The following is a 45,255-nucleotide window of genomic DNA, read 5'->3' as shown; positions in this document are numbered from 1 at the left end:
TTCTACTATATCTACACAGGTTACTTCGTTTCCTGTTTCGGCCAAACAGGTTCCCGTTACCAAACCAACATAGCCAGTACCAATTACTGCTATCTTCATATTTTACTATTTATGTGTTTTTAAGTTAGATTACTTTACTAAAACATCATTCCAGAGGTTCAACGGATAGGTTCCGTTTTCTACAAGCTTTGAAATGCTCTCCTTAACTATGTCCTTATCATTTACATAAGTAACACCAAACCATTTTGATTTAGTTGGGATAACTTTAAAGCTTGCAGCTCCTGTTTTAATCAACTCATCAGCAACCAGCGGAATATAAAACTCAGCTTTGGGCTTATCCTCATTGGCCTGCACAAACCTGGTAAACATTGGCTTGCTTTGCTCAAACACAGCCGGTGTAAAACCCCAGAAATTCATTGATACACGGGTATCAGCCGGTAAATCGTGTTCACCGATTTCATCTTTGTAGGCTATGCCACCATCCTCTTTAAAATAAACTTCGGCACGCTCATTTATCTGTACCATGTTGCCGTTTTCATCTACCTTACATACCCCGCGAGATACCGAACCATTTTCAGAGAGGGTATTGTTGATCTGGTATCCGATCAATGAATATTGATCTTCTGCAACCTCAGTAGTTAAAAACTCAACCATTTTTTCAAAAGCATCATAGCCGTAATAGTCATCGGCGTTAATTACGCAAAATGGTTCTTTTACCGCGTCCCGTGCTGCTAAAACAGCATGAGCAGTACCCCATGGCTTTGCGCGCTCAATGGCTTTATCGATACCGAATGGCGTTAGGTCATAGCTTTGAAAAACATATTCGGTTTCAATAAGCCCCTGTAACTTAGGTTCAAATATGGCTTTAAAATTATCGGCAAATTCTTCGCGGATAATGAAGCATACTTTTCCAAAGCCTGCTTTAATGGCGTCGTAAATAGAATAATCAATAATGGTTTCGCCGTTAGGGCCAAAACCGTCAATTTGTTTCATGCTGCCGTAACGGCTGGCCATACCTGCCGCCAGAATGAGTAAGGTTGGTTTCATAATTTTCAATTTGATTTTTAGTTTTTAATAGATACAAGAATATATGCTCACCAAAAAGAAATATGGTGATGTTTACCTGAATGGTAAATAGTTGAAAGAAAAGAGGGCTATTTTAAATACTCTTCGTAGTACTTCGCAATCAATACCTGCTCGTGAAATGTTGTCCTGATAATTTCGTGGCCATGTTTGCGGATATAATCTAATTTTTGCTTCCCAAGGTATGCTTCGCTTAGTTTTTCTATAATGCTGTCGGTATCTAATGTGCAAATCCAACCGAGGTTGTTCTCACTAACAAAATCAGAAAGACCTACATTTTCAGAGATCAAAACGGCAGTACCCATGTGTAAGGACTCCACTACCACATTAGCGAAGTTTTCATTTAAGGATGTCAGAATAAACAAGTCCGACTGGTTGAGGCGTTCAAATTTCTCCTGCCTGTTTACCCAGCCTAACCATTCAATTTTTGAGGCTATCTTCAGCTCATCAGCAAGTTCTTTTAATTGCTGCACGTAGGCTTCATCGCCATCGCCTGCAATAACAAGCTTCAGGTCAAACGAAAGTTGACTTATGGCTGCAAACAATTTTTCAAGTCCTTTTTTATGGTGAATGCGCGACATAAAAATAACCGTGAATCGCTCGTTGTTTGTTTCATTTATCTCAATATCTGGTAACGATAAAATATTGGGCAAAACAAAACCTTCCCAACCGGGGATCAATTTCCGGCATTCAAGATATTCGGACTGAGCGGTAGCGTGTAATACGCATTTCTTCAAAATTTTGCGCCCGCCAAACTTATGGATCAATTTTTTATAACCACTGTTTCCGGTTTCAAATACGTACTCACTCAACATACCGCGGGGCGCAAGGATCACTTTGGTTTTACTGAATAAGGCAATCCGTGCAGCTACCACACTTAAAATACTCCACCAGGAGTGGATATGGATCACATCATAATGATTAGCCGTTTTGAAAAGCATGCGCCATAAGGTAGGGCTTACATGCGTATGATCGCCGGTAATGCGTTTAAAGTAAGTTACGTTAACCCCCTCTACATTTGTCACGGCACCGGGCGTTACATCCAGTTCTGTTTTGCCATTGGCAGTGGTGGTATAAACATCAACATCATGCCCGTTAGCCGCTAACCCTTCGCACAAACGCGACACAGATTCTGTTGGCCCTCCGTATCCGTAAGCCGGTTTATAAGCAGGTATAATGTGCAGTATCTTCATAAGGTAGTATTATATAGAAAGCGCAAATATGCACTCATTGTAGTTTATTTAGCCAAATCAGATTTTAAATCATTCTGAACGATACTCAAAGTTGGCACGGGCTCGGGCTTTTCGGCAAGCTTTTCATCTTCAATCAATCGGATAGCAAGCAATATCTCAACCATAGTTCGCTGAAGCGTATAGTGCCAGCCTGCCCAACCGTTAAAGATCAGCCTTTTAACAAACAGGCAATGAAAGAAAACTAAAAACGGGGCTAATACCTTTGTTTTACGGATCCTGCCACTTAACGGCATTCCTGATGTCGGTTCATTAACCAGTTTTTTACTTTCTTTAATAGCATAGCCGTCCTGATTACTTAACCAGCGCGACAGCGATTTTCTGTCGTCGTGCAAAATAAATGATTTGTACTTACCTATAGAGCCGTTAATTTTTAAACGTTGGGTATGTCCGTCATCGTAATAGATACATTTATTAATGTCAAACAAAACCGGGCGTGGGGTCGTATTATCACCGGAAAGCTTTTTTCCGAAAACTAAAAACCTGAATGAGGTTTCATAAGCTTCATTTTGCGGATTGGCGATAATGTTTTGGGTTTCCTGTATAAACTCCGGTGTAAGTACGTAATCGGCATCAAGTGTTAACGCCCATTTGCTTTTAAGTAATGAAAGCCCGTAATTCCACTGGTTGCCATGTGTATCAAATTTGCGTTGAAAAACTTCAACGTTGGGATAGGAATTAGCAATGTCCAATGTAGCATCAGTACTAAAACTATCCAGAATAACAACCCGTTGAAGCCAGGTTAACCTGTCAAGAACCCGCTTGAGATTAGGTTCTTCGTTTTTAGTTAAAATTAATGCGGTAATTAAGGTTGATGAGGTCAATTCCATCTTACGAGTGTTATGTTATTTATATAGGTAAATGTCTTTATCGGTGTAAGGTTTTGGCAATTTTTTATTTGTAGCCGGCTGCCTGTAGCTCAAATAACTCGGCATAGCGGTCGCCTTTTTGTAAAAGTTCTTCATGGCTTCCTATTTCCAGAATCTCCCCTTTATCCAGTACGATGATCCTATCGGCCATGCGTACTGTTGAAAAACGGTGAGAGATAAGCACCGCGGTTTTCTTTTCGGTGATATCCGAAAAACGTTTAAATACTTCGTACTCCGAACGCGCATCCAAGGCGGCCGTTGGCTCATCCAGGATCACGATCTGTGCATTACGCATATAAGCCCTGGCAAGCGCTACTTTCTGCCATTCCCCGCCTGACAGCTCAACGCCGGTTTCAAAATGAGTCCCTAGCATTTGCTGATATTTTTTTGGCAACCTGTCTACTATCGGGTGTGCCAGGCTTTGCTTTGCAGCGCTAATAATAAGGTCTTCCTGATCAATCTCTGCTATATCCCCCACAGCTATATTTACCGATGCAGGCATTTGGTATTTGATAAAATCCTGGAAGATGATGCCCATCTGTCTCCTGATATCCTCGATGTTATATTCTTTTAAATCATAACCATCAAGTGTTATGCGTCCCTCTGTAGGATCATATAAACGTACCAGCAACTTCACCAGGGTTGTTTTACCTGCTCCATTCTCCCCCACTAATGCTAGCTTCTCGCCGGGGCGAAGCGTAAAATTCAGATGCCTGTTGGCCCATTTATCGGAGTTGGTATATTTAAACCCAACATTTTCAAAGGTGAAACCTGACACAATAGGATCAGGAAATGGCCGTGGACTATTGGGGATTGTGATAGTGGGCGTGATCCTGAAGAAATCAAAGAAATCCGTCAAGTAAATTGCCCCCTGAGCTACCGCGTTGAACCGTTTGGCGCTGTTTTGTACTAAACCACCCAATTGCCTTATCGTGCCTAATAAAAGGGTTAACCCTCCTATTGTTAAACTGCCTTGCAGCACCCTTTGCACAATAAAAAAGAATACAAGATAAAACCCCACCACTCCCGGAATGCTGATCAAAGAACTTATGACAAGTCGTTTTACGCCAAATTTCCGCTTGGCATCATAAAGGTTGTGGGAGATTTTTTTGAATCGGTTGATAAAAAAGCCCGAGAGATCAAATAATCTCACCTCTTTGGCTGCCACATCGCTGCTGGCCACCAGGCTTAAATAATCAAGTTCGCGCCTGGCCTGCGTTTGACTGCGTATTAAGCTGTAGTTTTTATTGTTGAAATAAAACTCGCCCAATAATGATGGTAAAGTAACCGATAAAAGGATTACGATTATCCATGGATTAAAGGCTACCAATACCACTACATATGAGGTAATGGTGATCATATCCTGAACCTGGCTAAATACGTGCGTCAGCAAAATAGCACGGCCTGTAGTTTGTTGCCTTGCCCTTTCCAGCTTATCATAAAACTGCGAGTTTTCAAACTGCACCAGGTCCAGCTTAGCAGCATGCTCCATGATCATGTTGGTGGTATCGTTTGTAAGGCGCTCGCCTAAAAGTTCGTCAGTAAGCGAGGTGACTTTACCAAGTATAATTAATACCAGGATCAGGATAAACTCGATGGCGATTAATTTCCAGAGATAGTCATATGACTGGCCCCTGTTATGCGTAATGGCGATGGCCTCATCAATAATGTACTTGCCAACGCTAAGCAAACCAAGCGGAATAATTGCCTGCAAAATCCTGATAACGATATTACATAAAGTTAGCCGTGGACTAACTTTCCAAACCAGGCTAAAAAACTTTGGAAGATTGCGATATGCAACCAATCTATCCTTAATTGTTAATCCCATTCTTTTTGCGATCTATTAACCTAAATAGTGTTGTAATATTTCAGAAAACTCCCTTGCGTTCAACTCATCAAAAATGGTTGAATGCTCTCCTTTAACTTCATGTATTTTAACAGATTGAGCATAATCTTTCCAGGCGTTTTTACTTTCAAAATTAACTTCCAGCTCCTTGTAAATGATCTTGTTAACCTTATCAATAAAGTAATACTGCTGTGTCGCGTTAAACAAAATTATCTCACCGTTGTAAGGCTTTATCTGGTAATTATCGGCAGCGGTTTTTATTTGCAGCGTAATCCTGTCAAAAATATCCTGATCAACATTCGCCAGTTTTGATTCGGTATTACTAAACAGCGGCCCTATTTTCCTGGCCTTGTACATAATAGCCTGTTTAGGGTGCTTCATCAACAAAAACAGCTCAAACTTAACTTTGGTAGATATTACTGAAACCGATCGTTTAACCAACGATGGTAAATTGTTATTAGCCTGTTCGGTTACGGCTTCTGTCAATGGTTTCGCATCCGCGTCAAACATGGCAAGCATGGAGATCTTTTTACCCATGGCTTGAAGCTGACTGGCCATTTCAACGGCTATCATGCCGCCAAGGCAATGACCGGCCAATGCGTAAGGGCCATAAGGGTTATCTAATAGCATTTCTGTTACGTATCTCTCCGCAATCCCCTCTATAGTATCCGGAAAATCTGCAGGATTACTGATGTGTAAAGGCTGTTGCAGACCATAAACAGGCTGCTCCGGATCAAGCAGATTTACAAAATCCTTAAACTTGAACGCCGTACCGCCGGCGCCGCAAACTATATAAAGCGGTGTTTTATTACCCGTTGTTTTTATTGGAATAAGCGATTGCGTAAGATCAATATTTTGATTTTGCGACCTACGGTAAAGCTTGGCAATTGTTGGGTTAATAAACAGATCCCTGATGGTAATGTTGATGCTCAATTCCTTTTTAACCGCGGCTATCAACCGCATAGCCAATATGGAATGGCCGCCCAACTCAAAGAAGTTATCATGGATACTGATCTTATCGATGCCCAAAAGGCGCTGCCATATTGCTGCCAGTCCTTCTTCTGTTTTATTACGCGGCGCTACATAGTTATAGTTTAACTGTTCGGCCATATCAACATCAGGCAGGGCACGTTTATCTACCTTGCCATGAGTTGTTACGGGCAGTTTATCAAGCAATACCCATAATTTGGGCACCATGTACTCGGGTAAATGAGCACTCAGGTACGCTATCAGGGCAGGTTTATCATACCCGGTATCTGATGTAACATAAGCAATCAGTCTATTTACACCATCTATATCTGGTTTTGATAATACGATAGCTTGTGAAACCAGTCCGCTTTGAAGCAATACATTTTCGATCTCGCCAAGCTCTATACGGAAGCCACGGATCTTAACCTGATCATCCATCCTGCCAAGGTATTCAATATCGCCGTCAGGCAGCCAGCGTCCCAAATCGCCGGTACGATACAGGCGTGCGCCTTGGGTTTCAGCAAATGGATCTCTTATGAATTTCTCGTTTGTTAATTCAGGCTGGTTCAAATATCCTCTCGCCACCTGGATACCGCCAATGCAGATCTCGCCGGTTACCCCTACCGGGCTTAACTGATTTTCCTTGTTCAGAATATAGACCTGTACATTATCTATAGGTTTTCCAATGGTTATAATTCCGTCGGGCCTTATAGGGCGATGTGTTTGTGTAGCGCACACTGTACTTTCGGTCGGCCCATAACCGTTAACCAACGTTACTCCCTGCGCCTGTATGTGCTTACTCGCCGCTTCATTTAACGCCTCGCCGGCAGAAAGAATGATTTTAAGCGAATCCGGTATATTTTCAATAAATGGCTGAAATGCCGGCGGCAGTATCGCTATCTCAATCTGCTGTTTGGTTAAAAGCTGTTCAAATCCATCCGCAGATAAAAGCGATTCTTTAGTACACATGATCAAACAACCACCTGTTAAAAGCGTACTGAATATTTCAACACACGAGGCATCGAAACCGAAAGAAGCAAACTGAAGGAAGCGGGTTCCACGCTGCAGGTTCAAATCACGTTTGTAAGCGAATACAAGGTTTACGACGCTACGGTGCTCCACCATTACCCCTTTGGGCCTGCCGGTTGAACCCGATGTATAAATGATATAGGCGAGTTGACCTGCCGCAACTGATGAGTTTAGTTTAGCTGAATCATACTTCTCAATCTCTCCCCAATGCTTATCCAATTCAACTACCTGAATATTGGCCTTAGCAAATTTATTACTGCTACTGCTACTGCTCACTACCAAGTTAGCGTCTGTATCTTTCAGCATGTAATCGATACGGTCATGCGGGTATTCCGGATCAAAAGGTACGTATACCCCCCCGGCTTTCATAACACCCAATATGCCAATTATCATTTCAATACCACGCTCGATACAAACTGGCACTATGGTTTCGGTTTTAACTCCATGAACTTGCAAGTATTTGGCAAGACTGTTTGCTTTATCGCTCAGCTGCTGATATGTTACGGTTTCATCTTCAAACGTTACCGCCACCGCGTCTGGAGTTTGAGCAACCTGTTGCTCAAAAATATCCAGAACGCTTTTATCTGTAGGATAATCGGCATCCGTGGCGTTAAAGTTCTTTAACTGTTGTTGTTCTTCGTTCGAACTCAGCATGTTGATCCGTCCGATAATTTCGGCAGGACTTTTAACTACGGATTGCAGGATGGCGGTAAAATGACCAATCATGCGCTCCATAGTTTCGGCTTTAAACAAGTCGGTGTTATAAGTCAATCCACCAACAAGACCATCGGCGGTCTCAACCAGGTTTAAGCTGATGTCGAATTTAGAGGTGGTATCCTCGGCTGTTTCGGCGCTTAAGGTTACGTCGGCCAGTGTTAACTCCGGAATCTCGGGCGTGTTCTGAAGTGTGAACATTACCTGAAACAGCGGGCTGTGGCTCATATCCCTTTCCTTCACAACGGCTTCAACCACTTTTTCAAACGGCACTTCCTGGTGGTTATAAGCCTCAAGCGTTGTGTGCTTTACCTGCTCAAGTAGTTTGATAAAGGCCTCGCCTGCCTGTACATTATTTCGTAAAACCAGGGTATTGATAAAGAAGCCTATTAAACCTTCAATCTCCTGGTGACTGCGACCGGATACCGGCGTACCTACACTTATATCCTCCTGCCCGCTGTAACGATAAAGTAGCACTACGAATGCCGAAAGCAATGTCATATACAGCGTTGTTCCCTGTTTACGACTTAGGGCATTTAAGCCATCAACCAATGCTTTATCTATTAATACAGCCTCGGTTAAACCCTGATTACTTCTGATCAAAGGCCTGCGGTAATCTGTAGGTAATTGAATGGCAGATATTCCTTCCAGTTTATCTTTCCAGTAACTGAGCTTTTGTTCCAGCAAGTCGCTTTGAAGGTGATTCCGTTGCCAGATCGCATAATCTGCGTATTGTATCGGCAAGGCAGGTAGCTCCGAAGTTTCAAGCTCAGTTCCTGATGCAAATGCTTTGTATAAAACACCCAATTCTCGTACAAGAATTGAGGTTGACCAGCCATCAGAAGCTATGTGGTGCATGGTAAGCAGCAAAATATAAGATTCCGAATCCGTCTGAATCAGCTCGCCACGCAACATATTATCCTGTGATAAATTAAACGGTCTGTTTATTTGGCGCTGAACATAATCTTGTAAATTAATGCTCTCCGTTTCAATTTCTTCCAGGGAGCTTTGCTCTAACAGCCAGCCGCCCGCGGGTTTTATATATTGATAACCACGACCTTCATGCTCCCTTATTACAGTACGCAAAACTTCATGACGACCAACTATATGCTGGAACGCGCTCGTTAAGGCCGGTATGTTTAATTTGCCGGTTAAACGTAATACAGCCGGAAGATGATATTGAACGGAGCCTTCCAACCTGTCAATAAACCACATACGCTCCTGACTGAATGATAGCGGAATATGCTCCGGACGTTGTTGTACACCTATAGTTGTAACATTTTCATCAACCTTACCAACGCTTAAACGGGTGCTTAACTTGCTTACAGTAGGATAATCAAACACATCACTTATCGGCAATTCGACCATAAATGCTTTGCGCACCGCCGAAATCAAGCGTACAGCCAGCAAGGAGTGGCCGCCAAGCTCAAAGAAATCGTCATGAACACCTATCGAATCTATCTCAAGTATCTCCTGCCAGATAGCGGCCAATTTGATCTCTGTTTCGGTGCTTGGCTTATTATCATGCTCCGCGGATACTTCAACTTCCGGATCGGGTAATAACTTACGGTTTATTTTACCTCCCGCTGTTAACGGAATTTCTTTAAGTTCAACCAGGTAAGCAGGGATCATATATTCAGGCAGCTGCTCTTTTAACCCCGCTATGATCGTTGCCCTGTCAAATTCGCCGGAAGCAACCACGTAGCCTACCAGTTGGTTATTTCCTTGTTTATCACGACGGGCCAATACTACCGCCTGGCTTACCAATCGGCTTTGTTCCAGGATCCGGCTAATTTCGCCGGGCTCAACACGGTAGCCTCTTATCTTTACCTGATCGTCTACACGGCCAAGGTATTCGATATTTCCTTCGGCATTATATTGTACGGCATCCCCCGTTTGATATATCAGGGCGCCATCATTGCTATACGGGTCAGCTATAAATTTTTCTGCCGTCAACGCTGTTTGCCCCTGATAACCTTTTGCCAATCCTGTTCCCCCTATAAATAGTTGACCGGGAACACCTATTGGACACAATTGCAGATCTTTATTTAATACATATGCTTGCGTGTTTGCAAACGGGCGGCCGATTGGAATAATAGTATGGTTTGCGTCATTTACCTCATATAATAATTTACCAACAGTAGTTTCCGTTGGACCGTAATGATTAATGATGCGACAATCGCTATACTGTCTGATCTTGGAAACGATCTCAGTTGATAATGATTCTCCGCCAAAAACAAGTATGCGGGCAGGCACTAACGGCTCATCTGCCGATAATGCTTTCCAATGCGATGGCACTATCTTGATACAATCTATCCGGTGATCTTCAAAATAAGTATGCAGTGCTTCAATATGACTCAATGTTTCTTTGGAGAAAACATGCAGTGTACCACCAAACAATAATGAGCTAAATAAAACGGTATTACCCAAATCGGTTGCAATGGTAGACATTAAACCGAATGTTTTGCAGGCGCTGATACCGATACGGTCATCCAGACCATAAACATAATCGACAATGTTTCGCTGGGTAATTTGTACCCCTTTAGGTTTGCCCGTTGAACCTGATGTATAAATCACATAGGCAAGATTATCCGGTGAGATGGCCCTTATCACATCGGTTTCGGGCTCAGCAGCCAGCTCCCAGTTTTGCTCATCAAGTTCAACAACTTTCAACCATTCTGAAATATCTGCCAGACTATCAGCAAATTTAGGAGTGCTTACAGCGATTTTTGCATTCGTATCTTCCAGGATATAGTTAACCCTTTCAAGCGGATAGTCCGTATCAATAGGTACATAAGCAGCGCCTGTTTTCAGGATGCCCATGATACCGATAATCATTGAGATACCGCGCTCGATATAAAGTGGTACTAATGTATCAGCTCCAACACCATAACGCTGCAAATGATGCGCTAACCGGTTTGAACGTTTATTTAATTCATCAAAGCTAATCGACTGACCTTCATAGGTAATCGCGTTTGCAGTTGGAGATTTTGAAACTATGTTGTCGAAGATATCAGCAATAGTTTTATCCGTTGGATATAAGCAAACACTCTTACCCAGCGTTAGTAGATTTTCTTTTTGCGATAGATCAAGCATTTCCAGTTTACCTACCGGCATTTCGGGTTCGGCTACTGCCGAAGCCAGTAAGGCACAGAAGTGCTGAACCATGGTTTCAATCCGCACCGAGCTAAAAATATCGGTCCGGTATTGTACGGCACATTGTAACCCATCAGGAGTTTCGCTTACAAAAAATGTAAGGTCGAACTTTACAGCAGATTGCTCATAATCAAAACCTGAAAGCTCGAGGCCGCTTAGTTTTAATTCGGGTACCGTTGGCGTATTACCCAATACCAGCATCACCTGAAATAGCGGACTAACGCCGGCTGTTCTTTCTTTTACAACAGCTTCAACTACTTTTTCAAAGGGTACCTCCTGGTGCTCATAAGCTTCCAGTGTAGTTTGCTTTACCTGCGCCAATAACTTCGTAAAGGGCTCATCGCTGTTTACCTGATTGCGTAATGCAAGGGTATTGACAAAAAAGCCAATCAGGCGTTCCAGCTCAGGATTAGGCCTGCCGGCGATTGACGTGCCTACACAAATATCATCCTGCCCACTATAACGGTACATCAACACATTAAAAGCAGATAACAATGTCATGTAAAGCGTAGCTCCATGTTCCTGGCTAAACACTTGTAAGCTATCGCTTAACTTTTTGCCGATATCAAACGTCAGAGTTGCTCCCTTGCTATTGCTGTTTGCCGGGCGTACATGATCAGCCGGTAATTGCAGGGGTACTACATCCTGAAGTTTCAATTTCCAGTAGTGAAGTTTCTCTTCTAATTTATCCTCATGCAAATTATCGCGTAACCATAAGGCATAGTCGGCAAACTGCAATGTAGGTTCCAGCAAATGTAATTGGCTACCGCTGCTATAGGCGCTATATAAAGCAGCTATTTCATCAACTATTATTGGTAATGACCACGCATCTGACGCGATATGATGGATGACCATTACCAATACGTGCGAATTGTTGTCAATGCTGATCAGTTCCGCACGAAGCATATCATCTTCCGACAGATCAAATGGCTTTTCTATAAATGTATTGATATGCGAATTTAATGTCGCATCATTTTCAGATGAAGTTTGAAATAATTTCCATTGACCAGCAGGTTTTACAAACTGAAACCCATGACCGTCATGTTCCGTGATCACCGTACGTAATACCTCATGCCGGTTCACAACTTCCCTTATTGCCTGTTCTAAAGAATCGGCATCAAGAACACCCTCTAATTTTAAAACACCGGGAATATGGTATTGTACACTGCCTTCCAACCTGTCTATAAACCACAACCTTTCCTGGCTGTATGACAGCGGGATATATTCCGGTCTTGGTTCTGCTTTCTGTATAGTTCCTTCTGTTGTCGTATTTTCCTCTTCCAGTTGCTTTGCCAAATCCGCAATGGTCGGGTAAACAAACAGGTCACGGATCTTTAACTCCTTGTTCAGTTCCCTTCTTACCTGCGAGATCACCCGCATAGCCAGNGTTCCCTTCTTACCTGCGAGATCACCCGCATAGCCAGCAGCGAATGCCCGCCCAACTCAAAGAAATTATCCTTTGTCCCTATCTTTTCTACGCCAAGCAGTTCCTCCCAGATTTTTGCTAATTGTTTCTCAGGAGTTGTTTCAGGCGCGGTATAGCTTTCTTCCTGGTTTGTTTCCGCTTCAGGTAACGCGCGTTTATCGGTTTTGCCGTTGGATGTTAGCGGCAGGCTGTCCAGTCTTACCCATAGCCTTGGCACCATGTATTCCGGTAACCTTTCGCCAAGGTAATTCTGTAGATCCTGTTTATCGTAGGCGGTTTCGTCCATTACCACATAGGCTGTAAGCCTTTTGGTGCCTTGCTTATCCGCTTTAGCCAGCACTACTGCCTGCCTTACGTTCTCGTTCTGTAGCAATACCTGCTCTATCTCACCAAGCTCAATCCTATATCCACGAATCTTTACCTGGTCGTCTATCCGGCCTAAGTATTCAATGTTCCCGTCTGTTAGCCATCTGCCCTGGTCGCCGGTTCTGTATAGCCTGGCGTTTTCATCCTCGCTGTATGGATCTGCTATGAACTTTTCTTTCGTTAGTTCCGGCTGGTTCAGATAACCTCTTGCTACCTGTACACCGCCTATACAGATCTCGCCCGGTACACCTACCGGGCTTTGCTCGCCCTTATTATTTCTAATGTAGATTTGTGTATTCGATACAGGTGAACCGATCAACGCTGCTTTATCGACATCATTTATCGTGTAATAACTGGCACACACCGTTCCCTCGGTTGGGCCGTAGCTGTTTACTACCTGTACTTTTGGATACAGGTGATCTACAAAACCTGGCTGCAGCAGTTCTCCCCCGCTGATGATATAGCGCAGGCTTTGAATATCAATTTTATTATTTGCCGCTTCTTTGTTCAGGTAAGCTATTACCGTTGGCGTAGCGCTCAGGATTGTTATCTCTTCTGTTTTTAGCAGGTATTTGATACTATCTACATCTTTACCGCCTTCTTTTACAATCACTACTTTGGCACCTGTTATCAGCGCAGGATAAATTTCCTCACACATGGTATCAAACGATACCGATGATTGCTGAAGCACTTTATCTTCTTTAGTGATCTCGAAATAGTTCACAAACCCGTTACAATAATTGATGATGTTTTGGTGCTCCACCATTACCCCTTTAGGTTTGCCTGTTGAACCTGAGGTATACATTACATACGCCAGTTGACTTGGCTCAATAGCTGTATTTATGTTTTCGCCGCTTTGGGCTTTTATTTCTTCGTTACTGTCAAGCTCGATGATCCGGGCATTTATACCATTTAGATTTGCTTTGCCTGTGCTGCTGCTTAGTATTATAGCTGCTTGGGTATCTTCCAGAATATAGCTAATCCGTTCTTTTGGGTAATCTATATCAACCGGTACATAAGCTGCTCCTGCTTTCAGGATACCTAATATACCCGCCATCATATTGATGCTACGCTCTATACAAATCGCTACAAGACTTTCTGTTTTTATCCCTTGTTTGATCAGGTAGTTCGCTATCCGGTTTGATCTTTCATTTAGTTCCTGATAGCTTACAGTTTCTCCTTCAAATACCAGTGCTGTCGCAGCTGGATCGATTTGTACCTGTTTTTCAAAAAGGCTAACAATATTTTCTTCTTTAGGATATGCCGCTGCTGTTTCGTTGAACTTTTGTAGTTGTTCTTCTTCCGCTTTGCTTAACAGCTGTAACTTATTAAGCTGATTTTCAGGTGTTTCAATTACCGCTTTGATCAGTTGAACATAGTGACCTGCCATCCTCTCAATAGTCTCTGCCTCATAAAGATCGGTATTGTATTCCGCTACAATCCGGATGCCGTCTTCAGTTTCCTCAGCGTTATAACTCAGGTCGTATTTGCTGGAATAGTCACCTGCTCTTTCGCCGGTGATTTTAATATCGCCTAATTCCAATGTTGGGATAACGCCTGTATTCTGCAGCACAAACATTACCTGGAACAATGGGCTACGGCTCAGATCCCTTTCTTTTACTACCGCTTCTACTACTTTTTCAAATGGGACTTCCTGGTGGCCGTATGCTTCCAGTGTGGTTTGTTTTACGTTGCTTAAAAATTCTGCAAATGTTTCTTCACCGTTTAGCGTTGTTCTCAGTGCCAGCGTGTTCACAAAAAAGCCGATCAGTTCTGCTGTTTCCTCCCTGTCACGGTTGGCTACCGGGGTACCAACGCAAATATCTTCCTGAGCGCTATAACGATACAGCAACACTTTAAATATAGCCAGCAGCATCATGTACAGCGTAGCACCTTGTTCAAGGCTCAACTGTTTTAGTTGCTCTGCCTGTTCTTTAGCTATCGTAAACTCGTATACCGATCCCCTGCTACTTTGTACTGCAGGGCGCATATGATCTGTAGGCAACTCCAGTGTAGCTGTGCCTGCTAACTTTTCTTCCCAATAGCTCAGTTTGCTTTGCAGTTTTTCGGCATTCAGATATTCCCTTTGCCAGATCGCATAGTCCGCATATTGGATCTCCGGTGCTTTTAATTGTATTGGCTCGTTTTTGTTGTAGCTGCTATAAAGCTTGCTGAACTCCCTTACCAATACCGGCATCGACCAGCCATCGGCCGCAATATGGTGCAGTACCAACAGCAAGATGTATTCGTCTTTTGCTGTTGCGATCAGCTCCGTCCTCAGCATATCATCCTGTGACAGGTCAAACGGCCTGTTTACTTCCTGGCTGATATATGCTTTGAGTTCTGCTTTGTTTTCGTTTATCCCGCTTTGCTTTAATGCCCAGTTGTTTTCTTTGATATATTGGTAACCTTGCCCCTTATGGTCCCTGATCACGGTACGCAATACTTCATGGCGTTCTACCACTGCTTTCAGCGCGTTTTCTAAAGCCTTGACATTTACTTCGCCGGTTAATTTCAATACGGCAGGGATATGATATTGTATGCTACCTTCCAGCCTGTCTATAAACCATAGCCTTTCCTGGCTGTAGGACAGCGGGATGTATTCCGGTCTTGGCTCTGCCTTTTGTATCGTTCCTTCTGTTGTGGTATTTTCAATTTCCAGTTGTTTCGCCAAATCCGCGATAGTCGGGGACACAAACAGATCACGGATCTTTAGCTCTTTGTTCAGTTCTCTTCTTACTTGCGAGATCACCCGCATAGCTAACAGCGAATGGCCGCCCAGCTCAAAAAAGTTATCTTTTGTCCCTATTTTTGCTACGCCCAGCAGCTCTGCCCAGATTTTTGTCAGTTGCTTTTCTATAGTCGTTTCCGGTGCGATGTAACTTGCTTCCTGGCTCGCTTCCGCTTCTGGCAATGCCCGTTTATCGGTTTTACCGTTTGGTGTTAATGGCAAACTGTCCAGTCTTACCCATAGCCTTGGTACCATGTATTCAGGTAACCTTTCGCCAAGGTAATTTTGCAGCTCTTGTTTGTCGTAGCTGGCTTCTTCCATTACCACGTAGGCGGTCAATCTTTTCGTGCCCTGTTTATCCGCTCTGGCCAGCACTACTGCCTGCCTTATGTTTTCGTTTTGAAGCAGTACTTGCTCAATCTCGCCTAATTCGATCCTATAGCCTCTGATCTTTACCTGGTCATCTATCCTGCCCAGGTATTCGATGTTGCCATCAGGTAGCCATCTACCCTGGTCGCCGGTTCTGTATAGCCTGGCGTTTTTATCCTCGCTGTACGGATCTGCTATGAACTTTTCCTTTGTCAGTTCCGGCTGGTACAGATAGCCCCTTGCTACCTGTACGCCGCCTATGCAGATCTCGCCCGGTACGCCTATTGGACTTAACTCGCCCTCGTTGTTCCTGATATAGATCTGCGTGTTTGATACTGGCGCACCTATAGGTACAATCTCAATATTCGGATCTTTCTCTAAATCGCTCCAATAAGTAACGTCAATAGCGGCCTCGGTTGGGCCGTATAAATTATGTAAAGCAACATGCGGTAATTTGCTCCTAAACAGTTTAACCTGCGCTGTTGTCAAGGCTTCGCCACTGCATAATACATGCTTAAGCCCAGGACAATCCCCTTTTTCAATATCGAGCAAAAACACGCTCAACATTGATGGCACAAAATGAAGGAGTGTAACGTTTTGACGTTCTATTACCGATTTCAGATAAAGGCTATCACCTTGCGCGCCGGGTTTGGCAAAAACGAGTTTAGCGCCGGTTAGTACAGGCCATAAAAGTTCCCATACAGACACGTCAAAGCTGAATGTGTTTTTTTGGAGAACGGTGTCGGCAGCGATTAATCCGAAATAACTTTGTGTCCAGGCTAACCTGTTCACTACCCCGCCATGCTCGTTCATGGCCCCTTTAGGTTTGCCTGTTGATCCGGAAGTATAAATTACGTAAGCCAGTTGATCTGCAGTTATTATCGTATCAAGGTTGCTATTATCCTGTTTCGAAATCTGTTCCCAATCCTTCTCCATCTCAATTATCTGCAATGTACCGGCCTGAAGCTTTGAAGTTCCGGCTCCGCTGCTTAACACAATTTTAGCCGCACTGTCATTAAGCATATAAGCTATCCTATCAACCGGATATTCGGGGTCAACCGGGATATAAGCACCGCCGGCTTTCAATATGCCAATTATGCCTATCAGCATTTCGAAACTTCGCTCCAGACAAATGGGTACAAGGGTTTCTTTAGTAACTCCCTGCAACTGAAGATAACGGGCTAACTGATTAGCCCGTTCGTTTAATTTCTGATAAGTAAGTGCATCGCTTTCAAACTTTACAGCGATGGCTTCAGGTGTTTTTTTCACCTGCTCTTCAAAAAGGCTTACCAGGTTTTTATCTGCCGGATACGATGCGGCTGTATTATTAAAACCTGCCAAAATCGATGCTTCAGCAGGAGTAAGTATTGAAATTTCGTTTAGTGTTTTTACAGCCCCTTCAGTAACCTGCGCTATCACGTAAGTAAACTGATCAACGATAGACTGTACATAGCTTGTTTCTAAAAGATCTGAATTATAGTTAAAAGTAAAGTTCAAACCATCGGCATCGGCAATTAAAATAGTTAAAGGGTAGTTAGTTTGTTCGTAAGTATTGACATTCTCAACTTTTAACGACCACTGTTTGGCGTTTATAGCTTTGTTTACGGGATAGTTTTCAAAAACCAGGATGCTGTCAAACAGATCGGTTTTTACACCAGTCCACGCTTTGATATTTTGAAGTGTAGCATGCTGATAATTTCTTGAAGCAGCCTGATCGGACTGCAAACCCTGCAACCAGTTAATTATTTCCTGGTTATCAAAAGTAGCCTTAAACGGTATGGTATTGATAAATAAACCCACACGCTGTTCTACATCTGTCAATTCATCTGGTCGGCCGGAAACTACTGTACCAAACAATACATTCTGATTACCAGTGTACCTGTTCAACAGCAATGCCCATACACCTTGCATAAGGGTGTTTAAAGTGATACGGTGTTTCTTTACAAAAGCATTGATCAGCGCCGAGCTATCTTTATCAAATACTTTGCTAACCGAAAGAAATTTGGCTTTTAAAAGTGCAGTGTTTGTTTTTTTAACAAAAGGCAAAGAAGTTCCTTCGCTTACACCCTGCAGATAATTTCTCCAATAACTTTCCTCTGCCCATTTATCCCTTCGCTCCAGGAAACGGATAAAATCTTCATACTTGTCTTCTGGTGTTTGGGCAAGAGCTTGTCCTCTTAACAAAAGCTCATAGGCTTCTAAAAACTCGCTCATTAATACTGGTAACGACCAGCCATCAAACAGGATATGATGAAAACTCCATAACATCCGGTAACGGCTATCATTTAACCTAAATAAAGAAATGCGCATTAAAGGCGACTTATCAAAATCAAAGCCCCGTTCACGATCGGTAATTAAAAACTCATCAAACGCTGTAGTTTGTGATGCAACATCGAGCTCACTGTAATCAAACTCTGCTATAGGAAGAGTTACATCCCGATAAATACATTGAACAGGAATGCTGAACGACTCATAATAAAAGCCCGTACGCAAAATGGTATGCCTTGCAATAACTTCGGCCCAGGCGGCTTTTAGCACGTCAAGATCGGCATCGATAATATCGCACGTAAACTGCTCAATGTAGCTGCCAAACTGCTCATTGTACAGGCTATGAAACAGCATACCTTCCTGCAGACCGCTTAACCTGTAAATAGACACTACATTTTTTTGGTTACCTGCTGATAGCTTAGGAAGATTAGAAATGTACCTGATTAATTCATCTTTATGAGTTTTGATAAAGTTAATGATCTCGCTGTTGTTCTTTACAGCGTTTATCTGTTCCGGGGTAACCTTGTTCTTATTCGCATTTAAATTAAGCTTCTCATTATCTACCGATAACGAAAAGTTCATTTTTTCAAGGTTTAATAAAAATTCACCTATTTCCATAAAACCTATAACTTAAAAACTCATGATGTTATCCGTATCATTATCTTCCAGAAACTTGTCCAGCTCCTGGTAATTTATCTCGGCCCCTAAGCCGTAGTCGGCGGGTGTAAATACTGCTCTTGATTTGGCTTGTTCCAAACAGTGATCAATTAACTGTGACAGATAGGTTATATACTTTTGCGACAAATCATTAATTGTTGTTTCAATATAATGCTTGTTACTAAAACTCCAGTTTACTGTGAGTTCTCCGGCAATAATATAGCTATTTATTGTGATTTTAACCGGCGAAAACTGCGTTTTGTGTACAGATTTCCCACTATCTTCATTCGCGTAACCAAACCATTTCCCCGAATTTACGGCCTGATCAAACTGCCCAAGGTAATTGAACATGATATCCCATGGATCATTCCCCTGTAAGCTGTCAACCTTGTTGATATATTTTAAAACTCCAAAACCCAGGCCTTTATCGGCCACTTTCCGTAACTCCTCTTTAACTTCTTTTATCAACCTGTCTTTATCTGCTACAGCCCTGATTTTTACCGGGTAAAGGCTGGTAAACCAACCAGTGGTGCGACTGATGTCAACTACATCGGTTATTGACTCACGACCATGGCCTTCCAAACCTACCACAATATCCTGTTTACCAGCCCAGTTACCTAATACTCCGGCCAAAGCGGCTAATAACAAGTCGTTTATTTCTGTATGATACACTTTTGGCACTTCGCGGAGCAAAAGGCCTGTATATTCTGAATTAAGCTTTACACGGATATTATCCATATCGCCAACCTGGGCTTTACCAGTAAAGGCTATATCAACAGGTAATGGGCTATAACTGCTCACAATCTGTTCCCAATATTTCTCTTGTGCCAATAACCTTCGGCTTTCGCTGTATTGAATTAAGGCTTGGTGCCATTGCCTGTATGAGCTGCCTTTAGCACCCAAATTTGGCGTTTCGCCATTGGTGATATTATCAAGGAGGGTATTTAAATCGTTTAGTACGATCCTCCATGATACACCATCAATGGCCAAATGATGCACAACGATCGAAAGTCGGTTCGCGGTTTCATTGTCCGCCGTTTTCATCAGCACCACATTAATTAGCCTGCCTTCGGTAATTGACAGGCTGCGCTGGTACTCATTGGTATATGCACTAACACCGGCGGTTAAATCCTGCACATTGGTCAGGTCTTCAACTAATACCTCTACTTTGGCTGTGCCGTAATGTTGTTCCCAACTGCCATTGGTGTTGACGTATTGTAGCCTTAAGGCATCATGATAAGCAACCAATGTATCGAAACATGATTGAAGCGTTGATTCGCTAATATTTTTATCTATCGATAATAAAACCGCCTGGTTATAATGCGAAATTTCCGTTTCGTTTTTTTCGAGATACCATTGCTGAATAGGTAGCAAACCTGCGTCGCCGTTTAATGTTCCTTGTTCAGTTTTAATTTTGCCGGCACCGTTTTTATGCACAGCCTCGGCCAGGCGTGCTATTACCTGGTGGTAAAATATATCTTTGGGTTGAATTTCTATCCCATATTTACGAGCCCTGCTCACCACCTGTATTGTCAGGATAGAATCGCCGCCAAGTTCAAAGAAATTATCATAGATACCTATTTGATCTATTCCTAAAAGTTCCTGCCAGATTTCTGCAAGTTGTTCTTCGGTTTGATTACGGGGAGAAACTTGAGTTTCTGGCATCAGCTCGCTTAGCTCTGCTTCGGGTAATGCTTTCTTATCTATTTTGCCATTTATGGTTAATGGTAAACTTTCCATCCTTACCCAAAGGCGGGGTATCATATATTCGGGCAGGAGCTCTTGCAGGTATTGCTGTAGTTGTTGTTTGTCAAAACCTACTTCGTCTGTCACCACATAAGCGCAAAGGCGTTTAACTCCCTGCTTATCGTCACGGGCGAGCACGACGGCCTGCAACACCTCAGGGTTTTGAAGTAGTGCACTTTCAATTTCTCCCAACTCTATCCGGTAACCGCGGATCTTTACCTGGTCGTCTTGCCTGCCCAGGTATTCGAGGTTTCCATCAGGCAGCCAGCGGGCGCTATCACCGGTACGGTACAGCCGTTCGCCTGCTTTGAATGGACTTTGAATAAATTTCGCCGAAGTGAGATCAGGGTTGTTCAAATACCCACGCGCTACACCTTCACCACCTATGTACAGTTCCCCTTTTACCCCAACTGGTTGCTGATTGCCCTGTTCATTCAGGACATAGAGCGTAGTATTGGAGATAGGTTTGCCGATAGGAATATCTGAAGGGATATTTTCAAGGTTATCCGACAGCTTGAAACTGTAAACGCTGCAACCTACAGTAGCTTCAGTCGGACCGTATTCATTAATAACTTCTGTATCGCAGCCACCAATGTTATATCCCGCAAATTGATTTAACCTAAGCGCTTCGCCACCAATTACCAATCTATCGGTAAGCATATTTCTGTCTTCGCCGGATGTTGCTTCCCGCAACAAACTGATATGTGCCGGGGTTAATTTAATAAATTCATAAGGTGCATACTTCAGTAGGTTCTCGTCTTCAAATACATTATCATATTTTGCACCTGCTATTACGATGGATCTGCCACTAATCAAAGGCATAAACAAACCTGTAACCGAGGCATCAAATGTATACGACAGATGAATAAAGGTACCCGATTTGTTACTGCTATCGCTGATATAGCTGGTTTTGCTATTTACGAGATAATTAATCAGACTGCCGTGCTCAACCATTACCCCTTTAGGTTTCCCTGTCGAACCCGAAGTGTAGATCACGTAAGCCAGTTGATTTGGCTCGATAGCAATATTCAGATTCTCGCTACTTTCGTTCGCTACTTCCTGGTCGTTATCAATTTCAATAACATGAGCATTTACACCAGTTAAATTTGATTTTCCTGTGCTACTGGTAAGAACAATAGCGGCTCGAGTATCTTCAAGAACATAACTGATCCGTTCTTTTGGATACTCCATATCAACCGGAACATAAGCTGCACCTGCTTTCAGGATACCCAGAATGCCCGTCATCATAACGATGCCGCGTTCTATACAGATCGCTACCAGTGATTCTTTTGCTACACCTTGTTTGATTAGGTAATTTGCAATCTTGTTTGATTGCTCATTTAACTCCTGGTAGCTTACTATTTCTCCTTCAAACACCAATGCTGTCGCAGTTGGTTTTTTTTGTACTTGTTTTTCAAACAGGCTGACAATATTTTCTTCTTTAGGATATGCCGCTACTGTTTCGTTGAATGATTGTAGTTGCAACTCTTCCGCTTTGCTGATCAGCTGAAGCTTGTTGATCTGAGTTGCCGAATTTTCTATTACCGCCTGGATCAGTTGAACATAATGACCAGCCATCCTTTCGATGGTTGCAGCTTTATAAAGATCAGTATTGTATTCTGCTACAATCCTGATCCCGTCTTTTGTTTCTTCGGCGTTATAGGTCAGGTCATATTTGCTTGAATAGTCACCTGTACGTTCGCCTGTGATTTTAATATCGCCCAGTTCCAGGGTTGGGATAACTCCTGTATTCTGCAGCACAAACATTACCTGGAACAATGGGCTCCTGCTCAGATCCCTTTCTTTTACTACTGCTTCTACTACTTTTTCAAACGGTACTTCCTGGTGGCCGTAAGCTTCCAGTGTAGTTTGTTTTACTTTGGATAGTAATGCATTGAATGCTTCTTCGCCGTTTAGGTTTGTTCTTAGAGCAAGCGTGTTCACGAAAAAGCCGATCAGCTCTGCTGTTTCCTCCCTGTCACGGTTGGCTACAGGCGTACCTACACAGATATCACCCTGACCACTATAGCGGTAAAGCAATACTTTGAATATCGCCAGCAGGGTCATGTACAGCGTTGTGCCTTGTTCAAGGCTTAACTGTTTTAATTGCTCTGCCTGTTCTTTAGCTATCATGAATTCATATACCGATCCTCTGCTGCTTTGTACTGCAGGGCGCATATGATCTGTCGGTAGTTCAAGCGTTGCTGTGCTTGCTAACTTTTCCTCCCAATAACTCAGTTTGCTTTGCAGTTTTTCGGCATTAAGATATTCCCTTTGCCAGATCGCGTAATCAGCATACTGGATCTCCGGTGCTTTTAATTGTATCCGCTCGTTTTTGTTGTAGCTGCTATAAAGCTGGCTGAACTCTGTTACCAATACCGGCATTGACCAGCCATCGGCCGCGATATGGTGCAGTACCAATAGCAGAACGTATTCGTCTTTTGCTGTTGCTATCAGCTCCGCCCTCAACATATCATCCTCTGACAGATCAAAAGACCGGTTTACTTCTTCGCTGATATATACTTTGAGTTCCGCTTCGTTAATCTCGCTTTGTTTTAATGCCCAGCTATTGGCTTTAATATACTGGTAGCCCTGTCCCTCATACTCCCTGATCACCGTACGCAATACCTCATGGCGTTCTACTACTGTTTTCAGCGCGTTTTCTAAGGCATTGACATTTACCTCGCCGGTTAGTTTTAGCACCGCAGGGATATGATATTGAACGCTGCCTTCCAGCCTGTCGATAAACCATAATCTTTCCTGGCTGTAGGACAGCGGGATATATTCTGGTTTTGGCTCTGCTTTTTGTATCGCGCCCTCCGCTGTGGTATTTTCAACTTCCAGTTGTTTCGCCAAATCCGCAATGGTCGGGTAAACAAACAGGTCACGGATCTTTAACTCCTTGTTCAGTTCCCTTCTTATCTGTGAGATTACACGCATGGCCAATAGCGAATGCCCGCCCAACTCAAAGAAATTATCTTTCGTCCCTATTTTCTCTACACCAAGCAGTTCCTCCCAGATTTTTGCTAATTGTTTCTCAGGAGTTGTTTCAGGAGCGGTATAGCTTTCTTCCTGGTTTGTTTCCGCTTCAGGCAGCGCGCGTTTATCGGTTTTGCCGTTGGGTGTTAGCGGCAGGCTGTCCAGTCTTACCCATAGCCTTGGCACCATGTATTCCGGTAACCTTTCGCCAAGGTAATTCTGTAGCTCCTGTTTATCGTAGGCGGTTTCGTCCATTACCACATAGGCTGTAAGCCTTTTGGTGCCTTGCTTATCCGCTTTAGCCAGCACTACTGCCTGCCTTACGTTCTCGTTCTGTAGCAATACCTGCTCTATCTCACCAAGCTCAATCCTATATCCACGAATCTTTACCTGGTCGTCTATCCGGCCTAAGTATCCAATGTTCCCGTCTGTTAGCCATCTGCCCTGGTCGCCGGTTCTGTACAGCCTGGCGTTTTTATCCTCGCTATATGGATCTGTAATGAACTTTTCTTTTGTCAGTTCCGGCTGGTTCAAATAGCCTCTTGCTACCTGTGCACCGCCTATGCAGATCTCACCCGGTACACCTATCGGGCTTAACTCGCCCTCTTTATTCCTGATGTAGATCTGCGTGTTTGATACAGGAGCGCCGATCAGTGCGGCTTTGTTGATATCATTTATGGTATAATAGCTCGCGCATACTGTACCCTCGGTTGGGCCGTAGCTGTTTACTACCTGTACTTTTGGATACAGTTGATCTACAAAACCAGGTTGCAACAACTCTCCTCCGCTGATGATATACCGCAGGCTTTGAATATCGATGTTATTATTTGCCTCTTCTTTGTTCAGGTAGGCGATTACTGTTGGCGTAGCACTCAGGATTGTTATACCTTCTGTTTTCAGCAGGTGTTTGATAGCATCGACATCTTTGCCACCTTCTTTTACGATAACCACTTTGGCACCTGTAATCAGTGCAGGATAAACTTCTTCGCACATGGTATCAAATGATACCGATGATTGCTGAAGCACACAGTCTGCTGCTGTGATACCAAAGTAATTCACAAACCCGTTGCAATAATTGGCGATGCTTTGGTGCTCTATCATTACCCCTTTGGGTTTGCCTGTTGAGCCTGAAGTATACATTACGTACGCCAATTGACTTGGCTCGATGGCTACATTTATGTTTTCGCTGCCTTGAGTTTTTATTTCTTCGTTACTGTCAAGCTCGATGATCCGGGCATTAAACCCATTTAGGTTTGCTTTGCCTGTGTTGCTGCTTAGTATTATAGCTGCTTTAGTATCTTCAAGGATATAGCTGATGCGCTCTTTCGGGTAATCCATATCAACCGGTACATAAGCCGCACCTGCTTTCAGGATACCCAATATACCCGCCATCATATTGATGCCACGCTCTATACAGATGGCCACTAAGCTTTCTTTGCTTACACCTTGTGCTTTTAGATAATGTGCAATCTGGTTTGACCTTTCGTTGAGTTCCTGATAGTTTACGGTCTCTCCCTCAAACACCAATGCTGTTGCAGTTGGATCGATTTGCACCTGTTTTTCAAACAGACTGACAATATTTTCTCCTTTAGGATACGCCGCTGGTGTTTCGTTGAATGATTGTAGTTGTAGTTCTTCCGCCTGGCTTAACAACTTTAACTTGCTAAGTTGAGTTGCAGGTGTTTCAATTACCGCTTTGATCAGCTGTACATAATGACCCGCCATCCTTTCGATGGTCTCTGCCTCATAAAGATCGGTGTTGTATTCCGCTACGATCCGGATGCCGTCTTTAGTTTCCTCGGCGTTATAGCTTAGGTCATATTTGCTTGAATAGTCGCCCGCACGTTCGCCGGTGATTTTAATATCGCCCAGTTCAAGAGTTGGAATAATGCCTGTATTCTGTAGTACAAACATTACCTGGAACAACGGGCTCCTGCTCAAATCCCTTTCTTTTACTACCGCTTCTACTACTTTTTCAAACGGTACTTCCTGGTGGCCGTATGCTTCCAGTGTAGTTTCCTTTACTTTGCTTAGCAGATCTGTAAATGCTTCTTCGCCGTTTAGGTTTGTCCGCAATGCAAGCGTGTTCACAAAAAAGCCGATCAGTTCTGCTGTTTCCTCCCTGTCACGGTTGGCTACCGGGGTACCAACGCAAATATCGTCCTGGCCGCTATAGCGGTAAAGCAATACTTTGAATATCGCCAGCAGGGTCATGTACAGCGTTGTGCCTTGTTCAAGGCTCAGCTGTTTTAGTTGCGCTGCCTGTTCTTTAACTATCGTAAACTCGTATACCGATCCCCTGCCGATTTGTACAGCCGGACGCAGATGGTCGGTTGGCAGTTCAAGCGTAGCTGTGCCTGCTAACTTTTCTTCCCAATAGCTCAGTTTGTTTTGCAGTTTTTCTGCGTTGAGGTATTCTCTTTGCCAGATCGCATAATCTACATACTGGATCTCCGGGGCTTTTAATTGTATTGGCTCGTTTTTGTTGTAGCTGCTATAAAGCTTGCTGAACTCCCTTACCAATACCGGCATCGACCAGCCATCGGCCGCAATATGGTGCAGTACCAACAGCAAGATGTATTCGTCTTTTGCTGTTGCGATCAGCTCTGCCCTCAGCATATCATCCTGTGACAAGTCAAACGGCCTGTTGACTTCCTGGCTGATATATGCTTTGAGTTCTGCTTTGTTTTCGTTTATCCCGCTTTGCTTTAATGCCCAGTTGTTAGCTTTGATATATTGGTAACCTTGTCCCTCGTGCTCTCTGATCACGGTACGCAGTACCTCATGGCGTTCTACCACATTTCTCAGCGCGTTTTCAAGGGCAGCTGTGTTTACCTCGCCGGTCAGTTTCAGCACAGCAGGGATATGGTACTGTACACTGCCTTCCAGCCTATCTATAAACCATAACCTTTCCTGGCTGTATGACAACGGGATATATTCCGGTCTCGGGTTTACTCTTTGTATAGTGTTTTCTGTTGTGGTATTTTCCTCTTCCAGTTGTCTTGCCAAATCAGCGATAGTCGGGTACACAAACAAGTCACGGATCTTCAACTCCTTGTTCAGTTCCCTTCTTACCTGCGAGATTACACGCATGGCCAATAGCGAATGCCCGCCCAACTCAAAGAAATTATCTTTTGTTCCTATTTTCTCTACACCAAGCAGTTCTTCCCAGATTTTTACCAGTTGCTTTTCTGTAGCTGTTTCAGGAGCAGTGTAGCTTTCTTCCTGCATTGCTTCTGCTTCAGGCAGCGCACGTTTATCTGTCTTACCGTTGGGGGTTAACGGCAAGCTATCCAGCCTTACCCATAGCCTTGGCACCATGTATTCCGGTAACCTTTCCCCAAGGTAGTTTTGTAGCTCCTGTTTATCGTAGGCGGTTTCGTCCATTACCACATAGGCTGTAAGCCTTTTGGTGCCTTGCTTATCCGCTTTAGCCAGCACTACTGTCTGCCTTACGTTCTCGTTCTGTAGCAATACCTGCTCTATCTCACCAAGCTCAATCCTATATCCACGAATCTTTACCTGGTCATCTATCCTGCCCAGGTATTCGATGTTGCCATCAGGTAGCCATCTGCCCTGGTCGCCGGTTTTGTACAGTTTCGCGTTTTTATCTTCGCTATACGGGTCTACGATGAACTTTTCTTTTGTCAGTTCAGGCTGGTTCAGATAACCTCTTGCTACCTGTACGCCGCCAATGCAAATCTCACCAGGTACACCGATTGGGCTTAACTCACCCTCTTTGTTCCTGATATGGATCTGCGTGTTTGATACAGGCGCGCCGATAGGAGGCAAAACCGAAAGTGTTGCACTATCAACAGTAAAGCTGCTTACCACATGCGCTTCGGTAGGCCCGTATTGATTGATCACTTTTATTCCTGTATTCCTGATCAACGTTTTTACTTCATCCGTGATCTTTAATTGCTCGCCTGCAACGATGATTTCTTCAACCGCAAATGAAAAATCCGGAACAGCAATGATCTGTTCGGCTATATTTTGAAGCACAACTACCGGGAAAAATAAATGCGTCAGCTCATGCTTAGCAATATGATCAATTAAAGCATCCAGATCCCGACGAGTATCGCCATCAATAAGGCAAAGTGTATTTCCGAAGCAAAGCGTCGAAAATGTCTCCTGGAAACTTACATCAAAGGTGTAAGCGGCAAATTGTAAAACTTTGCGGTTTTTATTTTTGAATTGGGTTTCCTGCCAGTTTAATAAGTTAAACATAGCACGCCCAGGCATCATTACACCTTTAGGCTTACCGGTTGAACCCGAAGTATAAAGAATATAAATCAATTGCTCAGCATCGATAACTACACCGAGATTATCTTTTGCCTCCTGAGCTATAGCATTTTCGTTCAGCCCATCGACCTCAATAACCAATACAGCTGGGTTCAAAACATATTTGCTGCTTTGCTTGCTGCTTACAACCACAGATGCGCCGGTATCGGCTATCATGTAGTTAATCCGATCCTGGGGAAAATCCGGATCAATCGGTACATAAACACCACCAGCTTTCAAAATACCAAGAATCGATATGATCATTCCCAAACCGCGCTCTGTACAAACAGGCACAAGGGTTTCATTAGTTACGCCGTGTTTCTGAAGGTATCTGGCCAGTCGGTTAGCCTGCTCATTTAAAGCCTGATAACTCAATTCTTCACCTTCAAATACCAATGCTATTGCGTCAGGACTTTTCAAAACCTGCTCTTCAAACAGGCTTACAATGCTTTCATCGCCAGTAAAATCAACTTTGGTTGCGTTGAACAGTTCGAGCTGAACGCGTTCAGTCTCACCAATCATATTCAAATGGCCAACTGTTTCATTTGGTGCATCGACGATAGCGTTTAGCAACTGGCTATAATGGCTTGCCATACGGCTAATAGTCGCCTCGTCATAAATATCAGTATTATACTCAAGTGCAACTTGCAGGCCATTTTCCGATTCAATGACAAACAGGGTGATATCAAATTTGGCAGTCTGGTGCTCGTCTTTCGTTTGCTTTAGTGTCAGATCGCCAAATTGCAATTCAGGTACGCGAGTGGTGTTCTGCAACACAAACATCACCTGGAACAATGGGCTCCTGCTTAAATCCCTTTCTTTTACAACAGCTTCAACCACTTTTTCAAACGGCACATCCTGGTGCTCGTAGGCCTCCAGCATAGTTTGTTTTACCTGCGCCAAAAATTTGATAAACGGCATCTCTCCGTCCAAATGGCTCCGTATGGCCAATGTATTTACGAAGAAACCTATCAAGTCCGCTATTTCAGGCTGATTGCGATTTGCTATCGGGCTACCTACACAGATATCTTCCTGTCCGCTATAACGATACAACAGAATATTAAAGGCCGACAGCAATGTCATGTAAAGTGACACCCCGTTTTGTACGCTTAATTCATGTAGTCTGCCTGTAATTCCGGACGCTATCTCAAACTCATACAAAGCGCCGTTAGTGCTTTGCTCAGCCGAGCGCTGACGGTCGGCTGGTAGCTGAAGCGTACTTACGCCGGCTAACTTCCGTTCCCAGTAAGCCAGTTTCGAGGCAAGCAGGTCGCCTTGCAGCGTAGCTCGTTGCCAGATGGCATAGTCAGGATATTGCACTGCCAATGCAGGAAGTTCCGGCCGCCTGTTAGTCGAAAAAGCGTTGTATAATTCAATCCATTCTTTTGCCAATATAGCCGATGACGAACCATCTGAAGCAATATGGTGCATGGTGAGCAGCAGTGCAAATTCGCTTTCATTAACTTTTATCAGCTCCGCGCGAAGCATATCATCTGCAGAAAGATCAAATGGCTGCGCTATTTGCAATTTAATGTATTGCTCAAGTGATAAATGCTGATCCTGGTAATGTTTTGCATCAGTTTGCTTTAATGTCCAGGCATTTGCAGGTTTTACTTGCTGCCAGCCCTCGCCATCCTGTTCAAAAATAACCGTGCGCAATACTTCATGACGGTTCACAATTTCGCGAAATGTTTTTTCCAGTGCTTCGACATTTAACGTACCTGACAAGTTAAATACCGCCGGTACATGATATTGAACGCTGCCCAACATCCTGTCGATAAACCATAAACGCTCCTGGCTGTATGATAGCGATATACGTTCCGGACGAGGTTGCGCTGTGATAGTAGCTGATGTACTTTGCTCCGCACGACCTAAGCGCGATGACAATGAACCGATTGTTGGATAATCGAACACCTCGCCAATAGAAAGATCTTGTTCAAAAGCTTTCCTAACCTCGGCTATCAACTTTACCGCCAATAATGAATGCCCGCCAAGTTCAAAAAAGTTATCGTTAATGCCAATTTCTTCAATCTCAAGGATATTTTGCCAGATCTCTGCAAGTTTGCTTTCAACCTTATTGCGAGGAGCCATAAATCCTTTGCTGGCTGTATGTACTTCTGGATGAGGTAAAGCTTTACGATCTATTTTCCCGTTCGCGGTCAAAGGAATTGCCGGTAACTGAACAAGGTGTGATGGCAGCATATAATCGGGCAAATGCTCCTTTAGGTAAATATTTAAACCCACAGGATCAAATTTTGCCGATGGCACGATATAGGCCACTAACTGTTTATTGCCCAGTTTATCATCAAGGGCCAATACCGCCGCCTGGCTTACATACTTGCTGTGCTCAAGTACCAGGGCAACTTCAGCCGGTTCAACCCGGTAGCCTCTTATTTTCACCTGGTCGTCCATCCGGCCCAGGTATTCTATATTACCATCTGCACGCATAACTACACGGTCGCCGGTGCGGTAAATCCTGGCACCTTCCCTACGGTACGGGTCGGCAATAAATTTTTCTTTGGTTAATTTAGGCAAACGGTGATATCCCTGTGCCAAACCGCGACCTCCGATATAAAGTTCACCGGGGATACCTATCGGGCAACGCTCCATTTCTTTGCCTAAAACATAAACAATAGTATTGGAAAACGGGCGGCCAATTGGCACGCGCGCACCCTCTATTACCTGGCCGGACGCCTCGTATAATAATTTACCGATTGTAGTTTCGGTAGGCCCGTAATGGTTAACCACACGGCAATCGCCGTAACGGGCAATGCGTTCTACAGATTCTTTAGGCAAAGTTTCGCCGCCAAAGATTAGCAATTGTGCAGGTAGCAGAGGGGCATCTGTTTCGGGTGATAGTGCTTTCCAGTGCGATGGCACAATTTTGATACAATCGATCCGGTTTTCGGCAAAATAGCGATGGATTTGGTACACATTGCTCACTATCTCCTTAGAGAAAACATGCAGCGTTCCGCCGTAAACCAGCGAACTGAATAACACAGTATTTCCAAGGTCGGTCGCAATGGTCGACATCAGGCCGAAGGTTTCGCAATTGCTGATCCCGGTGCGTTCGTTTAAACCAGACACATAATCAACCAGGCTATCATGATCAACCAAGACTCCTTTTGGTTTACCGGTTGAGCCGGAAGTATAAATAACGTAAGCCAAATGATCTGGTGACGGGAATATTTCCGGGTCACTTTGCGGTTCATTGGAAAGCTCCCATTCCATATTATCCAATTCCAATACCTTCTGGTGCTCGGTTACAAAAGCAGCTCGATCTGCAAATTTGCTGCTGCTTACGATAATCGCAGCCCTTGTATCGTCCAGGATATGTTTTACACGATCAGACGGAAAATCGGTATCGACAGGAACGTATGCCCCTCCCGACTTAAGGACTCCAAGAATGGCAACAATCATATCCAGGCCACGCTCCATGTAAACAGGCACTAATACACCTGCTTTTACGCCGTAACGCTGCAGGTGATGAGCAAGTTGATTAGAGCGCACATGCAGTTCGCGATAAGTCAGCGCCCTACCTTCAAATACAACTGCCTGTATATCGGGATTTAGTAGCGCCTGGGCCAGGAATAATTCGATAATGGTTTCATTGGCGATATAAGCGCAATGGCTGCGTTCGTTTTTAAACAGCCAAAGTTCTTCCTTGCGGCTCAATAACCTCAACTTACTGATCTCCATATCGGGATTTGTAACGACAGAGATCAGCAACATTTCGAAATGCTTAACCATGCGCCTGATGCGCGCAGTGTTATAAAGATCGGTATTGTATTGTACGGCCCATTTTAAGCCGTACTTTGTTTCTGTTACAAAAAAGGTAAGATCAAATTTTACGGTCTTATGTTCGTAACCGTATCCTGACAATTCCAGATCGCCAAGGGTTATAGCCGGTACCTCGGGAGTGTTACCCAAAACCAACATTACCTGAAAAAGAGGGCTGACACCTGCTTCGCGCTCTTTCACAGTTGCTTCCACAACGCGTTCAAATGGTACATCCTGATGCGTAAAACCATCAAGCACTGTTTGCTTTACCCGGGTCAGCAGTTGATTAAAGGTATCTTCACCGTTTACCTGATCGCGAAGGGCGAGTGTATTTACAAAAAAGCCAATCAATTGCTCCAACTCGCGCTGCGGGCGACCGGCGATTGAAGTACCAACGCAGATATCTTCCTGTCCGCTGTAGCGATAAAGTAATATCTTAAACGCCGTAAGCAGGGTCATATACAATGTTGCCCCGTTTTTTTGACTTAATTTGTGTAATGCCCCGGTAAGGTCGCTGCCAATATTAAAAGTTAGGGTTGAACCATTGACAACGGCCCCAGATGATCTAATGCTATCGGCCGGTAATTGCAGTTGCTGAACATCGGCAAGTTTATGCTTCCAGTATTCAAGTTTGTTTTCCAGATGTTTTTCATAAACAGGATTACGTTGCCATAAGGCAAAATCGGCAAACTGCAACGGTAATGCAGGTAGTTCAAGCGTTTCATTTTTAGTATACGCCTGGTATAAGGCAGCAATTTCCTGTACCAGAATAGGCATCGACCATGCGTCGCCGGCTATATGGTGTATGGTAATAACGAGGATATGCCCTTCGTTTTTCAGCCTGATCACATCGGCACGAAGCATATCATCGGAAGCAAGATCAAAAGGCTTTTCAATAAGCAAGCTGATGCACTCTTTCAATGCGTCGGTACCGTTCACGTAAAGGCCTGAAAGATCCCTACCCAGGAACCAGCCATCAGCGGCCTTTATTTCCTGGTAAGCAATTCCTTCTTTTTCCCTGATTACCGTGCGGAGTACCTCGTGGCGGTTAACGATGGTTTTGAAAGTATTTTCCAAAGCGTCAACATCCAGATCGCCTTGTAATAAAAGCACTTCGGATAAATGGTATTGCAGGCTGCCCTGTAACTTATCAACAAACCATAAACGCTCCTGGCTAAACGACACAGGGATACCTGAAACTACACTTCTGTCAAACGGTTTTATTTTATTATCGGTATCAGTGTTGGCGTTCCATCCCTCCTGCTTTAAAAAACTGATGATCGCCTCTTTATTTTCCCTTATTTCGTCGATAAGCAACGGATCTACTGCTGCATTTTCAGGAACCTGAAGTTGCAGACGATCTCCGTTCAATATGATCTTTACATCATTTTGTTCGGCCAGGTATAAAATATCAATCGCTTTAGTAAACAATTCTTTCATGTACTATTTTCTTTGGAAAATCGGGGGTTTGAAGAAGAAGGATCAGGTTTTTCGGCTTAGATGTCAACTATTGTAAATGATGATGTTTGGTTGCTTGCTTTATTACTGTTGCGGACGGTTATATATTTACTTAATTCGCTGATGGAGGCGAATTGAAATAAGATGCTAATGGGGATATCTACCGAAAACTCCTTTTCGATGTAATGAACAACCCGCATAGCTAATACCGAGTGCCCTCCCAGTTCAAAAAAGTTATCATGAATTCCAATGGGGCTTACGCCCAGCAATTCCTGCCAGATTTTTGTTAATTGCTTTTCTACCTCATTTCGGGCAGCCACGAAGCCCTGCACAGGCACTGCCGATAACTCCGCCTCAGGCAGGGCACTTTTATTTACTTTACCATTACTTGTGAGCGGGAAACTTTGCATTTGTACCCATAAACGCGGCACCATATAATCCGGCATCTGGCAATGCAGATATTCCTGGAGTTTTTGCTTATCAAGCGTTGTATCTGCAACCACATATCCAGTTAAGCGGTTAACACCGTTTTTATCGGGCCGGGCCAGTACAACAGCCTGGCTAACGAGGCCACTTTGCAACAATACACTTTCTATTTCGCCCAATTCAACACGATATCCCCTGATCTTAACCTGATCATCTGCTCTGCCCCTGTATTCAATATTTCCGTCAGCAAGCCAACAGCCAATATCACCGGTTTTATACATCAGCTTATTGGCGTCAGTGAAAGGGTCTTTAACAAACCTCTGTTTGGTTAATTCAGGCTGATTTAAGTAGCCGCGAGATACGCCTGCACCGCCAAGCCATACTTCCCCAAACACACCTACAGGGTTCAGCTGCTGCGCCGGACCAAGAATATAGGCATTACGGTTGTTTAAAGGTTTACCTATCGGGATTATTCCGTCTGCATTGATTTCAGTTATAGGATAAGTTAAGGAGAACGTTGTATTTTCTGTTGGCCCGTAACCGTTTATCAGTTTTAAATCCGGGTACGTCGATCTGATCTTTTTGATATGTGGCACTGAAAGTTTCTCGCCACCAACTAATATGGTTTTTAATCCTTTAAACACTTCCGGCGCATCATCGGCCAGTTGATTGAACCAGCTTGACGTGAACCACATTACAGTAACTTTATACTTTGTTATCAGGTGTTTAAGCGTTTTGCTGTTGAACAGGTCTTTATCATTACAAAGTATCAGTTTACCACCATTAAGCAGCATACTCCAATATTCAAATGTAGTTGCATCAAATGATGGCGAACCGGTCACCAATAAAGTGTCATTGCTGTTAGCTTCAAAATAGCCTGCATTTTTCACCAGGCTTACAATGTTGCCGTGTTCAACCATTACCCCTTTAGGTTTGCCTGTTGAGCCTGATGTGTACATTACATATGCCAACTGGCTTGGCTCTATAACTGCATTTAAGTTTTCGTTGCTTGCGTTTGCTATTTCCCAATTATTATCCAATTCGATTATCTGAGCATTTATACCATTTAGATTTGCTTTACCTATGTTACTGGTTAAAACAATAGCAGCTTGAGTATCTTCAAGGATGTAGCTGATGCGTTCTTTTGGATAGTCCATATCAACCGGTATATAAACTGCACCTGCTTTTAGGATACCAAGAATGCCCGCCATCATATTGATACCGCGTTCTATGCAAATCGCCACTAAGCTTTCAGTTATTACACCATGTGCTTTTAGATAATTTGCTATCTGGTTGGAACGCTCATTTAGTTCCTGATAGCTTACTGTTTCTCCTTCAAATACCAGTGCGGTTGCTTCAGGCGTTTTTACTGATTGCGCTTCGAAAAGGCTAACGATATTTTCTTCTTGCGGATAGTTTTCCGCTATTTCGTTAAATGAAGCTAATTGCTGCTCTTCTGCTTTGTTAAGCAATTGCAGCTTATTGATCACCGTTGCCGGTTGTATAATTACCGATGTTATCAACTGTGAATAATGGCCTGCCATCCTTTCAATAGTTGCAGTCTCATAAAGGTCAGCATTGTACTCTACCGTGATCCGGATACCATCTTTAGTTTCTTCGGCGTTATAGCTCAGGTCATATTTGCTTGAATACTCTCCTGCACGTTTACCTGTGACTTTGATATCGCCCAATTCAAAGGTTGAGATAACTCCAGCATTTTGTAGCACAAACATCACCTGGAACAATGGGCTCCTGCTCAGATTCCTTTCTTTTACTACCGCTTCTACTACTTTTTCAAATGGCACTTCCTGATGGCTGTATCCTTCAAGCGTAGTTTGTTTTACTTTGCTTAGCAGTTCTGTAAACGACTCTTCTCCGTTGAGGCATGTTCTTAATGCCAGCGTGTTTACAAAAAAGCCGATCAGTTCTGCCGTTTCTTCCCTGTCTCGGTTGGCTACCGGGGTACCTACACAGAGATCTTCCTGGCCGCTATAGCGGTAAAGCAAAACTTTAAATATCGCCAGCAGCGTCATATACAGTGTTACGCCTTGTTCAAGGCTCAGCTGCTGCAGTTTTATTGTTTGTTCTTTATTTATGGTAAACTCATGAACTGCTCCCCTGCTGCTTTGGACAGCCGGGCGCATATGATCGGTTGGCAATTCCAGCGTTGCTGTTCCCGCTAACTTTTCTTCCCAGTAGCTTAGTTTGCTTTGCAGCTTTTCGGCGTTTAGGTATTCCCTTTGCCAGATCGCGTAATCCGCATACTGAATCTCTGGTTCTTTGAGTTGTAGGGGCTCGTTACTGTTATAACTCTCATTGCTGTTATAACTATTGTAAAGTTCGCTGAATTCCGTTACCAGTATCGGCATCGACCAACCGTCTGCCGCGATATGGTGTAGTACCAATAGCAAGATATACTCATTCTGCGCTGTCTGAATCAGCTCCGCCCTCAGCATATCATCCTGTGACAGGTCAAAAGGTCTGTTTACTTCCCGGCGGATATATGCTTTGAGTTCTGCTTCGTTTTCGTTTATCTGGCTTTCCTTTAGCGTCCAGTTGTTAGCTTTAATATATTGATAACCCTGTCCTTCGTGCTCCCTGATCACGGTACGCAGTACTTCGTGCCGTTCTATCACTTCTTTCAGCGCATTTTCTAAGGCATTGATATTTACCTCGCCGGTTAGCTTCAGCACAGCAGGAATATGATATTGAACACTGCCTTCCAGCCTGTCGATAAACCACAATCTTTCCTGGCTGTAGGACAGCGGGATATATTCCGGTCTTGGGTTTACTCTTTGTATCGTGCCTTCTGTTGTGGCATTTTCCTCATCCAGTTGCTTGGCCAAATCCGCGACAGTCGGGGACACAAACAAATCACGAATTTTTAGCTCTTTATTCAGTTCCCTTCTTACCTGCGAGATTACAAGCATAGCTAACAGCGAATGCCCGCCCAACTCAAAGAAATTATCTTTTGTTCCTATTTTCTCTACACCCAGCAGTTCTTCCCAGATTTTTGCTAATTGTTTTTCTGTAGTTGTTTCTGGTGCTGTGTAGCTTTCTTCCTGGCTCGCTTCTGCTTCGGGTAGTGCCCTCTTATCGGTTTTACCGTTGGGGGTTAATGGCAGGTTATCCAATCGTACCCAAAGCCTTGGTACCATGTATTCAGGTAACCTTTCGCCAAGGTATTTTTGCAATTCCTGTTTATCGTAGGCAGCTTCTTCCATCATCACGTAGGCCGTCAGCCTTTTAGTGCCTTGCTTATCCTCTTTAGCCAGTACTACAGCTTGCCTTACGTTTTCGTTTTGCAACAGCACCTGTTCAATCTCGCCTAATTCGATCCGGTAACCACGGATCTTTACCTGGTCGTCTATCCTGCCCAGGTATTCGATATTGCCATCTGGCAGCCATCTGCCCTGGTCGCCGGTTCTGTACAGTTTTGCATTTGCTTCTTCGTTATACGGATCTGCGATGAACTTTTCTTTTGTCAGTTCCGGTTGGTTTAGATAGCCTCTTGCTACCTGTACACCGCCTATGCAGATCTCGCCCGGTACACCGATAGGGCTTAATTCGCCCTCTTTGTTCCTGATCTGAATGCTTGTGTTAGCAATTGGCCTTCCAATCGTTATTATTTTATCTTCACGAACGGGCTCATCCGTAAGCGTTGCACATACCGTATTTTCGGTTGGGCCATAGGCGTTTATCAGCCTCACTCCTTGCGATTGAATATATCTCCCAACGCTTTCATTTAAAGCCTCGCCTGCTGAAACTATTGTTTTAACAGTCCCCAGCGAATCGGCAATAGCTTGTTGAAATGAAGGAGGTATTACCGCCAACTCTACCTTTTGCTTATCAAGCAGTTTCTTAAATTCTTCGGCAGATAGTATTGCTTCTTTTCTGCATAATATCAAACTGCCACCACTCAGCAACGTGTTAAACATCTCATAGCAGGAAGCATCAAAACCGATAGATGCAAACTGCAAAGTGCGCATGCCCGGCGCTAACCTTAATGCTACAGCCTGACTTGCTGCAAGGTTCACAACTCCCCCATGCTCAACCATTACCCCCTTAGGTTTGCCGGTTGAGCCGGAGGTGTACATTACATACGCGAGTTGGTTTGGGTTTATAATAGTATTTAAATTTCCATCGCTTTGAATTGCTATCAAAGGTTCATTGTCCAGTTCCACAACCATAGCATCCAGATCGCGCAGTACCGAACTGCCTGCGCTGCTGCTCAGGATGATCTTCGTTCCCGTATCACCGAGGATATAGTTGATCCTTTCTTTGGGGTAGTCAATATCTACAGGCACATAAGCGGCACCGGCTTTAAGTATGCCAAGGATGCCGCATATCATATCCACACTCCGTTCTATGCAAATTGCTACCAGAGCTTCGCTTCCTACATCTAAACCTTTTAAATAGCTGGCTATTTGGTTTGCTTTTTGATTGAGGACTTTGTAGCTTATAGTTTCGTCATCAAACACAAGTGCAGTAGCTTCCGGATATAAGACCACCTGCTTTTCAAAAGCCGCTATTATAGTTTCATTCCTTGCTATATTTTCATCAGGCTCATGATCGGATGTGCTGAATACAGATAACAGATCGTGTTCCCGTACCGGCAAAATATCGATGCCGTTGATACTTTTATGAAGAAACTCCGGGAACTGGATAATGATATGAAAGATTCGTTCGCCTAAAAGCTCTATCTCCTGTTGGGTGAAATATTCATAACAAAATTGGATCTGCAATTGCAGGCGCTGTTGTTTATGATAATCGCGCCAGCATAATTGCAGCGGTGTGCGTTCGCTTTCGTTGGCCAACCGCCAGATGCTTGATTCAAGCGCTTCGCCAAAATTGATATCAAAATCAAGCGGCTCGTAGTTTACGATAACATCATACAAATTATCAACTGCCGAATTGATTTTAAGCACACGGCCTAAATCTTCTACCAGGTAATTGTAATGGCGATATTCCTGCTTTTGTGTGTTTATTATTCCCGCAAGTAAATCGGTTAAGGTTTGCCCTGAATCATACTCACCTTTAAAAGGAAGCGCTCCTGTAAAAATGCCAACCGTGCTTCGTTGCTGTCTTGATCCGCGTTTGTGAACCGGCAAACCAAATACAAAATCAGTTAAAGGGGTAATTTTACCAAAATAAATAATCAGCGCCGCAATGGTTAACTGTTGTAAACTGGCATTGCAAACCAACTGAATATGTTCGAGCTGGATCTTTTGATTGTCTGAAAGTTCAATGCTATGGGTTGCACCTATTTTACCTTCGTTGTTATATAGGGGATATCTTTTTGAGAGCAACTTTTCGGGACGGGCTTCAATTTTACCTTTCCAGTAATCCCCATCCTTTTGATAGTTTTCTGAATGATAATATTCATTAGCGCGAATGGTCTCCGTTTGATAAGACGGTGCGTTGAATATAAATGGTTGCTCCGTAATCAGCGATTCGTATTTTTTAGCCAGATATTGAATGCTTACAATAAAGCCATAGCCATCGGTAATTAAATGATGATATTTCATTAAAAACCAATACTCATTATCGGCAATCTTTATCAAATAATGCTCAAACGGAAACTTATCACGGGTTAAATCAAATGGAGTACTAAAAGTTTGGCGCATCCATACATTAGCTTCAGCTTCCGGATTGGCCTGAGTACTAAAATCTGCTTCAATCAATTCACAGGCATTATAATCGGCATTGAGCTGATAAACAAAATCTGGTGCTGTTAAATCAAAACTCATTTTAAAAGCATCAAAAACCAGCGGAAGCGAACTCACCGTTTCGTGGAATTTCTCTACGTCCAAATCGCCTTTTAATATGATATAGCCGCCAATATTATATTGCGCGCTATCCATATGTAAAAGTTGGTTTACGTAAACTTCCCGTTGCGCGGGATGTAATGGAAATTGAAGCCCTGACATGCTGCTGTTTTTCTAAAATGCTTAAAGCTGGTGGCTATTGCGCTACAAGATTGTCAACCTGCTTATTATACAATAGCTCCTTTTCGCCGTAAAGGCGTTCGGCAATTATGCCGCGTTCTGTGCATAGCTTTACCAGCTTATCTGATTGTACAATCGGGTTTGATTCGTCCGTGTATTTGATACTGCTGATAAACTCGACCCATGGTTCCTGGCCCATGGCGTACACGTATGCTTCTTTAGGTTGAAAAATATCGATAAGCGCCATTCCTTTATCACAATCGGACCCGGCAAGGCGCCTGCTGCCGTCCATATCCCTCGCCAGTTTTTTGGTAAGCAGCGGACCGTACAACCACGTTAACGGTGCGCCATCACATTCCATACCAATAAAAAGCACATCTACGTTCCCAATAAATTTGTGTACCAGCTCATATAAACGAGGTTCAACAATTCTTGAATCGGCCAGGAAGAGCAGTTTAAAATCGCCTATTTTTACCAGGTAGCAAGCTTTAGTGAGGATATTCATATCGCTATGCTCGCCTATAAAAGGCAAACCGGTGATAATGGCGTCATTAAAATGGATGGTTTGCATTTCGCTGATATCCATCACATTATTAAAGCCAATGTTATTGAACATCAACTTCAGATCAGGATCTTCCAGCTTACCGCTTGATGTACGCGGAACTATCAGGTTTTTGATCTTATGTCTTAAAGGCAACAGGGTTTCAAACAGGATATGATCCTGGTGATTATGGGTGATCAGTACATAGTCAATAGTATCTGGCAGGTCAACGTCCGAAAAATGCTGAACATCCGAACTATAACCATAATAACTAATCAGTGGGTCGACTAAAATGCTGATATCCTTAGTTTCAACCAAAATACAGGCATGGCCAAAATAGCGCATCCTGATCTTGTCGCCGGTATATTTTTCATATGGCGGCGGAGGCGTTTCTGTAAAAAACGTTTTAAATAAAGGTTCCTGCTCCGGCGTGATGCCGCAGATTTCTTTAATAGCCGCGTAGCTATTGGCTGTGCGTTTCATTTTGGCCAAGGCATCAATGCAAGCATGGTCAAACGGTACGTCCAGACTTAAAACATCCGGCTCGTTAAGGCGAGGTGTGCTCAGGCAAAACGGGCGCTCATCATTATTGGTGATCCACATGGCCAGGCTTTGCGAACTCTTGTTATAAAACTCGCTTTGATATAGCAATGATTCAAAAAACCGGAAACCAGGGTTGTTATTACGATCGTAGTATAGCTCAACGTAACCTCTTAATATTTCAGGCACTTTTGGATACAGATCCTCCAAGCCGTAGCCTGTTGCTTCAGCAGCCAATAGCCTGTCTAATGTTTTTATCGCTTTAGCAAACTCAATAACTTTATTCTGTTTTTCAAGCGATTGGTCTTGAAGCTCAGTCACCTCATCAATCCTGCCACCGCCAAAATCCATAAACGGGCCACCTTTCATTTTAGGGTTGAGCACAGCATTAGCGTGGATGGCCGGAGCCATTAAATACGATTCGATAATTGCCAAATGCCTTCCAACTATATTCATGGCGGCTGTTGCCGGAGAGATCAGGTGGCTCCAGGCATACCATTTGTCTACCAGTGGCTCCATTACCACGTTGGGTTTCAGATATAATTGTTCCTCGTTCATGACTAAAATGTTTCTAATTGTTTGATCAGCTTTTCAGCGATAGCATTGATGATAAAAGTCCTGTGCTGCATGATAAAAAAGTGATCGCCTTCCAGCTTTATAAAATCAACAGCGGGGATGCTTTCATTTTGCCACAGCAAAACGTCTTCGGCTTTAAGATCTTCATCTGTACCGGTGATAACCGTAAAAGGGATATTCAGCGGCTCGGCAGCTTTGTGGATATAGGTTTCACTCACCTTAAAATCGTTACGCAAAATTGGTTCAAGAAATTCCAGCATCGCATTATCCTGCAAAATCTCGTCGGGCATTCCGCCTAATATGATCACCTCATCAATAAATTCTTTATGCGGATATAAATGGAACCTTTTTGTTTGACGAGATACTGCCGACGGACCTGAAGCGCCGGTAATAAAGATATGTTTAGGCAACTCGTAGTTATACTCACAGATTTTCACCGCAAGCAAATAGGCAAGTAAACCACCCAGGCTATGACCATATATGGCATAATTACCTTTGCTTAGTATCGGTTTCAGTTGGTTAAACAAATCGTTAACCAGCATATCGATATCTGACGTAAACTCTTCAAAAATCCGCGTTCCCCTGCCCGGGTATTCGAGGGTCGTAGTATTGAACACAGCCGAGTTTTCGATAAACAAAGGCCTGTATGAATACTTGTTCCCTCCAGCAAATGGCAGGCAAACCAAATTGATCTTTTCACTCATTTTTGTTGCTACTGTATTAATCGGTAATGCCTTTTCTAACCCTTATAAAAGAGGCCGGGTTTCCTGAGTAGATACTCCATTGCTCAAGGTCTTTAGTGGCAACAGAGTTAACAGTTAAAATAGAATGGCTATGGCAAACAACGCCGGGACAAACCACGCTTTTTGCGCCAATCCATGTACCATCGTGCAGGGTGATCTTACCCAGGCGATATGGAAAATCTGCTTTCGTGTAGTCATGATTACCGGTAAGCAACATGGCATCCTGCGAGATACAAACGTTTTTTCCGATGCTCACATCTTCCAGATTATCTATCCAAACCGATTCGCCTATCCAAGTATGATCGCCAATGGTCAATCGCCATGGGTTCTTAATTTTAACTTTTGTTTTGATGACAACGCCATTGCCTACCTTTGAACCAAACAACCGAAGTAAAGCCACTTTCATTTTATAAGGCCATGGGAAAGCGCTGTTAAAAATGAAATAGTTGATAAAATACCAAACGGTTACTTTTAATTTATTGCCGTTTTTATAATCGCCAATAGTAAATTTTGAAAGATCCGTTTGCATGGGGTAAATAGTAGTTTCCATTTTTCAATCAGCTGTAACCGATATAATGAATATTTGACAGGATTATAATACAGCGAAGTCTGGCTCTTTAGGCGCCCGCTTCTTGTTAAATAAATTCAGGATCAGGTTTTTACAAGGCATTTCAACAGTAAAATACAAAACGCTGCAAAAGGCTATGAGCGCAAGTGTGGCAACTATTAAGGCCGGCCATGTGCCTATGGGCATCACAAACATTTTAAAGTAATTCATGAAGGGAGCCTGAAAAATATAGATACTGTAACTGATGTCACCTAAAAAAATCAATGGTTTTGCGCTAAAGAAGGTCGTATCTTTTTTCTTAAAGCTGGTGATGGCCAATATCATCACAAAATAAACCGGCGACAGCAAACCATTTGCAAGCACGTAATAACCGGGTACATAAAACTTAACCAGGAATACGATTGCAATACATAGTATCACTGTTATTAATGAGTTTATCTGATTTCTGAAAAAACGTGCCTTTCTGTCAAGAAATACCTTACCGCATAACATCCCCAACATAAAAATTGAGATCAAGAATACAGGATTAAGGCGCAGTCCAGTAACAACCAATTTAGGAATGGTAGGCAAATGAAGTTCAGTTAAATATGATAAAACCAGCGTTAGGCAATAGGTGAAAATGAAATATACCCAAGCCACTGTTTTAAACCGTGCCTCGTTTTTGCGCATATAAACAATAAGAAACGGAAAGAAAAGGTAAAAGAAAAACTCGCACGAAATTGTCCAGCCTGGAGCGTTAAACGCGCCAACGTACAACCAGCGTTCAATTCCCAAAACCTCAAATATCAACCTGTATTTTACTGTAGGGGTATCAATAGTTTTAATGCAGTAATGAAAAATAGCCTGTGCCAGCAGCGCTAAAAAGTATAAAGGATAGATACGTGCAAAGCGCTTTACATAAAATTCCTTTCTCGCAAACTCGGTATTTTCGCTTTTAAAATACCTCGCATTTGCAACAATCATTACAAAGCCCGAGATAAAAAAGAAAAAGTTAACCGCTTCGCCGCCATTGTAAGAAAAAAATGTAGGGCTGCCAAAGTGATACCAAACCACCATTATTGCGGCAATAAAACGTAAAATATACAGTGTATCGGTATTTCTTTCCATAGCGATGTAATTGCGTGTGAATTAGTTTTAGCTGGCTACTATTTGTTGGTATATCTTTTCAATTTCATTCAAGGTAACATCGGTATCAAACCGGCCTACGTTTATGAAACCCTTGCTAATGATCTCGGTACGTTGTTGTGCCGATGACGTTAAAACAGTATTTAACAGGTTACTTGCGGTTTGCAACCATTCATTTAGATCAGCTGCGTTTTGAGGCTGACGAGGGATGTAAAATGCCGCGTCTCCTCCTACTTCCGTCATGGGTGCTTCACCGGTTGTTATAACCGGGCATCCTGAAGCCATCGCCTCGGCAATGGGCCAGCCAAAACCTTCGGCAAGCGAAGGGAACAAAAGCACAGATGCACCGGCATAAGCGTTTCTTACAAACAGGTCGCTTTTACCCGAAAGTAAGTGGATATCATTTTTATATGGCGACTGGTCATATTCAGCGATGATTTTGGGATTAGGTGACGCCCCTAACATTAATAACGATAGCTTATAGTTGCTCTTTGCCCGCCAGGCATTGTAGATCTGAATTACTCCGGTACGGTTTTTATACCATTGGTTACCCCCGATGTGCAATATATAGCCGCCGTTGAGATCAATATTTGTTTCCGTGCTCAACTGCATCCGCACAAGGGTTACTTCAGAAGATGTAAACTCCTGGTTTAAACCGTTATATACAACTTCTGATGCTGTAGGTTTTGAACCTAACATCTGGTGCAGATCACTTTGTGTTTTAAGCGAAACCGAAATAAAGTTTTTGCCTTTGCTGTATCCGTTCCGGATATATTGCTGGTATTTTTTCCCGCTATTGCCTGTTTTGTTTTCGGCGATCATACCTAACGCGGATTGCTGTGCTAAAAAATCGTGACAGTGAATCACATGCGGTCTTTTAACTACTAAAGGTATCCAGGGGCCAAGTGCATGATCTGTAAATACAAACAATGTATCTGCCGGATATGCCTTTAGCCGTTTGCGAACCTGCCCTGGGAACAAAATGTACTGATCGATATAGCCGAGCCATTTTTTTAAGCTCTTTGGCACGCCGAGATTGTAAAAGAAGGCTTGAGGTGTCCAAACTTCGATTTCGTGGCCTCGTTGCTGCATACCGTTGGTTAGCATATTTGCAAACCGGGGCATACTTTGCGAACCTAAAAACGAAGGATGCGTAAAGAAAACGATGCGCATAATTTAAACGGCTACAGCTTTGCGTTTGCCTTTATTAACCTTGTTTATCAAATCGAGCATCGAGTCGCGGTGTGCGCGCTGCTGAAATTTTAAAGAGATCTTACGTGAGTGATCGCTGAATTGCTGGCGTAACTGCTGATCGTTGATCAGCTTTATAACTTTCTCTGAGAGCTCCCGGATATCACCAAAGTTATACACATAACCATTCTTGTTTACCTGAACGTCGTCAGTATCGCCGTAACTGCCACATGTGCTGCTCAAAATTACCGGGCATCCCATGTAAATGGCTTCGCTTATAGCTAAAGAGTGCGGTTCGATGCTGGCTGGGTGTACGTAGGCATCAATGGCAGCGTAATATGCAGGCAAGCTCAACGGATCAACAAAGCCTGTGAAATGAGCTTTGTTAACCTTTAATTGTTCGGCTTTTTGCTTTAAACCATCAAGTGTTTTACCCGAGCCCAGGATAAACGCATGCGCTTTTTGACCTTTACTCTCCAGGTCTATTAAAAGATCTATCAGGTGTTCCTGGTTTTTCCAGCTTACCAGCTTACCAACCACGGCTATCACAAAATCATCTTTCGGGATGCCGTATTGCTCGCGGATCTGGCTACGTAAAGCGGCTTTGTTTTGGTAAGCAT

Annotated in this window: 15 protein-coding genes (1 of these 15 cut by a window edge); all 15 read right to left on the bottom strand. The window is 43.3% G+C overall.

The window, feature by feature from the left end:
• A partial coding sequence (locus DUL71_RS07340) for an NAD-binding protein (RefSeq protein WP_154402340.1) occupies positions 1-99 on the bottom strand: 99 nt, incomplete at its 3' end.
• Between the two features lie 30 nt (positions 100-129).
• Complete coding sequence (locus DUL71_RS07335; RefSeq protein WP_208645486.1) at positions 130-1,047, bottom strand: nucleotidyltransferase family protein; 918 nt, start codon at positions 1,045-1,047, stop codon at positions 130-132.
• Between the two features lie 107 nt (positions 1,048-1,154).
• Entirely contained in the window at positions 1,155-2,276 is a 1,122-nt protein-coding gene (locus DUL71_RS07330; RefSeq protein WP_114937408.1) for an XrtY-associated glycosyltransferase XYAG1, read from the bottom strand.
• A 44-nt stretch (positions 2,277-2,320) separates the two neighbouring features.
• Positions 2,321-3,163 (bottom strand): glycosyltransferase family 2 protein, encoded by an 843-nt coding sequence (locus DUL71_RS07325; protein ID WP_114937407.1) that lies wholly within the window; start codon positions 3,161-3,163, stop codon positions 2,321-2,323.
• Positions 3,164-3,227: 64 nt separating this feature from the next.
• Complete coding sequence (locus DUL71_RS07320) at positions 3,228-5,030, bottom strand: ABC transporter ATP-binding protein (RefSeq protein WP_114937406.1); 1,803 nt, start codon at positions 5,028-5,030, stop codon at positions 3,228-3,230.
• A 15-nt stretch (positions 5,031-5,045) separates the two neighbouring features.
• Positions 5,046-12,296, bottom strand: a complete 7,251-nt coding sequence (locus DUL71_RS07315; protein WP_114937405.1) for a non-ribosomal peptide synthetase — start codon at positions 12,294-12,296, stop codon at positions 5,046-5,048.
• Positions 12,287-18,658: a non-ribosomal peptide synthetase gene (locus DUL71_RS07310; protein ID WP_161964390.1), complete on the bottom strand. Its 6,372-nt coding sequence runs from the start codon at positions 18,656-18,658 to the stop codon at positions 12,287-12,289. Before DUL71_RS07310 ends, DUL71_RS07315 begins: the two co-directional genes overlap by 10 nt.
• A 48-nt stretch (positions 18,659-18,706) precedes the next feature.
• Entirely contained in the window at positions 18,707-32,959 is a 14,253-nt protein-coding gene (locus tag DUL71_RS07305; protein WP_114937403.1) for a non-ribosomal peptide synthetase, read from the bottom strand.
• A gap of 56 nt (positions 32,960-33,015) precedes the next feature.
• Positions 33,016-39,333, bottom strand: coding sequence for a non-ribosomal peptide synthetase (locus DUL71_RS07300; protein ID WP_114937402.1), 6,318 nt, complete (start codon positions 39,331-39,333; stop codon positions 33,016-33,018).
• A 34-nt stretch (positions 39,334-39,367) separates the two neighbouring features.
• A complete protein-coding gene (locus DUL71_RS07295) occupies positions 39,368-40,990 on the bottom strand; it encodes an MBL fold metallo-hydrolase (RefSeq protein WP_114937401.1) in 1,623 nt (540 codons plus the stop codon).
• Positions 40,991-40,992: 2 nt separating this feature from the next.
• On the bottom strand, positions 40,993-41,712 hold the full coding sequence (locus tag DUL71_RS07290) for a thioesterase II family protein (RefSeq protein WP_114937400.1): 720 nt from the start codon (positions 41,710-41,712) through the stop codon (positions 40,993-40,995).
• A 16-nt stretch (positions 41,713-41,728) separates the two neighbouring features.
• Positions 41,729-42,301 (bottom strand): WcaF family extracellular polysaccharide biosynthesis acetyltransferase, encoded by a 573-nt coding sequence (locus DUL71_RS07285; protein ID WP_244228713.1) that lies wholly within the window; start codon positions 42,299-42,301, stop codon positions 41,729-41,731.
• 42 nt (positions 42,302-42,343) lie between these two features.
• Positions 42,344-43,426: an acyltransferase family protein gene (locus DUL71_RS07280; protein WP_114937398.1), complete on the bottom strand. Its 1,083-nt coding sequence runs from the start codon at positions 43,424-43,426 to the stop codon at positions 42,344-42,346.
• Between the two features lie 27 nt (positions 43,427-43,453).
• Positions 43,454-44,617: a glycosyltransferase gene (locus tag DUL71_RS07275; RefSeq protein ID WP_114937397.1), complete on the bottom strand. Its 1,164-nt coding sequence runs from the start codon at positions 44,615-44,617 to the stop codon at positions 43,454-43,456.
• Between the two features lie 3 nt (positions 44,618-44,620).
• On the bottom strand, positions 44,621-45,255 hold the 3' portion of the coding sequence (locus tag DUL71_RS07270; RefSeq protein ID WP_161964389.1) for a glycosyltransferase family 4 protein. The gene runs 493 nt beyond the window's last position; 635 of the gene's 1,128 nt are visible here — the last part of the coding sequence; its start codon lies beyond the right edge, outside the window; it ends in the stop codon at positions 44,621-44,623.

It is taken from the genome of Mucilaginibacter endophyticus, from assembly GCF_003351025.1.
GTDB classification, from domain to species: Bacteria; Bacteroidota; Bacteroidia; order Sphingobacteriales; family Sphingobacteriaceae; genus Mucilaginibacter; species Mucilaginibacter endophyticus.
The sequence above is the reverse complement of the archived record's forward strand: the minus strand, read 5'-3'. Positions and strand labels throughout refer to the sequence as shown.

Coding starts and splice junctions, on each gene's coding strand:
- DUL71_RS07335 (WP_208645486.1), bottom strand. CDS start 1,047: ATGAAACCAACCTTACTCATTCTGGCGGCAGGTATGGCCAGCCGTTAC.
- DUL71_RS07330 (WP_114937408.1), bottom strand. CDS start 2,276: ATGAAGATACTGCACATTATACCTGCTTATAAACCGGCTTACGGATAC.
- DUL71_RS07325 (WP_114937407.1), bottom strand. CDS start 3,163: ATGGAATTGACCTCATCAACCTTAATTACCGCATTAATTTTAACTAAA.
- DUL71_RS07320 (WP_114937406.1), bottom strand. CDS start 5,030: ATGGGATTAACAATTAAGGATAGATTGGTTGCATATCGCAATCTTCCA.
- DUL71_RS07315 (WP_114937405.1), bottom strand. CDS start 12,296: ATGCGGGTGATCTCGCAGGTAAGAAGGGAACTGAACAAGGAGTTAAAG.
- DUL71_RS07305 (WP_114937403.1), bottom strand. CDS start 32,959: ATGAAAGAATTGTTTACTAAAGCGATTGATATTTTATACCTGGCCGAA.
- DUL71_RS07300 (WP_114937402.1), bottom strand. CDS start 39,333: ATGTCAGGGCTTCAATTTCCATTACATCCCGCGCAACGGGAAGTTTAC.
- DUL71_RS07295 (WP_114937401.1), bottom strand. CDS start 40,990: ATGAACGAGGAACAATTATATCTGAAACCCAACGTGGTAATGGAGCCA.
- DUL71_RS07290 (WP_114937400.1), bottom strand. CDS start 41,712: ATGAGTGAAAAGATCAATTTGGTTTGCCTGCCATTTGCTGGAGGGAAC.
- DUL71_RS07285 (WP_244228713.1), bottom strand. CDS start 42,301: ATGGAAACTACTATTTACCCCATGCAAACGGATCTTTCAAAATTTACT.
- DUL71_RS07280 (WP_114937398.1), bottom strand. CDS start 43,426: ATGGAAAGAAATACCGATACACTGTATATTTTACGTTTTATTGCCGCA.
- DUL71_RS07275 (WP_114937397.1), bottom strand. CDS start 44,617: ATGCGCATCGTTTTCTTTACGCATCCTTCGTTTTTAGGTTCGCAAAGT.